At 74.6% G+C, this 55301-nt stretch carries 56 protein-coding genes and 1 pseudogene (2 of these 57 running past the window's edge); 19 read left to right on the plus strand and 38 right to left on the minus strand.

The window, feature by feature from the left end; genetic code table 11:
- The 3 genes from F1C15_RS12975 to F1C15_RS12985 form a co-directional block, all read right to left on the minus strand.
- A protein-coding gene (locus F1C15_RS12975; protein ID WP_185231670.1) for a DNA/RNA non-specific endonuclease crosses the window boundary here: on the minus strand, nt 1-319 show its 5' end (the start). It extends 662 nt beyond the left edge of the window; the window shows 319 of its 981 coding nt (coding positions 1-319); it begins with the start codon at nt 317-319; its stop codon lies off the left edge, out of view.
- Between the two features lie 176 nt (nt 320-495).
- The gene (locus F1C15_RS12980; protein ID WP_185231672.1) at nt 496-1140 is read right to left on the minus strand and encodes a PadR family transcriptional regulator; all 645 of its coding nucleotides are present in this window, start codon (nt 1138-1140) and stop codon (nt 496-498) included.
- A gap of 218 nt (nt 1141-1358) precedes the next feature.
- On the minus strand, nt 1359-2279 hold the full coding sequence (locus F1C15_RS12985; RefSeq protein ID WP_185231674.1) for a CoA ester lyase: 921 nt from the start codon (nt 2277-2279) through the stop codon (nt 1359-1361).
- Between the two features lie 209 nt (nt 2280-2488).
- Between F1C15_RS12985 and F1C15_RS12990 the strand changes: the two genes are divergently transcribed.
- Together F1C15_RS12990 and F1C15_RS12995 are read left to right on the plus strand one after the other, a co-directional pair.
- Complete coding sequence (locus tag F1C15_RS12990) at nt 2489-4135, plus strand: hypothetical protein (protein ID WP_185231676.1); 1647 nt, start codon at nt 2489-2491, stop codon at nt 4133-4135.
- A 46-nt stretch (nt 4136-4181) separates the two neighbouring features.
- Nucleotides 4182-4904 (plus strand): hypothetical protein, encoded by a 723-nt coding sequence (locus F1C15_RS12995; protein ID WP_167258365.1) that lies wholly within the window; start codon nt 4182-4184, stop codon nt 4902-4904.
- Between the two features lie 81 nt (nt 4905-4985).
- Here the strand turns inward: F1C15_RS12995 and F1C15_RS13000 are convergent, their stop codons facing one another.
- Together F1C15_RS13000 and F1C15_RS13005 are read right to left on the minus strand one after the other, a co-directional pair.
- Nucleotides 4986-5138: a hypothetical protein gene (locus tag F1C15_RS13000; RefSeq protein ID WP_185231678.1), complete on the minus strand. Its 153-nt coding sequence runs from the start codon at nt 5136-5138 to the stop codon at nt 4986-4988.
- 44 nt (nt 5139-5182) lie between these two features.
- A complete protein-coding gene (locus F1C15_RS13005; RefSeq protein WP_185231680.1) occupies nt 5183-5875 on the minus strand; it encodes a hypothetical protein in 693 nt (230 codons plus the stop codon).
- 256 nt (nt 5876-6131) lie between these two features.
- On the opposite strand from F1C15_RS13005, the gene F1C15_RS13010 reads away from it, so the two are divergent.
- Nucleotides 6132-7418 (plus strand): Nramp family divalent metal transporter, encoded by a 1287-nt coding sequence (locus tag F1C15_RS13010; RefSeq protein WP_185231682.1) that lies wholly within the window; start codon nt 6132-6134, stop codon nt 7416-7418.
- 28 nt (nt 7419-7446) lie between these two features.
- Here the strand turns inward: F1C15_RS13010 and F1C15_RS13015 are convergent, their stop codons facing one another.
- The 3 genes from F1C15_RS13015 to F1C15_RS13025 all read right to left on the minus strand — a co-directional run bounded on the left by F1C15_RS13015 (nt 7447) and on the right by F1C15_RS13025 (nt 9653).
- Nucleotides 7447-8574: an alpha/beta fold hydrolase gene (locus F1C15_RS13015; RefSeq protein ID WP_255465262.1), complete on the minus strand. Its 1128-nt coding sequence runs from the start codon at nt 8572-8574 to the stop codon at nt 7447-7449.
- A gap of 90 nt (nt 8575-8664) precedes the next feature.
- On the minus strand, nt 8665-9012 hold the full coding sequence (locus F1C15_RS13020) for a VOC family protein (RefSeq protein WP_056052831.1): 348 nt from the start codon (nt 9010-9012) through the stop codon (nt 8665-8667).
- 107 nt (nt 9013-9119) lie between these two features.
- On the minus strand, nt 9120-9653 hold the full coding sequence (locus F1C15_RS13025; RefSeq protein ID WP_185231684.1) for a DUF1990 family protein: 534 nt from the start codon (nt 9651-9653) through the stop codon (nt 9120-9122).
- A 47-nt stretch (nt 9654-9700) separates the two neighbouring features.
- Here F1C15_RS13025 and F1C15_RS13030 point away from each other — a divergent pair, with 47 nt between their 5' ends.
- Complete coding sequence (locus F1C15_RS13030; RefSeq protein ID WP_185231686.1) at nt 9701-10342, plus strand: alpha/beta hydrolase; 642 nt, start codon at nt 9701-9703, stop codon at nt 10340-10342.
- Here F1C15_RS13030 and F1C15_RS13035 read toward each other — a convergent pair.
- Nucleotides 10326-11627, minus strand: a complete 1302-nt coding sequence (locus tag F1C15_RS13035; RefSeq protein ID WP_185231687.1) for a hypothetical protein — start codon at nt 11625-11627, stop codon at nt 10326-10328. The two genes, F1C15_RS13030 and F1C15_RS13035, sit on opposite strands and share 17 nt — an antisense overlap.
- Complete coding sequence (locus F1C15_RS13040; RefSeq protein WP_244637710.1) at nt 11624-12409, minus strand: ABC transporter ATP-binding protein; 786 nt, start codon at nt 12407-12409, stop codon at nt 11624-11626. Before F1C15_RS13040 ends, F1C15_RS13035 begins: the two co-directional genes overlap by 4 nt.
- A gap of 461 nt (nt 12410-12870) precedes the next feature.
- On the opposite strand from F1C15_RS13040, the gene F1C15_RS13045 reads away from it, so the two are divergent.
- Nucleotides 12871-14925 (plus strand): hypothetical protein, encoded by a 2055-nt coding sequence (locus tag F1C15_RS13045; RefSeq protein ID WP_185231691.1) that lies wholly within the window; start codon nt 12871-12873, stop codon nt 14923-14925.
- Between the two features lie 259 nt (nt 14926-15184).
- On the opposite strand, the gene F1C15_RS13050 is transcribed toward F1C15_RS13045, so the two are convergent.
- The gene (locus tag F1C15_RS13050) at nt 15185-16474 is read right to left on the minus strand and encodes a M18 family aminopeptidase (RefSeq protein WP_185231693.1); all 1290 of its coding nucleotides are present in this window, start codon (nt 16472-16474) and stop codon (nt 15185-15187) included.
- An 85-nt stretch (nt 16475-16559) separates the two neighbouring features.
- Complete coding sequence (locus F1C15_RS13055; protein WP_185231695.1) at nt 16560-16847, minus strand: hypothetical protein; 288 nt, start codon at nt 16845-16847, stop codon at nt 16560-16562.
- A gap of 275 nt (nt 16848-17122) precedes the next feature.
- On the opposite strand from F1C15_RS13055, the gene F1C15_RS13060 reads away from it, so the two are divergent.
- Complete coding sequence (locus F1C15_RS13060) at nt 17123-18400, plus strand: MFS transporter (protein ID WP_167258377.1); 1278 nt, start codon at nt 17123-17125, stop codon at nt 18398-18400.
- 43 nt (nt 18401-18443) lie between these two features.
- On the opposite strand, the gene F1C15_RS13065 is transcribed toward F1C15_RS13060, so the two are convergent.
- Nucleotides 18444-19040: a TetR/AcrR family transcriptional regulator gene (locus F1C15_RS13065; RefSeq protein ID WP_185231697.1), complete on the minus strand. Its 597-nt coding sequence runs from the start codon at nt 19038-19040 to the stop codon at nt 18444-18446.
- A 293-nt stretch (nt 19041-19333) separates the two neighbouring features.
- Between F1C15_RS13065 and F1C15_RS13070 the strand changes: the two genes are divergently transcribed.
- Complete coding sequence (locus F1C15_RS13070; RefSeq protein ID WP_255465605.1) at nt 19334-21655, plus strand: beta-glucosidase; 2322 nt, start codon at nt 19334-19336, stop codon at nt 21653-21655.
- A 52-nt stretch (nt 21656-21707) separates the two neighbouring features.
- Here the strand turns inward: F1C15_RS13070 and F1C15_RS16230 are convergent, their stop codons facing one another.
- The 8 genes from F1C15_RS16230 to F1C15_RS13105 form a co-directional block, all read right to left on the minus strand.
- Nucleotides 21708-22028, minus strand: coding sequence for a hypothetical protein (locus F1C15_RS16230; RefSeq protein WP_255465264.1), 321 nt, complete (start codon nt 22026-22028; stop codon nt 21708-21710).
- Nucleotides 22025-22669 (minus strand): AlkA N-terminal domain-containing protein, encoded by a 645-nt coding sequence (locus tag F1C15_RS16235; RefSeq protein ID WP_255465266.1) that lies wholly within the window; start codon nt 22667-22669, stop codon nt 22025-22027. The genes F1C15_RS16230 and F1C15_RS16235 overlap by 4 nt, the downstream gene beginning before the upstream one ends.
- Nucleotides 22666-23265, minus strand: a complete 600-nt coding sequence (locus F1C15_RS13080) for a DNA-3-methyladenine glycosylase I (RefSeq protein ID WP_185231702.1) — start codon at nt 23263-23265, stop codon at nt 22666-22668. Before F1C15_RS13080 ends, F1C15_RS16235 begins: the two co-directional genes overlap by 4 nt.
- On the minus strand, nt 23262-23846 hold the full coding sequence (locus F1C15_RS13085) for a methylated-DNA--[protein]-cysteine S-methyltransferase (RefSeq protein WP_185231704.1): 585 nt from the start codon (nt 23844-23846) through the stop codon (nt 23262-23264). Before F1C15_RS13085 ends, F1C15_RS13080 begins: the two co-directional genes overlap by 4 nt.
- Nucleotides 23843-24379 carry an RNA polymerase sigma factor gene (locus tag F1C15_RS13090; RefSeq protein WP_185231706.1) on the minus strand — a complete coding sequence of 179 codons (537 nt, stop codon included), beginning with the start codon at nt 24377-24379 and terminating at the stop codon, nt 23843-23845. The genes F1C15_RS13085 and F1C15_RS13090 overlap by 4 nt, the downstream gene beginning before the upstream one ends.
- Before the next feature lies 1 nt (nt 24380).
- Complete coding sequence (locus tag F1C15_RS13095) at nt 24381-24986, minus strand: methylated-DNA--[protein]-cysteine S-methyltransferase (RefSeq protein ID WP_255465267.1); 606 nt, start codon at nt 24984-24986, stop codon at nt 24381-24383.
- A gap of 263 nt (nt 24987-25249) precedes the next feature.
- Entirely contained in the window at nt 25250-25528 is a 279-nt protein-coding gene (locus F1C15_RS13100) for an acylphosphatase (RefSeq protein WP_056052869.1), read from the minus strand.
- A gap of 158 nt (nt 25529-25686) precedes the next feature.
- Nucleotides 25687-26673: an aldo/keto reductase gene (locus tag F1C15_RS13105; RefSeq protein WP_185231707.1), complete on the minus strand. Its 987-nt coding sequence runs from the start codon at nt 26671-26673 to the stop codon at nt 25687-25689.
- Between the two features lie 152 nt (nt 26674-26825).
- On the opposite strand from F1C15_RS13105, the gene F1C15_RS13110 reads away from it, so the two are divergent.
- Nucleotides 26826-27278, plus strand: coding sequence for a VOC family protein (locus tag F1C15_RS13110; RefSeq protein WP_185231709.1), 453 nt, complete (start codon nt 26826-26828; stop codon nt 27276-27278).
- Nucleotides 27279-27348: 70 nt separating this feature from the next.
- On the opposite strand, the gene F1C15_RS13115 is transcribed toward F1C15_RS13110, so the two are convergent.
- The 4 genes from F1C15_RS13115 to F1C15_RS13125 form a co-directional block, all read right to left on the minus strand.
- The gene (locus tag F1C15_RS13115; protein ID WP_185231710.1) at nt 27349-28560 is read right to left on the minus strand and encodes an alcohol dehydrogenase catalytic domain-containing protein; all 1212 of its coding nucleotides are present in this window, start codon (nt 28558-28560) and stop codon (nt 27349-27351) included.
- Nucleotides 28561-28810: 250 nt separating this feature from the next.
- A complete protein-coding gene (locus F1C15_RS13120; protein ID WP_185231712.1) occupies nt 28811-30895 on the minus strand; it encodes a carboxypeptidase-like regulatory domain-containing protein in 2085 nt (694 codons plus the stop codon).
- Nucleotides 30892-31020, minus strand: coding sequence for a hypothetical protein (locus F1C15_RS16240; RefSeq protein ID WP_255354133.1), 129 nt, complete (start codon nt 31018-31020; stop codon nt 30892-30894). The genes F1C15_RS13120 and F1C15_RS16240 overlap by 4 nt, the downstream gene beginning before the upstream one ends.
- A gap of 179 nt (nt 31021-31199) precedes the next feature.
- Nucleotides 31200-31337, minus strand: coding sequence for a hypothetical protein (locus F1C15_RS13125; protein ID WP_185231714.1), 138 nt, complete (start codon nt 31335-31337; stop codon nt 31200-31202).
- Nucleotides 31338-31487: 150 nt separating this feature from the next.
- Between F1C15_RS13125 and F1C15_RS13130 the strand changes: the two genes are divergently transcribed.
- Together F1C15_RS13130 and F1C15_RS13135 are read left to right on the plus strand one after the other, a co-directional pair.
- Nucleotides 31488-32876, plus strand: coding sequence for an MFS transporter (locus F1C15_RS13130; RefSeq protein WP_185231716.1), 1389 nt, complete (start codon nt 31488-31490; stop codon nt 32874-32876).
- Nucleotides 32873-33493: a thermonuclease family protein gene (locus tag F1C15_RS13135; RefSeq protein WP_185231717.1), complete on the plus strand. Its 621-nt coding sequence runs from the start codon at nt 32873-32875 to the stop codon at nt 33491-33493. The genes F1C15_RS13130 and F1C15_RS13135 overlap by 4 nt, the downstream gene beginning before the upstream one ends.
- Here the strand turns inward: F1C15_RS13135 and F1C15_RS13140 are convergent.
- Nucleotides 33418-35568 (minus strand): MMPL family transporter, encoded by a 2151-nt coding sequence (locus F1C15_RS13140; RefSeq protein ID WP_185231719.1) that lies wholly within the window; start codon nt 35566-35568, stop codon nt 33418-33420. The two genes, F1C15_RS13135 and F1C15_RS13140, sit on opposite strands and share 76 nt — an antisense overlap.
- A 91-nt stretch (nt 35569-35659) precedes the next feature.
- Here F1C15_RS13140 and F1C15_RS13145 point away from each other — a divergent pair, with 91 nt between their 5' ends.
- Entirely contained in the window at nt 35660-36217 is a 558-nt protein-coding gene (locus F1C15_RS13145) for a MarR family winged helix-turn-helix transcriptional regulator (protein WP_185231721.1), read from the plus strand.
- On the plus strand, nt 36214-37638 hold the full coding sequence (locus tag F1C15_RS13150; protein WP_056052892.1) for an L-serine ammonia-lyase: 1425 nt from the start codon (nt 36214-36216) through the stop codon (nt 37636-37638). Before F1C15_RS13145 ends, F1C15_RS13150 begins: the two co-directional genes overlap by 4 nt.
- A gap of 135 nt (nt 37639-37773) precedes the next feature.
- On the opposite strand, the gene F1C15_RS13155 is transcribed toward F1C15_RS13150, so the two are convergent.
- Nucleotides 37774-39975, minus strand: a complete 2202-nt coding sequence (locus tag F1C15_RS13155; RefSeq protein WP_185231723.1) for an Ig-like domain repeat protein — start codon at nt 39973-39975, stop codon at nt 37774-37776.
- Between the two features lie 174 nt (nt 39976-40149).
- Here F1C15_RS13155 and F1C15_RS13160 point away from each other — a divergent pair, with 174 nt between their 5' ends.
- The 5 genes and pseudogenes from F1C15_RS13160 to ribH all read left to right on the plus strand — a co-directional run bounded on the left by F1C15_RS13160 (nt 40150) and on the right by ribH (nt 43768).
- Nucleotides 40150-40854 carry a pentapeptide repeat-containing protein gene (locus tag F1C15_RS13160; RefSeq protein WP_185231725.1) on the plus strand — a complete coding sequence of 235 codons (705 nt, stop codon included), beginning with the start codon at nt 40150-40152 and terminating at the stop codon, nt 40852-40854.
- A gap of 61 nt (nt 40855-40915) precedes the next feature.
- Nucleotides 40916-41503 carry a DUF1349 domain-containing protein gene (locus tag F1C15_RS13165; protein ID WP_056052900.1) on the plus strand — a complete coding sequence of 196 codons (588 nt, stop codon included), beginning with the start codon at nt 40916-40918 and terminating at the stop codon, nt 41501-41503.
- A 386-nt stretch (nt 41504-41889) separates the two neighbouring features.
- Nucleotides 41890-42531: a riboflavin synthase gene (locus tag F1C15_RS13170; protein WP_185231727.1), complete on the plus strand. Its 642-nt coding sequence runs from the start codon at nt 41890-41892 to the stop codon at nt 42529-42531.
- Between the two features lie 113 nt (nt 42532-42644).
- Nucleotides 42645-43181 (plus strand): annotated as a pseudogene (ribB, locus tag F1C15_RS13175) (3,4-dihydroxy-2-butanone-4-phosphate synthase); the annotation flags it as partial.
- An 80-nt stretch (nt 43182-43261) separates the two neighbouring features.
- Nucleotides 43262-43768, plus strand: a complete 507-nt coding sequence (gene ribH, locus F1C15_RS13180; protein WP_185231731.1) for a 6,7-dimethyl-8-ribityllumazine synthase — start codon at nt 43262-43264, stop codon at nt 43766-43768.
- Nucleotides 43769-43842: 74 nt separating this feature from the next.
- On the opposite strand, the gene F1C15_RS13185 is transcribed toward ribH, so the two are convergent.
- The 9 genes from F1C15_RS13185 to upp all read right to left on the minus strand — a co-directional run bounded on the left by F1C15_RS13185 (nt 43843) and on the right by upp (nt 52308).
- A complete protein-coding gene (locus F1C15_RS13185) occupies nt 43843-44643 on the minus strand; it encodes a dienelactone hydrolase family protein (RefSeq protein ID WP_185231732.1) in 801 nt (266 codons plus the stop codon).
- 19 nt (nt 44644-44662) lie between these two features.
- The gene (locus tag F1C15_RS13190; protein WP_056052909.1) at nt 44663-45220 is read right to left on the minus strand and encodes a TetR family transcriptional regulator; all 558 of its coding nucleotides are present in this window, start codon (nt 45218-45220) and stop codon (nt 44663-44665) included.
- Nucleotides 45221-45358: 138 nt separating this feature from the next.
- Nucleotides 45359-45802: a GNAT family N-acetyltransferase gene (locus F1C15_RS13195; RefSeq protein ID WP_219731548.1), complete on the minus strand. Its 444-nt coding sequence runs from the start codon at nt 45800-45802 to the stop codon at nt 45359-45361.
- Between the two features lie 70 nt (nt 45803-45872).
- Complete coding sequence (locus F1C15_RS13200; protein WP_185231734.1) at nt 45873-46658, minus strand: NAD(P)-dependent oxidoreductase; 786 nt, start codon at nt 46656-46658, stop codon at nt 45873-45875.
- A gap of 4 nt (nt 46659-46662) precedes the next feature.
- Nucleotides 46663-48078, minus strand: a complete 1416-nt coding sequence (locus F1C15_RS13205; protein WP_185231736.1) for a serine hydrolase — start codon at nt 48076-48078, stop codon at nt 46663-46665.
- Nucleotides 48079-48137: 59 nt separating this feature from the next.
- On the minus strand, nt 48138-49517 hold the full coding sequence (locus F1C15_RS13210) for a deoxyribodipyrimidine photo-lyase (RefSeq protein WP_185231738.1): 1380 nt from the start codon (nt 49515-49517) through the stop codon (nt 48138-48140).
- Nucleotides 49514-50014, minus strand: coding sequence for a MarR family winged helix-turn-helix transcriptional regulator (locus tag F1C15_RS13215; protein WP_082514248.1), 501 nt, complete (start codon nt 50012-50014; stop codon nt 49514-49516). The genes F1C15_RS13210 and F1C15_RS13215 overlap by 4 nt, the downstream gene beginning before the upstream one ends.
- 324 nt (nt 50015-50338) lie before the next feature.
- Complete coding sequence (locus tag F1C15_RS13220; protein WP_185231740.1) at nt 50339-51151, minus strand: winged helix-turn-helix domain-containing protein; 813 nt, start codon at nt 51149-51151, stop codon at nt 50339-50341.
- A 524-nt stretch (nt 51152-51675) separates the two neighbouring features.
- Entirely contained in the window at nt 51676-52308 is a 633-nt protein-coding gene (gene upp, locus F1C15_RS13225; protein WP_056052921.1) for a uracil phosphoribosyltransferase, read from the minus strand.
- Nucleotides 52309-52397: 89 nt separating this feature from the next.
- On the opposite strand from upp, the gene F1C15_RS13230 reads away from it, so the two are divergent.
- Nucleotides 52398-52880 carry a nucleoside deaminase gene (locus F1C15_RS13230; protein WP_185234362.1) on the plus strand — a complete coding sequence of 161 codons (483 nt, stop codon included), beginning with the start codon at nt 52398-52400 and terminating at the stop codon, nt 52878-52880.
- On the opposite strand, the gene F1C15_RS13235 is transcribed toward F1C15_RS13230, so the two are convergent.
- Complete coding sequence (locus F1C15_RS13235) at nt 52877-53839, minus strand: cation diffusion facilitator family transporter (protein WP_056052924.1); 963 nt, start codon at nt 53837-53839, stop codon at nt 52877-52879. The genes F1C15_RS13230 and F1C15_RS13235 overlap by 4 nt on opposite strands.
- Before the next feature lie 47 nt (nt 53840-53886).
- Between F1C15_RS13235 and proC the strand changes: the two genes are divergently transcribed.
- Nucleotides 53887-54738 (plus strand): pyrroline-5-carboxylate reductase, encoded by an 852-nt coding sequence (gene proC / locus F1C15_RS13240; RefSeq protein ID WP_185231742.1) that lies wholly within the window; start codon nt 53887-53889, stop codon nt 54736-54738.
- Nucleotides 54739-54817: 79 nt separating this feature from the next.
- On the opposite strand, the gene F1C15_RS13245 is transcribed toward proC, so the two are convergent.
- Nucleotides 54818-55301, minus strand: the 3' portion of a protein-coding gene (locus F1C15_RS13245) for a TrkA family potassium uptake protein (RefSeq protein WP_056052929.1). It continues 188 nt past the right edge of the window; 484 of the gene's 672 nt are visible here — the last part of the coding sequence; its start codon lies beyond the right edge, outside the window; the stop codon is at nt 54818-54820.

The following is a 55301-nucleotide window of genomic DNA, read 5'->3' on the forward strand; positions in this document are numbered from 1 at the left end:
GCTCGAGGTCGATCAGCGAGCTCCCGTCGACGTTGACCGCGGTCAGCGCCGCCAGGCGCCGGGCCGGGTCGAGCAGCACGGTGAAGTGCGCGTAGGGCAGCTCGCGGACGACGCGGCCGCCGGTGTCGGGCAGCGGGACGCCGACGGCGAGGAAGCCGGGGTCGTAGCCCGTGGCCGAGGCGGCCTCGGGCCCGTCCGGGTCGAGGCCGGCGAGGTCGGTGTCGACGGGCTCTGCGGCGTCGCCGGTGCCGGTGCCGGTGTCGGTGCCGCCTGCCCCGTCCAGCCCCTGACGTGCGTCCTGGTCGCCCGTGGTCGTCATCCGCGCCTCCTGCCGGTGGGCCCCTCGGCCCCTCACGGGTCATGGTGCACCCGGCCGCCGACATCCGCCCGGGGGCCGCGGCGCCCGGGCGGACGACGGAGGAGGCGCGGCGCAGGGGCTGCTGCACCGCGCCTCCCCGGGGTGGCGCGTGCCCGGCACCGGCCGGGCCGCCGTCGCTAGTCGGCCAGGATGGCGTACAGGGCGCGACGGGTCTCGTCGAGCTTCGCCGTCGCGGCCGCCCGCTGGGCGTCGGTGACGCCGGTGCGGAACTGCTGGACCGCGCCGAAGAGCTTGCCGAGGCTCTCGCGGAACTCGTCCGAGCCCTCGGCGTCGCCGGCCGTGGCGGCCCAGGCGGCCTCGATGGCGTCGGCCTGCTCCGCCACGTACGCACGGCCGGACTCGGTCAGCGAGTACTCGCCCTTGGCGTCGGTGGCGGTCTCGACGCCGTCGACGATGAAGCCCTCGTCGACGAGCTGCTGCAGCGTCGGGTACACCGAGCCGGGGCTCGGCTTCCAGACGCCGTCGGTGCGCTCGGCGATGGCCTTGATCAGGCCGTAGCCGTTCGACGGGGCGTCGACCAGGAGCGACAGGATCGCGAGGCGGACGTCGCCGCGGCGGGCGCGCCCCCGGCCGCCGCGGTGCGGGCCGCCGGGGCCGGGGAAGCCCGGACCGCCGAAGCCGGGGAACCCGAAGCCGGGGAAGCCCGGCCCGGGGCGGCCGGAGCGGCCGAAGGGGCGGCCGAAGCGCGCTCCGCCCGCGAGCGGGTCGTGCGAGCGGCGGTCGTGGTCGTGGTGCTGGTCGTTCTCGTGCTGCTGTGCCATGGGGGCACGTCCTTCCGGTCAGGGGTCTCGACCGGGCGGAGGCCACGGGCGGTGTCGCCGGGCGGCTCGGGGTCGAGTGTCGCGGACCATTCCGCGATGTGTCGAAGATATGTCGCTGACAGTCGTTCGTCAACCCCTGACGACACATCCACAGCCCGGAGGACGAGGGAGGCGCGCCCCCGGTGCGGGGACGCGCCTCCTCGGGTGCTGCGCCGGGCTCAGCTCGCGGGGGCGACGCCGAAGGCGGTGGCGAGCTTCTCGATCTTCTGCGCCCGGCCGAGGCGGGGCAGGTCGCTGCCGTCGCGGATGACCCGGCCACGGCCCTCGAAGTCGGCGAGGAAGTCCTGGGCCCAGGCGACGTCGGAGGGCGTCGGGCTGATGACCTCGTTGATCACCGGGAGCTGCTCGACGTCGAGGCAGAGCTTGCCGGTGAGGCCGAGCGCGACCGCGACGCCCGCCTGCTCGCGGAGCACCGGGTGGCTGCTGCCGACGGTCGGGCCGTCGATCGGGCCGGGCAGGCCGCCGATGCGGCTCGCGACCACGAGGCGCGAGCGCGGGTAGGCCATGGCGAGGTCGTCGGCGCTGGTGCCGGTGTCGCGGCGGTAGTCGCCGCTGCCGAAGGCGAGGCGGAAGGCGCCGCGGGCCTTGGCGATCGACGGGCTCTCCTCGATGCCGAGGGCCGACTCGACCAGTGCGAGCACCCGCACCGCGCCTCCCAGCCGGTCGAAGGTCTCGGTGACGTGCTCGGGCGCCTCCGTCTTGGCGAGCATGACGCCCTGCAGGCCGGGCAGGCCCAGGAGGGCGTCGACGTCGTCCGACCAGAAGTCGGTGGAGCGGTCGTTGATGCGCACCCAGGCCTCGCCGCCGTCGCGGAGCCACGCGACGACGTCGTCGCGGGCGGCCGGCTTGCGGGCGGGGTCGACGGCGTCCTCGATGTCGAGCACCATCTGGTCGGCCCGCGACGCCGCCGCGGGGGTGAAGCGGTCGGGCGCCGTGCCGGGCACGAGCAGCCAGCTGCGGGCGATGTCGGCCGGGGGCTTCGGGCGACGCCGCCCGTCGGGGCGGGAGGACGGCTCGCCGCCGGGGGTCGGTGCTGTGGTCGCGGCGTCTGCGGGCGCGGTGTCTGCGGTCTCGGTCATGGGACGTCCTCGTCTCGGTCGGCGGCCGGTGGTCGCGTCAGGCGGTCGCTCCCACGGTACCGGTCCGCCCCCCGAGGGCGGGGCGTCCCGGCTTCTGGGAGGAGACGGGCGTACCGTTCAGCGAGATCACAGGCGTCCGACGCCCGCACCCCCGCGACGTCGTCGATGCCGGCACCTGAGCACGAGTCCCCGAACACGAGGAGCGCACCATGACCGACGAACGATCCCCCCGGGCCGACGGCACCGACAACCACGCCGAGGGACGCGTCGACGAGGGCCGCCCCGAGGCCGGGGCCCCCGCCGTCGACTTCGGCGGCCCGGCCGAGCCGGCCCGCGACCCCGCGGACGACCAGCACGACGACCAGCGTGGCGAGCAGCACGGCGAGCACGCGTCGGCCCCCGCCGTCGACTTCGGCGGCCCCGCCGAGCCTGCCCGCGACCCCGCCGACCACGAGCACGACGGCTCCGACTCCGCGACGCGGGCCCTGCCGGTCACCGGTGACGAGCCCGGCCGCCACGACGACGGCGTCGAGCCGCGGGGCGAGCTCTTCCCGCCCGCCGCGTCGCTCGCCGACGACCAGGCGACCCCGACGACCGCCGACGGCTCCGTCGCGGCCGCCGAGGTGCCGGGAGGCGACCAGGGTCGCCGCGTCGACGCCGGCGACGGCCGCGGAACGACCATCGACGGCGACGCGAGCGTCGACCCCGAGCGGATCGAGGCCGAGCGCCGTGACGGTGTCGACCGCGACGGCGAGACGGAGGTCATCGCACCGCTGAGCAGCGACGACCGCGACCACGACGCTCGCCACGACGGCGACGCCGACCGCCGCGATGACGCCGACCGCCGCGACGACGCCGACCGCCGCGACGACGCGACCGTCCCCCCGGTCGTGGCCCCCGTCGCCCCCGGCGCGCGCGCCTGGTCGGCCGGGTCGTCCTCCGACGACGACGGCCCGCGTCGTCCGCTCCACGACGACGAGGCTCTCCGTGCCGCCGAGGCCGCCCGCGCCGAGCCCGTCCGCGACTCCTCCGAGCGCGACGGCGACCGCGACGCCGACCGCGACCGCGACTCCCGCGACGGCGCCGTGGCCGTGGGTGCCGGTGCCGCCGCGGCGGGCGCCGGTGCCGCCGCCGCCCACGCCCGCTCCGACGACGGCCGGATCGGCGACGCCCGCACGACCCCCGCCCCCGCGGCGGGCCGCACCCCGACCGGAGCGGTCGAGCGCGACCGCACCGGCGGCTACCCGACCACCGACGACGGCGACATCGACCGCGTCGGCCTCCGCCGCGACCTCCTCGCCGAGCAGAAGGAGGAGTTCGGCGGCATGCGCTTCGGCGCCGGCCTGCTGGGCTGGTTCGCCGCGACCGGCCTCGGCGTGGTGCTGTTCTCGATCCTCGCGTCCATCATGGCGGCCGTCGTCGTCGGCTCGTCGCCCAGCGCCTCGCCGCTGGCGCTGCAGCAGACGCTCGCCGACCAGGGCCCGGTGCTCTCGCTCGTCGTCGGCATCGGCGTGCTCGTCATCGTCTTCGTCGGCTACCTCGTCGGCGGCTACACGGCCTCTCGCGTGGCCCGCTTCTCGGGTCTCAAGCAGGGGCTCGCGACCTGGCTCTGGGGGCTCGTCATCACGATCGTCACCTCGGTCGTCGTCGGCGTCGTCGCCGTCCAGGCGGGCGACCAGAGCTCTCCGAACTCCATGGTGCCGACGGTCGACGACCTGACCTCGATGTCGGTCGAGAGCCTGATCTTCCTCGGCCTGGTGCTCGTCCTCAGCCTCCTGGGTGCGCTCCTCGGCGGCGTCCTCGGGCAGCGCTGGCACCGCCGCGTCGACCGCTTCATCCCCGAGCACCAGGTCTGACCGACCGGTGCCCCGCACGACCCCACCACAGAGACAAGGAACCACCATGCGCCACCTCGACCGCTCCTCCCTCGTCCGGACGACGCTCGGCGTCGTCGCCGCTGGCGCTCTGGCGTTCACGCTCGTCGCGTGCTCGTCGACCTCCGACTCGGAGAGCAACAACACGGCCCCGACCCACCCCGTCAATGAGCCCGACGAGCGCGAGGGCTCGTCGGTCGCCGAGACCCCGGCCGCGAGCGTGCCGAGCCTCGCGGGCGGCGTCGACACGCAGGTCGCCGTCGACGCGTCGTTCGTCGACGCGCTCGGCACGCTGGGCCTCACGCCCGGCGTCGTCGGCACGGCGACCTTCACCGGCGGCACGTTCTCGTTCCCGATCACGGGCGGCAACGTCGACTACTACGGCCCCGACAGCGAGGTGCGCCCGTACGTGCAGGGCTTCATCGAGCACGACGGCTCGGGCCTCAGCCTCACCGCGGCCGACGGCACCGTCGTCGAGCTGACGGACTTCGACATCGACCCCGGCGAGTCGAAGCTCTACGGCGACGTGACGGTCGACGGCACGGTCGCGGCCGAGCACGCGTACCTGTTCAACCTCTGGGGCGGCACGCTCGAGCCGCTCCGCACCGAGGGCTCGAACGCCGTGCTCGAGGGCACGACGGTGCACGTCAGCCCGGCCGCCGCCTCGCTGCTCAACGAGACCTTCGGCACCGAGGCCGTCGAGGACGAGATGCTCGTCGGCGTCGCCACGATCACGGTCGCCACGCAGTAGCCCCGACCCCTCTGCCACGCCGAGACCGCCCGCTCCCTCTTCGGGGGCGGGCGGTCTCGGTGTAGCGGTGGCCTGGTCCGCTCACCGTCGGTGACGGCGGCGACCGATCGTGACGACGGCGGTGACCAGCGCCGAGGCGAGGAGTGCAGCCGTGGCTCCCCAGCCGAGGGGCCCCCAGTGGAAGATGGTCGTTAGAGCGAGGGACAGTGCGGCCAGCCCTGACTGGATGCTCACGACGAACCTGGCTGGGACGCGGGCCCGCTGCCGCGTCGCCTCGGTCATCCGCGTGCCCACGCGATGCAGAAGCTGACGGTGCCGCTGAAGCCTGCCGCCGCGGCGCCGAGGCACACGGCGCATCCCACCCCGAGGGTGGCGGCACATGCCACCGAACAGGCGAGGCTGATGCCTGTGACGATCCATGCAGGAACGCCTGCGTTGTTCAGGCACTGCACGAAGCGGTCCCACTTGGCCCCCTTCGCCTGCTTGACAGGTGCCGATGAGTCGCTGACCACCTCGTCGACGATCTTGGTGCCGTTCACCCAAGTCTCGACACGACCTGACGTGTCCGACCGCTCCGTCAGCACCACCTCCATGACGACGGGGTCCTCGCCGGGAGCGAACTGTGCCGTCACTGCCGATTCTGGCCTCAGGCCGCCTGCGGGGGAGAAGGGAAGGCGGACGACGACGTTCCCCGCACCGAGATCCCATCCGATGGCTCCCGGCACGTCGGCTCCGACGCCGCTGCGGGCCGCCAGGACGTCCTGGTTCGCCTCGATGAGGGTCTCCACCGTTCCTGCCGGGAGGGCAGGAGCGTCGGCGAGGGCCGCCATCCCCGATGCGACATCGGCGACGGCCGGCGTTGTCTCTCGAGGGGGCGTAGCAGCGGCTGACGTGACGCTGACGGGAAGGATCAGGCTGCCGATGGTCGTGAGCGAGACCACCGCGATCTTCGTTGAACTCCTGATGTTCATGTCATCTCCGTTCTTGTCTGGTCAGACCGTTCTACATTGACATTCTGATGTTCTGCAACCCTCGCGCATCCACGAGGAGACCTGGTCTTGAGGGCTCGATCTTCGGTCTCGGCCCATCGGGTCGGGTGGCCGATGAATGGTCGCGCTCGACTTCTGTTCGCCTCATCGCGGACGGCCATAGTTCGCAGGGGTCGTATCCCGCAACCCCTGTGAACAAAGAAGTTCGGCTACCCGAAACCTGTGTAGGGTCGAGCGCATGCCGACGATCGACGCCCGCCGCCGTGACGACGACGCCCCCGGGGAGGCGCGGGTCGACCAGCCCCCCGCGGTCGCGCTCCCGAGGCCCCGCGGAACCCTGCTCGGCCCCGCGTTCGTCGCGGCCATCGCCTACGTCGACCCCGGCAACGTCGCCGCCAACCTCACCGCCGGCGCGCAGTACCAGTACCTGCTGCTCTGGGTGCTCGTCGCGGCGAACGCCATCGCCGTGCTCGTGCAGTACCTGTCGGCGAAGCTCGGCATCGTCACCGGCCGGTCGCTGCCCGAGGTGCTCGGCGACCGGCTGGGCCGGAAGCGCCGGCTCGCCTTCTGGGGCCAGGCCGAGGTCGTCGCGGCGGCGACCGACGTCGCCGAGATCATCGGCGGGGCGCTGGCCCTGCAGCTGCTCTTCGGCGTGCCGCTCGTCGTCGGCGGCCTGATCACCGGGGCCGTGTCGCTCGGCCTCCTGATGCTGACGCGCTACCGCCGCGGCCACGTCTTCCAGACGATCGTCATCGCGCTCCTGGCCGTCCTCACGATCGGGTTCTGCGCCGGCCTGCTCTTCTCGCCCCCGTCGGCGGGCGACATGCTCGCCGGCCTCGTGCCGCGGTTCGAGGGCAGCCAGTCGGTGCTGCTCGCCGCGTCGATGCTCGGGGCGACGGTGATGCCGCACGCGGTGTACCTGCACTCCGCGCTCGTGCGCGACCACCACGGCACGGTGACCGAGGGCGCCGACCGCCGTCGCGTGCTCCGGGCCACCCGGTGGGACGTCGTCTTCGCCCTCGTCATCGCCGGCGGCGTGAACATCGCCATGCTCGTGCTGGCCGCGTCGACCCTGCCCGGCCGCACCGGCACCGACACCATCCCCGGCGCCCACGACGCGATCGCCGACGCCCTCGGGCCGGTCGTTGGCGTCCTGTTCGCCGTCGGCCTGCTGGCCTCGGGCCTCGCGTCGACGTCGATCGGCGCGATGGCGGGCGCCGAGATCATGCGCGGCCTGCTGCACGTGCGCCTGCCGCTGTTCGTCCGCCGGGTGGTCACGCTGGTGCCGGCGCTCGTGCTGCTCGCCACGGGCATCAGCCCGACCTGGCTGCTCGTGCTCAGCCAGGTCGTGCTGAGCTTCGGCATCGCGTTCGCGCTGATCCCGCTCGTGATCGCCACGAGCGACGCCCGCCTCATGGGCACGGGCGTCAACGCGAGGGCCACGCGCGTCGCGGCCTGGGCCTGTGCGGTCGTCGTCGTGGCCCTCAACGTCGCGCTCATCTGGCTGACCGTCACGGGCTCGTAGGAGTCGCGCCGCGCCTCCCGCGGGCCGGTCAGCCCCGCTCGGTGCGGCCCTGCCGCGCGTCCCCGTCGTGCTCGGTGCTCCGGGGGTCGGCGCCCGGGTCGCCGTCCCCGTCGTGCTCGGCGCCCGAGTCGTGGTCGTGGTCGTGCCGGCGGTCGTGGTCGCGCTCGGCCCGGTCGAAGGCGGCCTGCATCGCCTCGGCGTGGTCGGTCTTCGCCTCGGCGATGCCCGCGTCGTCGCCCCGGGCGATCGCGAGGCCCTCGCGGAGGCTCGCGCCGGCCGCGGCCAGCGACTCGCCGAGGGTGGGCCGGAAGTCACGGCGCTCGTCGCCGTCGCCCGCGTCGACGTACTCGTGCAGCACGCGGCCCTCGTCGCGGTGCACGGGCTTCTCGGCGTGCTCGACGCAGAGGCGCGCGACCTCCTGGGCGTGGGCGTGCATCACGGAGTGCGCGGCGCCCGGCATCTCCCAGAGGCGCGACGAGGGCAGCAGCTCGCCGACGCGCTCCACCCACGCGCGCGGCGCGACGGCGTCGTGCTCGCCGCGGATCACGAGGGTGTCGGCCTGCACGCGGGGCAGGACGTCCTCGATCGGGTAGGTCATCATCTTCGGCAGCACCTGCGAGAACCAGTGCACGCCGCAGGCGAGGTAGGCGCGCAGGGCGAGCACCTTGACCCGGCCGGGCTCGTGCCACGCGGCCTGGACGAAGCGCCGGCCCGCCGTCAGCACACGGCGCTCGGCGGGGTTGATCACCGGGCCGATCAGCACGAGGGTCGACAGCTCGGGGCGCCGCGCCGCGAGGTCGGTGACGATCTGCGTGCCCATCGAGTGCCCGACGACGATCGGGTCGGTCAGGCCGAGGTCGTCGATGACGGCGCCGACGAGGTCGGCGAACTGCGAGATATCGAGGGCCTCGCCCGGGTGGGGGACACCGGCGAACCCGGGCAGGTCGAGGGCGTGCACCGGGCCGAAGCGGTTGAGGTCGGGCGCGAGGCGCTCGAAGTAGTCCGATGAGACGCCGATGCCGGGCACGAGCACGAACGGCCGCTCGCCCGTCGTGCCGATGGTGCTGACGCGGACGTAGAGGTCGCCGCGCTCGACGCGCTGCACGGTGACGTGCGTGCTCGACTCGTCACGGTCGCGCTCCTGGGTGCGGGCCACGCGCCTCCTCGGGGTCGTCACCGCGCCGAGGGCCGACGCGGAGGGACCAGTCTCGCACCGCCCCCGATGACGCCGCTGGGCGTGCTCCGGTCAGTCGACGAGCGTGTAGAGGCTGAGGTGGTTGCCGTCGGGGTCGGGGAAGTCGACCACGTCGAGCACGCCGGGCACGTGGACGACCTCGGGCAGCTCGAGGCCGAGCTCGACCAGCCGGGCCCGCTCGGCGTGGACGTCGTCGACGCCGAGTCGCAGCACCGCCGTCGCGGAGCCGGTCGGGGCCTCCTCGCCGAGCTGCAGCCAGCAGCCGCCGAGGTCGTACTCGACGATGCCCTCGACCGGGTCGAGCTGGGGGCCGTCGACGTCGAGCACCGACTCGTACCAGCACCGGGCCGCGACGAGGTCGCTGACCGAGAGTCCGACGGTGACGCTGCTGATGCGCATGCGGCGAGTCTGGCAGGGGCGGCGGCCGGGGCGCGACGCCACGCCAGGCGCGTCCCGTCAGGGGCGTCGCGTCGGAGGCGTTGCGTCGAGGCGTCGCGTCGGGGGCGTCAGGCCGCGAGCACCGGGTCGAGCGCGCGCAGGTTGCGGTGCAGCACCGTGCCGAGCGCCAGCCGCGCGGCCGGCCCGGCCGCGCGCATGAACCAGGCCGCCGGGCGCCAGACGACCCGGATGTCGAGGGTGACGCGCCCGTCGTGGTGCTGGTGCACGAGGTAGCTCTCCCAGCCGCGCTGCGGGTGGCCGACGAGCGCCGCGTGGCCGAAGCCGGCGGTGCGCTCGTCGTCGACGACGGCGAAGACGCGGCACGCCACCCGCGACCGCAGCGGGCCGACCGGGATCGCCCAGACGTTCACGTCGCCGACCCTGGCGCGCTCGGGCACCTGCTCGGGCAGGAAGCCCGAGCCGCGGTGCACCTCGAACCGCAGTACCGCGTCGGCCGCCCGTCGGAAGTCGTCGTCGCCGTGGCCGATCACGCGGCTCGCCGTCGTGAGGCGGAACCCCGGAGGTGCGTGCCGGGTGAGCGTGGGCCGCCCGTCGAACGCGTGGTCGGGTCCGAAGCCGTGCGGGGCGGTCGATGACGTCATGCGACGAGCCTGGCACGCCCGCCTGCACGGTCGGGCAGGATCGTGGCGTGACCGCACCCTCGAGCTACCTCGTCCTGCACGGCTGGCAGAACCGGCGACCGGCCGACCACTGGCAGCACCGGCTCGCCGACGAGCTCGCGGGGCGGGGCCTCGTCGTCCGCTACCCGCAGCTGCCCGACACCGACGAGCCGCGGCTGGCCGAGTGGGAGGCGGTGGTGCGGGCCGAGCTCGCCGCCCTGCCGGAGGGACCGGTGACGGTGGTCTGCCACAGCCTCGCCTGCCTGACCTGGCTGCAGCTGCAGGCCGGCGACGCGCCTCCCCGGGTCGACCGCGTGGCGCTGGTGGCGCCTCCGTCGCCCGAGCTGATCGCGGGGCAGGAGGCCGTCCGGGAGTTCGCCGGGGGAGCCACGTTCGACGGGCGGCGCCTCTCGCTCGGCGCCCGCGGCCGGCCGGGCTCGGCGCCCGCCGACGACGCCGTGGTCGTGGCGGGCGACGACGACCCGTGGCTGCCCCTCGGCCTGGTCGACACGTGGGAGTCGCGGGTCGAGGCCGCCCTCCACGTCGTGCCCCGCGGCGGTCACCTCACCCCCGACTCCGGCTACGGCGACTGGCCCGCCGTGCTCGACTGGGCCCTCGGCGCGGGCGGCGCCGCCTTCGCAGGACGCTCTGCCGTCACGAGCGGCGGCTGAGGGAGCTGCCGATGAGCAGTGCGAGCAGGGCGACCCCGGAGCAGCAGAGGGTGAGGGGGTTCAGGACCACGGCCGTCCCGGTGCCGAGGCCCGACTCGGCCGCGGACAGGAGCGGGACGGCCGACACGGTGATGACAGCGACGGCGCCGAGTGTTCCGAGGCCCCAGATGAGGACTGCCTCGCACGCCGCGATCGCCCAGAGGGTCGTCGGAGTCGCCCCGGCCGCCAGCAGTGTCCGCCCGGTGTCCTGACGGACCGGGGCGGAGAGTCCGAAGAGCAGGGCGCCCGTGATCGCGGCGAGGACCGCGGGGGCCGTGGCGAGACCGATCACGGCAGGCCAGTTGACGGTGGCTCCGGACGGGGTCAGGGACCCGGCGGCGCGCAACGCCTCGTCCCCGGCGAGGAACACGGAGGTGAGTCCTCCAGGCACGGCGACGCCCACCATCGGCACGGAGATGCCCGCACCGTCTCGGCGGAGGGCGACCGCGACCGCGGTCAGCGCCAGGCGTGGAACGGTCCATCGTCCGGCACTCGTCGCGCGAACGACCCCACCGACGACGAGCCGGCCTGCCGACGGGGCGACCCTCGACGCGGCCACCGCCCCGAGGACGAGGACGAGCAGTGACCACGGAACGAGCTCGCCGATCTCGTCGTCCCCGGTCGGACCGGACGGCATCAGGGCGAGGACCAGCGCGACGCCCGACGCCGGGACGGCGGTCGTGACGGCGCGGGTGATGGTCGAACGTCGGGGGCGCGTCGGGAAGCGTCGGGTCGCGTCCATCAACGCGGGACCCGTGGCGAGGGCGACGACGACGGGTGTGCCGATGGTGACGAGCGGGCCCGTCGTGAGGACGAGAGCCCCCCAAGGCGTCGGGAGCGGGCTCCCGATCGCGGCCGCCAGGATCACCGCACCGAGCCCGGCACCGGTGGCCACGGCGGCGACAGCACCAGCCTCAGCCACGATGAGGGCGCGGCCCTGCCACGGGAGGACGCCGAGGCCCACCCAGGCGCGGCGCGTCGGATCGAACTGCGACTGGGTCAGCCGGGACACCGCGGAGAGGCAAGTCGAGCCAGCGACCACCGACATGAGGGCGGCAGGAGTCGTCCACGATCGGACGATGCCGCCGAGCGGAGCGGGCGCGACACCTGCCGACTCGACACCGGTCAAGGACAGCGCCGCGACGACGGCCGTGGCCAGGACGACGGCACCGTAGGCGTACCAGGCCCGCCGACCGGACCCGAGCGCGCGCGAGGAGGCCAGGGCGAGGTGCAGGACGCCGATCACCGGACGCCGTCGATCCGGTGGCTGATCTCGGCGGCCGTCGTCGGGCCCGGACGGGTAGTCACGTGCCCCCTGGTGATCGCCGCGACGGCGTCGAAGCTCGCGGCCAGCTCGAGATCGTGCGTGACCACCACCGTGCCGCAGCCGGCGGCCGAGAGCGCGCGGATGCCGTCGACGACATCGGCTCGGCTGTCGGCGTCGAGACTCGAGGTCGGTTCGTCCAGCACCGCGAACGGCGCTGCCTGGGCCAGCACCCGAGCGAAAGCGACTCTCTGGCGCTCACCGCCGGAGAGCTGATCGGGTCGTCGGTCGGCGAGACGGGCGAGGCCGAGATGGTCGAGGGTCGATCGAGCCGTGGCTCGCGACCTCGGGATGCGGCGGAGATCGAGGGCGACCTGCACGTTGTCGAGGGCGGACAGCGACGGAACGAGGCCGCCGTCCTGCAGGACGATGCCGAAGAGGTCGCGTCGGCGGCGGGCGAGCCGGGAAGGCGACAACGACGTGAGATCGAGGTCGTCGACGAGGACCCGACCCGAGGAGGGGCGCTGGAGGCCCGACAGGCAGCGGAGCAGCGAGCTCTTCCCGCTTCCCGAGGCGCCGACGAGGGCCGTCGTCGACGACCGGGTGACCTCGAGCGAGGGGGCGACCACCACGAGTCGACGTCCGTACCTGATCTCGACGTCCGCCAGCCTCAGCTGATCCACCTGTGTCATGTGCCGTAGGCTACATTCACAGCGAGACATCCTGATATTCCGAGAAAGGGGACGCGGTGGAGATCTTGCCATTCTGCTCACCAAACAGCCCTTTCTATGCAGATCCGACCGCCTATCGTCCCGATCGCGACCTCGATGTCCCGCTTCCTGTCGATTGGTTAGTCGATGAGGGGACTCACTGGCGGTCTCTTTTTCCAATCGGGTTACCTCCACGGACCCACGGTTGGAAGATCCATCTCAGCTCGACGATCCAGGGTTATCCGAGCGTCCTCGGCGCTGCCGTCCGCATCTGCGTTGACAGCCGGACCCCGTTCAAGTACGTGTCCCGTTGGGATGAAGTACGAGGGGCGCTGTCGAAGAACGCGCAAAGGTCCTCGGCGGGCAAGCTCGTTGTCATCTACCCGCCTGACGACCGCTTGCTCAACCACATCGCCGAAGGGCTCGACGCTGCCCTGAATGGTTTTTCGTCGCCCTACGTCCTAGGTGACGTGCGATTCCGTTCTGGGCCCGTGTACTTCCGGTACGGCGGATTCATGCCGCTCGTCATCCCCGATGCAGACGGGGGAATCTTGGCTCATCCTGACGAATCGAGCACTCTCGTTCCCGACGTCAGGAGCCCTGTCTTCCGTCAGCCTGTCGGTCGCCATCCACCCGTGGTCGAGGAAGCTGTCTCTGCACTGGCAGTCGCAGACGGTCTAGGACCCCTCAACAGGTACGCGTCCATCGAGCCGATCCAGTTCTCAAACGCGGGAGGCGTCTACCTCGCAACCAGTCACGACGGGCTCAAATCCATCCTGAAGGAGGCGAGACCTCATGCGGGACTCGACGCCTCGGGCCTCCTCGCGCCGTCGCGTCTGCGTCAAGAGCACACGAATCTCCTTCGACTACAGAATTCCGGGATCGTACCTGGGGTCCTTGACTTCTTTCAGGTCTCGGGGCACGACTTTCTCGAGATGCAGTACGTCGAGGGTGTGTCTCTCCTCGAGCGGACTTCGCGACTCTGCCCCGGACTAGATCCGACGGGCAGCGCGGACGCTCGGATCTCCTATGCCGTTGAGACTCTCCATCTGCTGCGGCAACTCGTAGATTGCGTGGAGCATCTGCATTCCATGGGTGTCGTCTTCGGAGATCTTCATCCTGGAAATGTCATCGTCACGTCTGGGAACGACGTAGTCCTCATTGATCTCGAGGACGGAAGAGCGCCTGAATCTCGCACGCTGGGGCTGTTCAACGCGATCGGGTACGCCCCACCGGCGGGCTTCACGGCCGCTGAATCGGATTGGTTCTCTCTTTCCCGAGTGGCCATGTCAGCCTTCGAGCCGGCATTCGCGAGAGAGATCTTGTCGCCAGATGTCTGGCCTCAATTGATCGAGCGAGTGGCCGACCTGTACGGGCCAGACGTGGAGGCGTTCATTTCCGAACTCGAAAGCAGGTTTCGCGACCATTCGGCTGTGAGACTGCTTCGTCCTGAGTCACCTCCGAATCTTGCCCAAATCGACGCCACAACAACAGACCGCACGATCGCCCGTGTGATGGCCCGGAGCTTGGCCAGCTTGTCCCGAGAGCACTGCCTCGGCGATCCCCTCGACACGTCGACTCTCCGACGGTTTTCCTACGTCAACGGGACAGCGGGCCTGGCGACAGCTTTGCATCGCTCCCAGGTGGGCGTTCCCGCAGACATGGTCTCTGGTTTGACGACGGCGTACCTTACGTCGGGTGCGGAGCTCGGACTGTTCGACGGACTGGCTGGCATCGCGGCAACTCTGTCCGAGCTCGGACAGCACGAAGCGGCGGACCTGACATGCAAGACCGTCCAGCGCGCCGCGGGACGGGTGCGTTCGGTTGGTCTTGCCCGAGGTCTTGCAGGGATCGCCGTTCAACAAATCGACTACGACCTCGACTTCGCCGTCTACACAGCGCATCGTGCCACGAGACGAAGCCACACAGACCTCGCCCAGGACAGCCTTGGACGAGCTCCGGGCTTGTGGCGCGGTTCGGCCGGACTCGCCTTCGCCCAGGCCCTGGTAGGAAAGGCGGCAGAAGACGCTTACCTCATGGACTCCGCGCTCGAGTCGTTGGCGATGGACCGGCGCCGTCGGCGTGATTCTCGTCCAGGGGTCGCGGGGCTCGGGGAGTGTGATGGTCGGCGCACTTTTCCCTACCTCGAGAACGGCTCCGCGGGATACCTGATCGCCTATTCCGCGCTGCGGCTACACGATCTCATCGACGGTTCATCGGCGTACGAGGACGATGTAGAGGCCTTCATGACGGCTTGCACGTCAGATCTCTACGCTTTCGATGGCCTTCTCCGGGGTAGGGCCGGGATCTTGGCTGGATTACAGAGCGTGAGCCCATGGTTCGACGTGGCCACCTCCATGCGCGAGCAGGCCTCCCACCTGCGTCGAAGCCTCGTGAGCTGGAACGGCGGCACCTTCAGCGTCGGGGATCAGCTCCTCCGTCTTTCGACCGACGTCGGTACGGGCTCAGCTGGGGTCCTGCTGATGTTGCTTTCTCTTGATGAGGGAACCCCCTTGTGGCTTCCCGGCTTGATCAACAGCCGGGTACGACCCCGATATGAGGGGAGGTGAACTAAATGACATCGATCCTCGAATTGCAAGGCCTCGCCGAGCGCACCTCGAACGACACTCTGTCGAGCTCAGCGAGCTTCTTCGGATGTGCCGGGGGGGCACCCCAGCAGCAGCATCAGTCTCTGGGCCTGCGCCTAGCGGACGAGCCGGTGGGCCCGGTGGCCCACCGGCTTCACCACGGGGACTGCAGGTCGACCCACGCTCGAGAGGGCGATCAAGCCGTTGAGAACTCTGGGGCACCGACGTGCCGTCCTCGGGGCTAGGCCGCGGCGACCGGGGCGAGGAAGGCCGCCGCGGCGCGGGCGAGGTAGCCCGGGTCGTCGACGCCGCACAGCTCACGGGCGGAGTGCATGCTCAGCAGCGGCACGCCCACGTCGATGGTGCGGACGCCGAGGCGGGTCGCGGTGATCGGCCCGATGGTGGAGCCGCAGGGCACCGCGTTGTTCGAGACGAACTCCTGATAGGGCACGCCGGCCTGCTCGCACGAGCGCGCCCACTCGGCCGCGCCGGGCCCGTCGGTGGCGTAGCGCTGCTTCGCGTTGATCTTCAGCAGGGGGCCGCGGTTGACCACGGGCTGGTTCACGGGGTCGTGGCGCTCGGGGTAGTTCGGGTGCACGGCGTGGCCCGCGTCGGCGGAGAGGCACCACGAGCCGGCGAGGGCGCGGAGCCGGTCGACCTCGGTGCCGCCGAGCCCGGCCGTGACGCGGGTCACGACGTCGGAGAGCATCGGGCCGGCCGCGCCCGAGGGCGTCTCGGAGCCCACCTCCTCGTGGTCGAACGCCGCGAACACGGCGACGTCGGCGAGCTCGACGCCCGACGCCGCGACGTCGAGCAGCGCGACGAGGCCGGCGTGCGTCGAGGTGAGGTTGTCCATGCGGCCCGCGGCGAAGAGGTCGCCCGTGAGGCCGATGACGGCGGGAGGCGCGGTGTCGGCCACCGAGATGTCGTACCCGGCGACGTCGTCGCCGGTCAGCCCGGCGAGCCCCGCGAGGTGACCGAGCACGTCGGCGTCGGCGAGCGGGCCGACCCCGACCACGGGGTCGAGGTGACGCTGCGGGTCGAGCGTGAGGCCGTCGTTGACGCCGCGGTCGAGGTGGACGGCCAGCTGCGGGAAGCGCAGCACCGGCCCGGTGCGGACGAGGTGCACCTCGCCGGTGCGCGTCACGAGCCGGCCCGCGAACTCGAGGTCACGGTCGAGCCACGAGTTGTAGAGCGGTCCGCCGTAGACCTCCACGCCGGCCTGCAGCCAGCCGCGGGTGCCGGTCGTGCTCCTCGGCTTCAGCTTGAAGCCGGGGGAGTCGGTGTGCGCGCCCACGATCCGGTACGGGGTGGTCGCGGTGGCGCCCTCGGGCTGGATCCAGGCGATCACGGCGCCGTCGCGCAGGACGTAGCGGCGGCCCGGCCCCGTCGGCCACTCGGCCCGCTCGTCGAGCCGGTCGAAGCCCGCCGCGTCGAGCCGACGGGCGGCCTCGGCCGCGGCGTGGAAGGAGGAGGGCGAGGCCTGGATGAAGGAGGCGAGGTCGTCGAGGTGCGCGCGCGAGGAGGTCATCCCCACCAGCATGCCACCCGGCCCCGCCCGGCGGGGGTCAGCGCCCGGCGGGGGGCAGCGCCGGCGGGGTCAGCGCCCGGCGTAGTCAGCGCCCGGCGCTGCCGCCGACCTGGGCGCCGGGCTCGGGGCCGCTCTCGCCGCGGCCGTCCTCGTCGTCGGCGACGAGGCCCGCGGTCGCCTCGCCCGAGTAGCCGGCGGGGTCGACGGCGACGTAGTCCTCCTCGCCGGAGGTGGTGCCGCCGAGGGGCGAGACGAGGTCGTCGTCGGTCGTCGTGTCGTCGCCGCCCGCGGGGGAGCCCTGCGGGTCGTCCCGGAACGTCGCGAGGGCCGCCGCCTCGACGGCCTCCTGGTCGTGGTCGCTCTGGTCGCTCATGGGGCGTCCTCTCGTGGTCGTGACCCCGACCCTAGGCGCGGCCCGCTCCGCCCGCCCGCCTCCCTCGGCGCCCCGCCCCCGTCGACGAGTCAGGAGGGACACGCGCCGAGGGCCGCGACCGACGCCTGCGGCGCGTCCTCCCCCTGAGTCCTCGACGGCGCGAGGCTGCCCGCGCGCCGGCCGACACCTGTCGTCACGAGCTGTTGACACCGGCTCACGCTCGTGTACAGTCTCGAACACCTAGTGCAGCTAGGTTTTGACTCGAGGAGGCGTCAATGGCCCTGTCCGGCCCGCGCGGTGAGACCGTGCTCACCCAACCCGTCAGCACGATCCGAGTGGGCAGGGGCTACCTGGCCGCCCTCGGCTTCGCCCAGTTCGGCCTGTTCGTGGCCCTGCTCTCGCCGGTCTTCGTGAGCATGCAGCTCAAGGCCCAGCAGCTCGCGCCCGACAGCCCCGAGACCCTCGTCGGCCAGGTGCTGCCGATCGGCGCCCTCGGCGCCCTGATCGCCAACCCGCTGATCGGTGCCCTGAGCGACCGCACCCGCACCCGCTGGGGCCGTCGTCGCCCCTACCTGGTCGGCGGCGTGGTGCTGCTCACCGTCGCCCTCGGCCTCGTGGCGGCGGCGCCCGACCAGCTCACGCTGACCCTCGCCTGGCTGCTCGCGCAGATCGCCGCCAACGCCGTGCTCGCCACCCTCATCGCGAGCTTCGCCGACAACGTGCCCGAGGTGCAGCGCGGCCGGGCGTCGAGCATCATCGCCCTGGCGCAGAACGTCGCCATCCTCGCCGGCCTCTACCTGGCCGTGTACCTCGTCGGCAATCTCCCCGTTCTGTTCGTCCTGCCGGGCGTGCTGGCCGTCGTCCTGGTGCTCGTCTACGCCGTGGTGGCCCGCGACGAGCTGCCTGCCTACGAGCTCAAGAAGTTCACGTTCGTGAACCTGGTCAGCTCGTTCTGGACCAACCCGATCAAGAACCCCGACTTCGGCCTCGCCTGGTGGTCGCGCTTCCTGATCACGCTCGGCACGTTCATGTTCACGACGTACCGCCTGCTCTACATGGAGCGCCACCTCGGCATCGAGGACGTCGCCGAGGCCACGGCCGCCGTCGCCTTCGGCGTGCTGCTCTACACGATCGCCCTGCTCGTCAGCGCGGCGGTCTCGGGCTGGCTGAGCGACCGCACCGGTCGTCGCAAGGTCTTCGTCGCCGGCTCGACCCTCGTCTTCGCGGTCGGCCTCGTGATGCTCGCGCACGCCGAGACGGTCACCGGTTTCTACGTCGCCGAGGTCGTGATGGGCTTCGCCTTCGGCATCTACGCCGCCGTCGACACCGCGCTGATCGTCGACGTGCTGCCGAACGCCGACCGCCCCGGCAAGGACCTCGGCGTCATCAACATCGCCAACGCCCTGCCGCAGTCGCTCGCCCCGGCCCTCGCCCTGGCCCTGCTCGGCATCGGCAGCGCCACGAACGACAACTACGTCGTCATGCTCTGGGGCGCCGGCATCGTGACCGTGATCGGCGCGCTCGTCATCATCCCGATCCGCCGCGTGCGCTGACGCCGCACCCGGCCAGAGTCACGAGGAGGCGGTGGTCGCCCGGTCAGGCCGGCGCGGCCACCGTCGCGGTGCGGAGGGCCAGCTCCCAGACGAGCCGCACGTGCTCGGCCATGTCGGTGCTCGGGTCGAGCATCCACTGCAGCTGCATGCCGTCGCTGACGGCGACCAGCACCCCGGCGAGCGTCACGGCGTCGACGTCGGGGGCGATCTGCCCGTCGACCTGTCGTCGCTCGATCGCCGTCGTGAAGTCGACGCGCAGCCGGGCGTAGCGCTCGACGAAGTAGTCGCGGGCGGCGTGCCCGGGGTCGCTCGTCGCGGCCGTCGACAGGCTCGCGAAGAGCTGCACGAGCCCGGGGGTCTCGGAGTTGTGCCGGATCACCGCGAGCAGCAGGTCGACGATGTCGTCGAGCTCGGCCCAGCGGGCCGAGTCGGCCTCGTCGCGGGCGCGGAGGATGGCGGTGAAGAGCCCCTCCTTGCTGTCGAAGTAGTGCAGCAGGCCGGCCTGGGTGAGCCCGACCGCGTCGGCCAGCTCCTTCACCGAGGTGGCACGGAACCCGTTGCGGGCCACCACCTCGAGCGCGACCCGCAGGATCTCCTCGCGCTTCGCGATCCCCTTCGCGTACGAACCCCGTTGTGCCATGTGCGCCAGGCTACCCACCCCCCGGCGGCTCGGCCGCCACCGACGCCACGAAAACCCACCGCTGTTCGGTTTTGTCGAGTAGCGTTCCCCCCACGCGGTGCTGCGCCGGCCGCGACCGATCTCCGACCACCACCGGAAGGCCCCTCGTGACCCCCTCCTCCGCCGGCGACGACGCCGTCACCGCCCGCCTCACCGAGCTGCTCGGGCAGCTGTCGCTCGAGCAGGAGGTCCAGCTGCTCACCGGCCGCGACTTCTGGACGAGCTGGCCGATCGAGCAGATCGGCCTCCGCCGCATGCTGTTCTCCGACGGCCCCTCCGGGGTGCGCGGCGAGTTCTGGGACGAGCGCGACCCGTCGCTGAACCTCCCGAGCGGAACGGCGCTCGCCGCCACCTGGGATCTCGAGGTGGCCCGCCGCTACGGCCACGCCTCCGCCGTCGAGGCCCGCCGCAAGGGCGTCGACGTCGTGCTCGGCCCGACCATCAACCTGCACCGCTCCCCGCTCGGCGGCCGTCACTTCGAGGCCTTCAGCGAAGACCCCGTGCTGACCGCCGACCTCGCGGCCGCCTACGTGACGGGCGTCCAGGAGAACGGTGTCGGGGCCACCCCCAAGCACTACGTCGCCAACGACTTCGAGACCGAGCGCTTCACCGCCGACGTCGTCGTCGGCGACCGGGCCCTCCGCGAGCTGTACCTGCTCGCCTTCGAGAAGAGCGTCGTGGAGGCGCGGGCCTGGCTGGTCATGAGCGCCTACAACTCGGTCAACGGCACCACCGCCACCGAGAACGACCTGCTCGAGACGCCGCTCAACAGCGAGTGGGGCTTCGACGGCGTCGTCATCAGCGACTGGACGGCGGTGCGCTCCGTCGACAGCGCCCGCGCCTCCCAGGACCTCGTCATGCCCGGCCCGGTCGGGCCCTGGGGCGACGCGCTGGTCGCCGCCGTGCGTGACGGCTCGGTCGACCGAGCCGACGTCGACCGCAAGGTGCTCCGCCTGCTCCGTCTCGCCGCCCGCGTCGGTGCCCTCGAGGGGTTCGAGGGCACCGACCCCGTGCACGTCGAGGACGGCGTCGCCTTCGCCCGCGAGGCCGAGGCCGCCGGCGCCGTGCTCGTGGCCAACGACGGGCTGCTGCCCGTCGCCCCCGGCAGCGTGCGCCGCATCGCGGTGATCGGCGACAACGCCGACCGGGCCCGCACCCAGGGCGGCGGCAGTGCGACCGTGGTGCCCGAGAGCGTGGTCAGCCCGGTCGAGGGCGTCCGGGCCGCCTTCCCCGACGCGGAGGTGACCTGGTCGGTCGGCGCGGTCGTGCAGGAGGGCGTCGCCGAGCTGCCGCTCGCCGAGCTGACGAACCCGGCGACGGGCGAGCCCGGCGTGCACGTGCGCTTCCTCGACGAGGCCGGCGACGAGATCTTCGCGGAGGAGCGACGGGCCACCGCCCTGGTCTACCTCGGCGGCGACGCACCCGTCGAGCGCCTGCACGAGCTGGAGGTCAGCACCACCTGGACCCCCGCCTCCTCGGGCCGGGTCCGGCTCGGCTTCGCCTCGATCGGCGAGGCCACCTTCGTGGTCGACGGCGAGGAGCTCTTCACCGCCCGCACCGAGGCCGACGGCGACGAGCTGGGCGCGGCGCTGCTCGCCCCGCCGAGCGAGTCGCACCCGCTCGACGTCGAGGCGGGTCGCCCGGTCGAGCTGGTCATCCGCTACCGCCGGGCCGAGACGAGCGGCGAGGCCTTCGCCGGCACCATGATGTTCACCGCCGGGCTCGACGCCGACGACACCGACCCGCAGCAGCTGATCGACGAGGCGGCCGCCGCCGCCGCCGACGCCGACCTGGTCGTGCTCGTGGTGGGCACCAACAGCAAGGTCGAGTCGGAGGGCTTCGACCGCTCGACGCTCGCGCTGCCCGGCCGCCAGGACGACCTCGCCCGCGCCGTGCTCGCCGCGAACCCGCGCACCGTCGCCGTCGTCAACGCCGGTTCGCCGGTCGAGCTGCCCTGGCGCGACGAGGCCGCCGCCGTGCTGCTCACCTGGTTCGGCGGGCAGGAGTACGGCCACGCCCTCGGCGACCTCCTGATCGGCGACGCCGAGCCCGGCGGCCGCCTGCCCACGACCTGGCCCGCGGCCACGGCCGACGTGCCGGTGCTCGACGTCACGCCGGTCGACGGCACCGTCCGCTACGACGAGGGTGTCCACGTCGGCTACCGGGCCTGGCTCCGCGCCGGCGTCGAGCCGGCCTGGGCGTTCGGCCACGGCCTCGGCTACACGAGCTGGCGCCAGTCGGGCCTCGAGGTCTCCGACACGGTGGCCGAGGGAGGCGCGGTGACCGTCACCGTCCAGGTCGAGAACACGGGCGCCCGCGCGGGCAAGCACGTGGTGCAGGTCTACGCGTCGCGCCCCGACTCGGTCGTGGAGCGCCCCGCGCTCTGGCTGGTGGGCTTCCGGCCCGTCGAGCTCGCGGCGGGCGGGTCGGCCGCGGTGACGGTCGAGGTGCCGGCGCGGGCCTTCGCCGACTGGCGCGACGGCGCGTGGGCGCACGAGCCCGGCGAGTTCACGCTGCACGTCGGCACGTCGGTGGCCGAGCTGCCCCTGACGGCGACGACGGTGCTCACCGCCTGACGCCCGGCGCCCGCCGGGGCGCTGCGGCGCTCCCGGGTGCTGCCGGCCCCGCTCAGGGCGCGGTCGGCAGCACCGCGGCCCAGAGGTGGAACAGGGCGTAGGCGCGGAAGGGCGACCACGGGGCCGAGGCCGCCTCCGCCTCCTTCGTGGTCGCCCCGCCGAGCACCCGCCGCAGCACGAGGTCGCCGGCCGGCCACGCGTCGCGGTCGGCGAGGGCGCGCACGGCGAGGTACTCGACCGTCCACGGCCCGATGCCCGGCACGGCGAGCAGCCGTCGTCGGGCGTCGGCGAGGTCGACGTCGGGCGAGATCACGAGGCCGTCGGTGACGACCGTCGCCAGGGCCGAGAGCGTGCGCGCCCGGGCGTTGGTCACGCCGACCGCGGCGCGCAGCTCGTCGACGTCGACGGCGGCCAGCGCCTCCGCGCGCGCGGGAAGCGCCGGAGGCCCGTGCCGGGCACGTCGACGCCGTGCGCGGCGACGAGCCGACCGGTGAAGGTCCGGGCCGCGGCGAGCGAGACCTGCTGCCCGAGCACGGTCATCACCGCCGTCTCGAAGCCGTCGGGGCTGCCCGTGACGCGGATGCCCGGCCGGGCGCGCACGAGCGGGCCGAGCACCGGGTCGGCGCCGAGCGCGGCCTGCACCGCGCCCGTGTCGCCGTCGAGGTCGAGCCAGCGCCGGGCCAGCGCCCCGGCGCGGTCGAGGTCGGCCGGGCCGAGGTCGACGCCGTCGGCGGGCACGACGTCGACCTCGACGACGTCGGGGCCGAAGTGCACGTCGAGCCGGCCGAGCCGAGCGGCCCCGTCGACCCCGGCCCCGCCGAGGTCGACGACCCGGGAGTGGGTCGAGGCCGCCACGTCGGTCAGCTCGGCGCCCGGCACGCTGTGCGCGGCGAGCAGGCCGACGGCGTGGGCCGGGTCGTAGTCGCCCTCGACGGCGAGCGACAGGCGGCGGGCGCGGGAGTCGCGGGTCGGCTCGCCCGCGGAGCCCCCCGGGGCCGTGCCCCCGGCCCTCACGGCGTCGCCGCCCACACCCCGGACGACCCGCGCCGGTGGCTGTCGACGAGGTGGGTGTCGACGATGCCCGTCGCCTCCATCAGGGCGTGCATGGTGGTCGGGCCCACGAACCGGAAGCCCACGGACTTCAGGGCGCGCGAGAGGGCGACGCTCTCCGGCGAGGTCGTCGGCACCTCGGCCGCCGTGGCCGGGCGGGGCGTCTCGGCGGGCCGGAACGACCAGACGAAGTCCACGAGCCCGCCTGCGTCGCGCAGGGCGACGGTGGCGCGGGCGTTGGCGACGGTCGCGTCGACCTTGAGCCGGTTGCGGACGATGCCCGCGTCGGCCAGCAGCCGTGCCCGGTCGTCGTCGTCGAACGCGGCCACGACGTCGGGGTCGAAGTCGCGGAACGCCGCCCGGAAGGCGGGCCGCTTGCGCAGGATGGTCGCCCACGACAGCCCCGACTGGAACGCCTCGAGGCTCAGCCGCTCGAAGAGCCCCCGCTCGTCGCGGACGGGCATGCCCCACTCGGTGTCGTAGTACTCCCGCATCAGGGGGTCGACGGCCGCCCAGGCGGGGCGGGCGAGCCCGTCGTCGCCGATCACCACGTCGCTCACGGTGTCGCCTCCAGGTCGATCAGCAGGGCCTTGGCCTCGGGGCCGCCGCGGTAGCGGCCGGCCGTGCCGTCGCTCCGCACCACGCGGTGGCACGGCACGACGAGCGGCAGCGGGTTGGTCGCGCAGGCCGTGCCGACGGCCCGCACGGCGCGGGGGCTGCCCGCCGCCGCGGCGACGGCGGCGTAGCTCGCCGTCCGACCGTAGGGGATCTCGGGCAGGTGCTCGAGCACGGCGAGCTGGAACGCCCGCGAGAGCCGCCGGTCGAGCGGCAGGTCGAAGGCGCGACGGCGGCCGGCGAAGTACTCGTCGAGCTGGCGAGCGGCCGCGTCGAGCCGGGCCGGGGCCCGCAGCACGCGCGGGCTGACCGTCGTGGCGAGTCGGTCGAGCACGGCGTCGTGCCCCTCGACCTCGAAGGCGACCCGCACGAGGCCGACCTCCGTCGCGGCGAGCAGGAGGCGGCCGACGGGGGAGTCGAGGGTGGTCCAGGCCACGTCGAGCACGCCGGAGTCGGCCGCGCTGACCGCGAGCCGGGCGCGCAGCACGGCGAGGTCGACCTGCTCGGCGGTGGTCGGGTCGGTCACGAGGGTCCTCCGGGTCGACGACGGCGGGGTGCGGGCGGGAGCGCCGGGGGCGGGGGCGGGGGCGGGGGCACCAGCGCCGTCCGGAGCGCGGCGACCCCGTCGCTCGCCGCCCGACGGGCGGCGTCGTGGCTGACCCCGGTGGCCTCCGCGACCTCGCGGTGGCTGAGCCCGGCGAGGTGGTGGCCGACGACGGCGACGCGCTGGCGGTGCGGCAGCCCGCGGACGGCCTCCCGCAGCTCGTCGTCGCGGGCGAGCACCTCGTCGAAGGGCCGGGGCGCGGGCGGCTCGGGCAGCGTCTCGACCGGGAGCGCTCGGCGGGCCTGCCCGCGCAGCACGTCGAGGGCCTTGCGGCGCGCGACGGTCACGAGCCAGGCCTCGACGTTCGTCCCCGGCGGCAGCCCGGGCCAGGCGACGAGCGCGGCGAGGAAGGTCTCCGACCAGGCGTCGTCGGCGTCGGCCGGCGGCAGCAGGGCGCGGCAGACGCGCAGCACGGTGACCCCGTGCTGCTCGACGGCGCGGTCGAACGGGCCCACGTCAGAACAGCCGGCTCTCGCGCCGCTCGGCGGGCTCCTCGAGGGCCAGCAGGAACCTCTTGCGCTCCAGCCCGCCCGCGTAGCCGGTGAGGGCCCCGCCGGCGCCGACCACCCGGTGGCACGGCACGACGATGCTCAGCGGGTTCAGCGCGTTCGCGGCCCCGACGGCCCGGGCCAGCCCGACCCCGCCGAGGCCGACGGCGAGCTGGCCGTAGGTGCGGGTCTGGCCGTGGGGGATCGTGCGGAGGGCCGCCCAGACCCGCTGGCGGAAGTCGTCGCCGCGCGGCGCGAGCGGCAGGTCGAAGGCCGTCCGCTCGCCGGCGAAGTACTGCCCGAGCTGCCGGGCCACCTCGCCGAAGTCGCTCGCGCCGGTGCCGACGTCGGAGCGCGGGCCCAGGGAGTCGCGGGTCGGCCCGCGCCGGTGGCCCTCGAACCACAGGCCCACGAGCCCGTCGACGCCCCCCGCGACGGTCAGCAGGCCCACGGGCGTGCTCGTGGTGGTGTGCACGACCGTCGCGTCGGGGGCCGCGGTCGGGCCTGCGTCCTCCGTGCCCTTACCCGTGGTGCCCGTGGTGCCCGCTCCGCGTGCGCTGCCGGTCTCCGTCACGGTCGTCTCCTCGCCTCTGCCGATGCTACCCACGCTGGAGACGCGCGAGAGGGGCCGGGTGTGAGGTGGTCGTCGTGAGTTCGTCCCCCGACCCGTGAGCGCGCGCACCGACCGACCTGGTAGACAAGCTGGTGCACCCTCGGGTGCAGCCCGGTCCGGGGACTCCACGCTGTCGGGTGCGTGCGAGCTCCCGGGCCGGGTCCCGGCACGCGGGCCCTCGCCGACGGTGCCGCCCGCCGCCCGCCGCTCGCCGACGCTGCCGTTCAGTGCCGCGTCTCGAAGCCGCCCTCGCCGAGCGGCGACAGCTCGCTCACGTCGACCCCGTCGACGCGGGAGCCCTGCGGGCCCTCCGTGAGCCACTCCAGCAGCTGGCCGACCGCCTCCGGCGTGCCCTCGGCCTCCGTCTCGACGGTGCCGTCGGGCAGGTTGCGCACGAACCCGGCGACGCCGAGGCGGTCGGCCTCGCCCTCGGTCGAGAAACGGAAGCCCACGCCCTGCACGAGGCCGCGGACCACCGCGCGCCGTCTGATCACGTCGTCCATGCTGCGACCGTACCCGCGCCTCCCGCGCTCGGGCCCGCCCTGCCCCGGCCGCCCTGCTCAGGTCGCACTGCCCCGTCACGACGGCGGGCGGGTGCGACCCCGGCGGTCCGTCGTCGACGCCCGCCCGGCTCGCACCCGCCCGCCGTGGGCCGTCCGCGCTAGCGGTCGACCGTCGACATGTCCGCGTACCGGTCGCCCTGGGGCGCGGCGACCGCGTCGAGCTGCTCGACCTGCGCGGCCGTGAGCACGACGTCGTCGGCGGCGACGTTCTCGTCGAGGTACGTGCGGCGCTTCGTGCCGGGGATCGGCACGACGCCCTCGCCCTTGGCGAGCAGCCAGGCCAGCGCGACCTGGCCGGGCGTCGCCCCGACCTCGCGGGCCACGGCGTCGACCTGCTCGACGATGCGGATGTTCGCCTGCAAGGCGTCCCCGCTGAACCGCGGCGCGAAGCGGCGGAAGTCGTCGTCGGCGAGCTCGTCGACCGAGCGCAGGGCACCGGTGAGGAACCCGCGGCCGAGCGGCGAGTACGGCACGAAGCCGATGCCGAGCTCGCGCACGAGCGGCACGATCTCGGCCTCGGGATCGCGGCTCCAGAGCGACCACTCGGTCTGCAGGGCGGTGATCGGGTGGGTGGCGTGGGCCCGGCGGATCGTCTCGGGAGCCGCCTCGGACAGGCCGAGGTGGCGGACCTTGCCCGCCGTGACGAGCTCGGCCATGGCGCCGACCGTCTCCTCGATCGGCACCTGCGGGTCGACGCGGTGCTGGTAGTAGAGGTCGACGTGGTCGAGCCCGAGCCGCTGCAGCGAGCCGTCGATCGAGCGGCGCACGTACTCGGGCCGACCGTCGACCGCGCGCTCCCCCCGCGCCTCGGGGTCGGTGACGTTGCCGAACTTGGTCGCGACGACGACGCCGTCGCGTCGGCCGCGCAGGGCGCGCCCCAGCAGCTGCTCGTTCGTGTGCGGGCCGTACATGTCGGCGGTGTCGAGCAGGGTCACGCCGTGGTCGAGCGCGGCGTGGATCACCCGCACCGACTCGTCGTCGTCGGTGCCGCTGCCGGTGTAGAACGCGGACATGCCCATCAGGCCGAGGCCGAGGCGGCCCACGTCGAGTCCGCCGTCGACGCTGCCGAGTGTCGTGTGCTTCATGCAGACCACGCAACACCCGCTGTCGGGGTGCCCGCTGGGAGGGGGACACCCCGCGCCGACGGGTCTTGACACGGTCGGCGGCGCCTCGCCATCATGCGGGAGACGACCGGCGGCGACGGGCCGCCGGCGCCCCGCAGAGAGGCGGCGCACCGATGCCCACCATGATCTTCGTCAACCTGGCCGTCGACGACGTCGCCCGGTCGCGCACCTTCTACGAGGCCCTGGGGTACTCGATCAACGAGGGGTTCAGCGACGAGAACGCCGTCAGCGTCGTGATCAGCGACACGATCACCGCGATGCTGCTCACGAGGGCGTTCTTCGCGGAGTTCACCCGGAAGACGATCATCGACGCCACCACCTCGACCGAGGTGCAGCTCGCCCTCAGCGCCGAGAGCAAGGAGGAGGTCGACGCGGTGCACGCCGCCGCCCTCGCCGCGGGGGCGACGCCGGCCGGCGAGCAGGACCACGGCTTCATGTACTCGAAGAGCTTCGACGACCTCGACGGCCACCACTGGGACTTCGTCTGGATGGACCCGGCCGCGGCGGCGGGCGGGGCCCCGGAGCTCAGCGTCGACGAGATGCGCGCGGGCACGACGGTCGCCTGACCACCCGGGGAAGGCGCGGTGCCGGCCCCGCCCGCACCGCGCCTCCCGCAGGCCCCGCGTCGCGGCCCGGCTACGGGCCCGTCGTCAGCTCGACCTTGAGCCACCCCGGCTCGCGCCGGTCGAACGCCTCGTACGCCGCGATCGCGTCGGTCACCGGCTCGCGCTCGGTGATCAGCGCGGTCGGGTCGAACAGCCCCGCGGCGACGCGCTCGATGAGCGGCGGCGTGACGGAGTGGTGGTCGCAGTTGCCCATCCGCACCGTGAGGTTCTTGAGCATCGCGGCACCGATCGGGTACGTCTCGACCGTGGGCGCGTAGACGCCGATGATGCCGATGCGGCCGTACTTGGCGACCATCTCGACGGCCCAGCGGGCAGCCTGCGACGGCGCGTTGCCCGGCACCCACTGGTCGCCCTGCGGGGCGGCGTCGGGCGCGACCTGCGCGACCTCCGCCTCGAAGGCGGCGGCCTGCTCGGCGTCGGGGGCGGCCGGGCCGTGCGCGGCGTGCTGCGCGTCGACGCCGACCGCGTCGATGACGGCGTCGACGCCGATGCCGTTCGTGAGCTCCTTGACGACCGCGACCGGGTCCTCCCGGCTGAAGTCGACGACCTCCGCGTTCTGGGCGAGGGCCTGGGCGAGGCGGTCCTCGAGGTGGTCGACCGCGATCACGCGGGCGGCGCCCTGCTGGAATGCCGACGCGATCGCGAACTGGCCGACGACGCCGGCGCCGAGCACGGCCACGGTGTCGCCGCGGCGGACGCCGGCGAGCTCGGCCCCGAACCACCCGGTGGGGTAGATGTCGCTGAGCAGGATCGCCTGGTCGTCGCTGACCGTGTCGGGCAGCGGGTGCAGGGTGTTGCGCGCCCACGGCACCCGCACGTACTCGGCCTGCAGCCCGTCCACTGGGCCGGTCGAGGCGGGCCCGCCGAAGAAGCTCGTGCCCGCGTCGGGGCCGTTCGGGTTCGCGACGTCGCACTGCGCGGTGTGGCCCTCGCGGCAGTGGCGGCAGGCGCCGCACGAGACCGTGCTGTCGATGATCACCCGGTCGCCCGGGCTGAAGCCGCGCACGGCGTCGCCGACCTCGGTGACGACGCCGACGGCCTCGTGGCCGAGGATCGTGCCCTCGACCATCGGCGCCATCGTGCCGCGCACGAAGTGCAGGTCGGTGCCGCAGATCGCGCTGCGGGTGACGCGCACGATCGCGTCGTTCGGGTCGGTGATGGTGGGCTGCTCGACGTCGTCGAGACGGATGTCTCCGACGCCGTGCCAGACGACTGCCTTCACGGGGTTCCTCCTGGTGTCTGCGGGTCTGCGGGTCCGCGGGCGGGCTGGCCCGCGGGCGCGCACGGCCGAGCCGCGCGCCCGCCCGACGGTAGGCCGGGCGTCGACCCGCCACCCGCCGAGTCTGCTCCGTGAACGGGGTACGGCCCGGTCAGCACGGCGGCCCGGTCAGCGCGGCGGCCCGGACAGCACGGCGGCCCCGTCGCCGGTCGGGTGACCGGCGGCGGGGCCGAGGGGCGCGGGAGGCGCGGTGTCAGTCCTCCGACCCGCTCACGACGGCCTGCTGCCGGCGCCGCAGCACGGCTCGGCCCGTCACGAGGCCGAGGCCCGCGACCAACAGCGCGGCCCCGAGGCCGAGCGGCCAGGCCGCGTCGGCACCGGTGAAGGCGAGGTCGCCGGGCCGCCCGGCGGGACGGACCGTCGGGGTCGTGCCGGGGGCCACGGGGGCCGCGCTCGCCGTCGGCGCCGGTCCGGCCGGGGGGCCGGGGGAGGGCTCGGGCGTCGGGCCGGGAGTGGGGCCGGGCGTCGGGTCGGGCACGACGACGGTCACGGCGACCGTGCCGAGCCCGGTGTCCGCGAAGCCGGTCGTGAAGGGCACCGCTCCGGCGACGTCGCCGTCGACGACGAGGCGGTAGTCGGTGCCGGGGTCGAGGCCGTCGACGACGAAGCGCCCGTCGGCGTCGGTCGTGGTCTGGGCCACCGGGGCGTCGCCGGTGGCGGGCAGCACCGCGACCGGCGCGTCGGCGACGGGCTCGCCGTCCTGGTCGACGACCGTGCCGTCGACGCTGACCGACTCGGGTGCGGGCACCTCGAGCACGAGCGGCGTCGCGGGGGCGCCGGCAGCCGGGGTCGTGAACGGGACCGCCGCCTCCGCCTGCTCGTCGACGACGATGACGTAGTCGGTCTCGGGCAGCAGCCCGTCGACCTCGAAGCCGCCCGCGGCGTCGGTCTCGACGGTCGCGACGGTCTCGGTGGGCTGGCCGCCGTCGGCCGGCACGAGCACCACGTCGAGCGTGGCGCCCGCGGCGGGCGCTCCGTCGGGGCCGGCGATCGTGCCGCTCACGTCGACGGTGGGCTCGGGGGCCGGCGCGGGCACCGGCCGGAAGAAGCCGACCGGCAGCACGCCGCCGCTGTTGGGCACGAGCGTGCCGAGCGACTCGCCCGTGTCGGCGCGGAAGAGCTCGTACGACGTCGTCGGGGCGAGGTCGGCGACGGTCGCCGTGCCGTCGTCGGCCGTGGTCACCTCGGCCACCGTGGCGCCCGAGGCGCGCTCGACGAGCCTCAGCGGCAGGTCGGGCACGGGCGTTCCCTCGGTGTCGACGATCGTGGCGGTGACCGCGACCGATGTCGGCGCGGGCGCGGGCGCGGTCGGGAAGGCGACGTCGGCGACCCCGTCGGCGGCCGTCAGGTCGACGACGACGTCCTCCGCGGCGGGGGTCCCCGCCGGCGGCTCGACGGTGACGCGCCAGCCCGGCGCGGCGGTGAGGGCCGGCACGACGTACTCGCCGCGGGCGTTCGTGGTGGTCTCCGCGACGACGGTGCCGGAGGCGTCGCGGACGGTGACGGCCGCTGCCGGGAAGGCCGCGCCTCCCTCGGTCACGGTGCCGGTCAGCGACTGGGTGCGCGTCGCGAACCAGGTCTGGAAGACCGGGAAGCCCGAGCGCTGCTGGAAGGTCAGCGTCAGGGAGCCGAGCGGCACGGTCGGGCTGAACCAGGCCGCGGCGCCCTCGGTGTCGAGGGCGTCGGCGTTGCCGAGCAGCACCCCGGTCGAGGAGTCCCAGCGGGGCACGTCGCCGAGGCCGGCCGCGTCGCACGAGGGGCCGCCGGCGACGCGGCAGTAGTTGTAGGCCGAGCCGAAGCCCAGGGCCGAGGCGGGCACGGCCGCTCCGGCCGGGTCGGTCGCGGTCACGGTGACCTGGTCGGCGTCGACGTCGCCGAGGACGAACGACCAGCCGGCCGACGGGGTGGCGGAGCCGAACGTGTAGGTGGTGACCGAGGCGGCGGAGGCGACGGGCCGGTCGAGCTGCGGCCGCAGGTTGAGGTAGGGCAGGCCCCGGCTCGACCCGTAGCGCTCGCCGGGCGCGGTGGAGGCGGCCTGCCAGGTGCTCGAGCCGCTCGGCACCGTGGCCTGGCGCGAGGTCGAGGTGAAGGTCGTCTCGGGGAAGCCGCCGGGCAGCGACATCGTGCCGGACCACTCGCGAGCGCTCCCGCTGAGCGTGAAGCTGCCCCAGGCGCCGGCCTGGGCGGCGGAGGCGGTGGTCGCCCCCGCGAGGGCGAGCCCCAGCGCGACGACGGCGACGGTGCCGGCCGCGGCGCCGCGGCGGAGCGCGGCCCTCACGCGGCGGCCGCGGTGGTCGGAGCGGGCGCCGTGGTCGCCGCGGCCGAGGCGGCCGGGACGGGCCGCGGGCCGGGCCCGGGCTTCGGGGCGGGCGTGGGAGCGGGCGTGGCGTCGGACGTGGTCATGGTGGTCCCCTCGACCGGGCCTCCTGGTGGGCCCGTCCCCCGAGGCTAGCCGCGAGCTGAGCGTCTGTCACCGACGGACCGGTGACCGGTGACGAGAACGGCACCGCCGCCTCCCGGGGTGACGGGGGCTGACGGTGCCGTGACGCTGCCGCTGCCGCTGACGCGGGGCTCGGAGGGAGCTAGCGCTTCTTGACGTTCGAGACGGCGTCCTCCGAGTGGGAGGCGGTGCCGCGCTTGTCCTTCTTGTCGGCCCGCTTCTCCTTGAGCGACCGCGTCGCGGTCGTCTTGGTGGACTTCTTCGCCGATTTCTCTGCCATGGTGGTGCCTCCGTCGCCCGTCCACGATGGACCGGTGCGCCGGAGCCTACGGTGCGGCGCCCCGAGACTCGCTACCCTCGTCGATGTTCACGGCTGGCGCACGGCAGGGCGTGTCGAGGACGCCCCACCCGACAGCGCCCGAGAGGCACCATGACCGACGACGTCGCCACGCAGGCACCGCCCACGCGCACCGAGCGCCTGGACGAGCTGCCCTTCACCCGCAAGCACGGCCGGCTGCTCGTCGGCAGCGGCGTCGGCTGGGCCCTCGACGCCCTCGACGTCGGCCTCGTCTCGTTCGTGATCGCCCAGCTGGCCGTCGTCTGGAGCTCCGACCGCGGCGCCCTGGCGTTCGTCGCCTCGGCCGGCTTCGCCGGCATGGCGATCGGCGCGGCCCTCGGCGGCACGCTCTCCGACCGCCTCGGGCGCAAGACCGTCTTCGCCCTCACCCTCCTCGTCTACGGCCTGGCGACCGGCGTCTCCGCGCTCAGCTGGTCGGTCGGGGCGCTGCTCGTGCTGCGCTTCGTCGTGGGGCTGGGCCTCGGCTCCGAGCTGCCGGTGGCCTCGACGCTCGTCTCCGAGTTCTCGCCGCGTCGCATCCGCGGCCGCGTCGTCGTGCTGCTCGAGGCGTTCTGGGCGGTCGGCTCGATCGCGGCGGCGCTGGTCGGCTACCTGGTGGTGCCGACCAGCGACGACGGCTGGCGCTGGGCGCTGCTGATCGGGGCCCTCCCGGCGGCGTACGCCGTGTTCGTGCGGCTGCGCATGCCCGAGTCGGTGCGGTACCTCGAGTCGCGGGGGCGGCACGACGAGGCCGAGCGCACCGTCCGGGCCTTCGAGCGGGCCGCCGGGGTGCCCGCCCCCGACCCGGCCGACGTCGCGGCCGCGGCGGCCAGGGCGACGGCCCTCGAGGAGGCGCGGGTCGGGTCCGGCTCCCGCCGCGCCTCCGTCTCCGCCCTCCTGCGCGACGGGCTCCGCCGGCGGACGGTCGCCCTGTGGCTCGTCTGGTCGGCCACGAACTTCTCGTACTACGGCGCCTTCGTCTGGCTGCCGACCCTGCTCGTCGAGGCGGGCTTCCCGCTCGTCAAGTCGTTCGAGTACACGCTGCTCATCACGCTGGCGCAGCTGCCCGGCTACGCCGTCTCGGCCTGGCTGATCGAGCGCTGGGGCCGTCGGGCCACCCTGGCGGTCTTCCTGCTCGGCTCCGCGGTGGCCGCCGCCGCGTTCGGGGCGGGCGTCGTCAGCGGGAGCGCGACGCACATCGTGGTCTCGGGCGCGGCCCTGTCGTTCGCGAACCTCGGGGCGTGGGGCGCCCTGTACGCGGTCACCCCCGAGCTCTACCCGACGCGGCTGCGCGGCACGGGGTCGGGCTGGGCCGCCGGGGTCGGGCGCATCGCCTCGATCGTCGCGCCCCTGTCGGTGCCGCCGCTGCTCGTGCTCGGCGGGGCGCCCCTGCTCTTCGTCGTCTTCGGCGCGGTGTTCCTCGTCGCGGCCGCCGCGGCCCTCGCCCTGCCCGAGCTGCGCGGCACGAGGCTCGCCGAGTGAGCGGCGGTCGCGCGCGGGGGCGCCGTCGTCGGTCGTCGCTGCTCGGCGTCGTGGTCGTCGTCGTGGCCGCCGTGGTCGTGGTGGCGTTCCCGCAGCTCCTCGACGGCCCGCGCGACGGGTCGGGCCCGGGCGCCGGCTCGGGCCCGGGCGCCGGCTCGTCCCCCTCGGTCGCGGTGCCCGCCGCCGTCCCCGAGGGCGCCGCCCAGGCCACCGTCGAGCGCGTGGTCGACGGCGACACCGTGATCGTCGTGCTCGCCGACGGCGGTGCCCGGGAGCGGGTCCGCCTCATCGGCGTCGACACCCCCGAGACCGTGCAGCCCGACGCCCCGGTCGACTGCTTCGGCCCCGAGGCGAGCGCCTTCACGACCACGAGCCTGCCGGCGGGGTCGGCCGTCTGGCTCGAGGCCGACCCCTCGCAGGGCGACGCCGACCGGTACGACCGCCTGCTGCGCTACGTCTGGACGCCCGCCGGGGTCATGCTCAACCACGACCTCGTCGCCCAGGGGTACGGCCGTGAGGACACCTACGACGACCCGTACCGCTACCGCGACGCCTTCGTCGCCGCCGAGGCCACGGCCGAGGGCTCGGGCGTCGGCCTCTGGTCCGCCTGCGGCTGACCGCGGCGCCGGCTCGGCCACCAGAACGCGTCGCCGGTGAGGAAGACCAGGGCCGGCACCAGCACGGTCCGCACGACGAGGGTGTCGAGCAGCACGCCGATGCAGACGACGACGCCGACCTGCGTGAGGGCGACGACCGGCAGCACGCCGAGCACGGCGAACACGGCCGCGAGCAGCACGCCGGCGCTGGTGATGACGGCGCCCGTCGAGGCCAACGCGCGCACCATGCCCTCGCGGGTGCCGTGCCGCTCCCGTTCCTCCCTCGCCCGGGTGGTGAGGAAGATGTTGTAGTCCACCCCGAGCGCCACGAGGAAGAGGAAGGCGTACAGGGTCACCGCCGTGTCGAGGGCCGGGAACCCGAGCACGTGCTGGAACAGCCAGGTCGACGCGCCCAGGCTCGCCGCGAAGGTGGCGAGCACCGACGCGATGAGCAGCACCGGGGCGATCAGCGACCGGAGCAGCAGCGCCAGGACGGCGAAGACGACGGCGAGGATGATCGGGGCGATCAGGCGGAGGTCGGCCTGCGCGGCGGTGCGCTCGTCGTAGGCCGTCGCGTCGCTGCCGCCGACGAGGGCGTCCGACACCGCGCCTCCGGCCCCGGCGTAGGCGTCGCGGAGCGCCTGGACCACGACGAACGCGTCGTCGCTCTCCGGCTCGGCCGCGAGCTGGACGTCGACGCGGGTCAGCCCGGAGGCCGCCTCGCCGACGGTCGCGGAGTCGACGCCGTCGACGCCCTCGGCCACGGCCACGGCGTCGGCGGCCGCGGCGGAGGGCACGAGCACCGTCGTCTGGCTGGTGAGTCCGGCCGAGAACGAGTCGTCGACGATGCGCTGGGCGGTGACCGAGTCGGGGTCGCCGAGCAGCTGGTCGGTCTGCGAGAGGCCGACCGCGTAGCCGCCGAGGCCCAGGCAGAGCACTCCGAGCCCGGCGACCGCGGCGACGCTCACGACCACCGGTCGGCGCTGCACGCCCCGGCCGAGGCGCTCCCAGGCGCCCTGCTTCCGTGCCGCGTGGTGGTGGGGCTCGTCGGCGCCGGGGGAGCCGGGGGCGGAGGCGCGGGGCACGAAGGGCCAGAACAGCCCGCGACCGCAGACCACGAGGGCGGCCGGCAGCACGACGAGGGCGAAGACGACCGCGACCACGACGCCCAGGGCACAGGCCACGCCGAGGGCGCGGTTGCCCGCGAGGGAGGCGAGCACGAGGGTGGCGAGGCTGAGCGCGACCGTGCCGCCGCTCGCCGCGATCGCGGGCCCGGCGCTCATCACGGCGGTGCGCATCGCCCGGTGCCGGTCGTCGTCGCGCAGCAGCTCCTCGCGGTAGCGGGCGACCAGCAGGAGCGCGTAGTTCGTGCCCGCGCCGAAGACGAGCACCGAGAGGATCCCCGAGATCGAGGCGTCGACGGTCACCCCGAGCGGCTCGGCCAGGGCCGCCACGACCCGACCCGCGAGGCCGTCGGCGACGCCGACGACGGCGAGCGGCACGATCCACAGCACGGGGCTGCGGTAGGTGACGATCAGCAGCACGGCGACGACGACCACGGTGACGAGCAGGAGGCGGAAGTCCGCCCCCGCGAACGAGTTCGAGACGTCGTCCTGGAAGCCGACGGGCCCGGTCAGGTACGCCGAGAGGTCGTCGGGCAGCCCCTCCGAGGCGGCGGCGCGCAGCTCTCCGGCCACGCCCGACAGGTCGGCGTCGACGTCGGCGGCGGCGAGCGGCACGGCGACGAGCGCCGCGGCGCCGTCGTCGCTGACCTGCGGGCGGACGGCCTGCGGGGTGGTCGACAGGGCCGCGAGGGCCTCGGCGCGGGCGGAGACCGACGCGACGTCCGCGTCGGAGAGGGCGGCGCCTCCTCGGCTCCAGACCACGATGCCGACGGTCGTGTCGGACGACGGGAACTCGTCGAGCAGGGCGGTCACCTCCGCCGCCTGGCTGTCGTCGGGGAGCCCGGAGGGCGGGAATGCGTCGTCGCCGCCGGAGGGCAGGAGGGCGAAGAGCAGGGCGACGGCGACGAGGGTGCCGCCGAGGACGGCCCAGGCCGACCGGTGGCCGCTGACGAGGCGGGCGAGTGCGCGCACGAGTGTCCTTCAGTTGGTGGAAGTCTTAGTTGCTGAGAGTATTGCACGGCGGCGACCCGACGTCGGCGAGAATCAGTGCACAGGAGGCGCGATGACCGACCCAGACCCGGCTCACCCCGACGTGCGAGACGCGCCGGGCGCGCCCGCCCGCGCCGGGGCCCGCCGCGACGTCGTCACGGCCATGCAGCGGCTCACCACCGAGTCGCAGCGGGTCGCCCAGGCGTTCGCGGCGCAGCAGGGGCTCGGCCACATCGACCTGGAGGCGCTGCTGCACGTCATGCAGGCGGAGCAGCGGGGCGACCCGGTCACGTCGGGCCGCCTCGGCGACGTCCTCGGCGTGACGTCCGGCGCCGCCACGGGCGTCATCGACCGCCTCGAGCGCGCGGGCCACGTGCACCGCACGCGCGACGAGGTCGACCGGCGCCGGGTCATCGTGCGCTACGACGAGGCGGCCCGCGCCGTCGCCGGCCGTTTCTTCGGGCCCCTCGGCGCGCTGAGCGACCGCGTGATGGCGGGCTACGACGACGCCGAGCTGCAGACCGTCCGGAGGTTCCTCGGCGAGATGGCGGCGGCGATGGGCGAGCACGCCCGCACCGTCGGGCGGCCCGACCCCGATCCGACCTCGACCCCCGCCCCGGAGGCACCATGACCGACCACGTCTCGGCCCTGGACCTGTTCTCGGTCGGCATCGGGCCCTCGAGCTCGCACACCGTCGGGCCGATGCGGGCCGCCCGCCTCTTCCTCGACGGGGTCGACGCCGCGGGCCTGCTCGACGACGTCGCCCGGGTGGAGGTCGTCCTCTACGGCTCGCTCGCCGCGACCGGCCTCGGGCACGGCACCCCCTCGGCGGTGCTCGCGGGCCTCGCGGGCATGGAGCCCGAGACCTGCGACCCGCTGGTGGTCTCGTCGATGCAGCGCTCCGTCGAGCAGGGAGGCGGCCTCCGGCTGCTCGGCCGGCACCAGGTCGCCTTCGCGCCGAACGACCTCCGCATGGCGCCCCTGACCCGCATGCCGCGGCACCCCAACGCGATGAGCCTCGAGGCCCGCGACGCCGACGGCGCGACCCTCGCGCGGGAGGTCTGGTTCTCGACCGGCGGCGGGTTCGTCGTCCGCGACGGCGACGACGAGCACGTCGTGCCCGCCGCCGAGGCCCCGTTCGCCTTCGTCGACGCCGACGACCTGCTCCGGCTCTGCGACGCCGAGGGCGTCGGCATCGCCGAGCTGGCCTGGCGCAACGAGGTCGCGGTGCACGGCGAGGCCGCGGCCGCCGCGGGCCTCGCCGCCCGCTGGGCCGCGATGGAGGCCTGCGTCGACGCCGGCCTCGCCGCCTCCGGGGTGCTGCCGGGCTGGATGAAGGTGCCGCGACGGGCCCGCCAGATCGCCGAGATGCTGCGGGCGCAGGAGGAGCGGGCGACCGCCTTCGCGATCGGGGGCTCCGCGGTCGACCAGGGCCGCGCCTCCTCGTTGCTCACCTCCGACCTGCCGGCGCAGTGGCTGCAGGCCTACGCGATGGCCGTGAACGAGGAGAACGCCGGGGGCGGCCGCGTCGTCACCGCGCCGACCAACGGGGCCGCGGGCATCATCCCCGCCGTCGGGTACTACGCGATGCGGTTCCACGGGGTGACGCGCGACGAGCTCGAGCGCGGCTACCTGCTCACGGCCGCCGCGATCGGGTCGCTCTACAAGCGCAACGCCTCGATCTCCGGTGCCGAGGCCGGCTGCCAGGGCGAGGTCGGCTCGGCCGCCTCGATGGCGGCGGGGGCGCTCACCGCCGTGCTCGGCGGAACGCCCCGTCAGGTCGAGAACGCGGCCGAGATCGCGATGGAGCACCACCTCGGCCTCACCTGCGACCCGGTCGGGGGATTCGTGCAGGTGCCGTGCATCGAGCGCAACGCCATCGCGGCGGGCACGGCGGTCGCCGCGACGCGGATGGCGCTGCTCGGCGACGGCAGCCACGTGGTCAGCCTCGACACCGTGATCGAGACGATGCGCCAGACCGGGCGCGACATGGCCGACAGCTACAAGGAGACCAGCCGCGCCGGGCTCGCCGTCAACGTCGTCGAGTGCTGAGCGCTGGGGCGGGCCGCCGGGCGCGGCCGGGCGGGCACGGAGCCCGTCCGGCCGACGCGGCCGACGCGGCCGACCCGGCCGACCCGGCCGACCCGGCCGACCCGGCCGACCCGGCCGACCCGGCCGCCCCGCCGGTCAGCGCACGCGCAGCGTGACGCCCGCCGAGGTGCTGCCGAGCACGTCGGGCGTGCCCGAGTAGCGCACCGAGACCACCGGGCTGCCGGCCGTGGCGTACCGCGGCAGCGTCACCGTCGCGGTGCCCTGGCCGGTCGAGGTCAGGGCGACCGTCTGCACGGCGCGTCCGTCCGAGAGCACGGTGACCGAGCCGGCCGGCGAGGCGACGCCGGCGACGCGCACGGTGACGGTGGCCGTCGTGGCGGTGTTCCGTGCGGGGCTCGTCGTGGCGGGCGTGATCGCCACCGTCGAGCTCGCGGGCACGACCGTGACCGTCTGGGGCGCGCTGACCGACTTCACGAGCGACGTCGACGAGGGCGCGAACGAGGCCGTGAACGACCACCGGCCGGCCGACGTGCTCGCGGGCACGACCCACGACGCGGTGCCCGAGGCCAGCGGCACGACGGCCACCGGCACGCCGGAGCGCGTGAAGGTCACGGTGCCGGCGGGCCAGCTGCCGGCCACCTGCGGCACGGTCGCGGTGAGGGTCGTCGTCGTCGACCCGAAGGTCTGCTGCGGGCCGCTGACCCGGAGCGACGTGGTCGTCGCGCCGGCCGTGACCGCGAGCGTCTGCGGCGCCGAGCCCGACGCCGTGACGGCGGGGTCGGAGGGCGTGAAGGAGGCGCGCAGCGCGTGGCTCCCCGCGGCCAGCGTCGTCGGCACGGCGATCGTCGTGCGGCCCCCCGTGCCCACGGGCACGGTCGCCAGCACGGTCGAGCCGTCCACCAGGCTCACGGTGCCCGCGGGCGCCGTGCCGTCGGCGCGCGTGACGACGGCGGTCGCCGTCGCGCCGGCTCCGCCGTAGGTCTGCGAGGCGGTGGAGAGGGTCAGCGCGGTCGCGGTCGACACGGCGCCGCGGGGCCCGCGGAGGGAGACGTCGAGCACGGCTCCGCCCTGGGGCGAGAGGCTCGCGACGGCGACGGTGAAGCCGCCGCCGGCGCTCGTGAACGACTCGCCGGCGTCGAGGTGGGTGTCGCGGCGGGCGGGGTCGGCGGCCGAGTCGGTGCCGACCGCGAGGGCCACCGTCGTGGCGAAGCCGCCGGGCTGGGGGAGGGCGCGCAGCACGCGCACGCTGCCCGTGGCGGCCGAGCTGTCGAGCGCGCACTTCGTGAAGCCGGTCGCGACGACCGTGCAGCGGGGCGCACCGCCGGCGAACTCGGCGCTGGAGCGGTCGCGACCCGTGGCCGTGCGGTACTCCAGCGTGTAGTGCTGGCCGCTGACCGGGTCGGTGACGTCGACGGCGCGGCCGGCGGCCGCGGTGTCGAGCGAGGGCAGCACGACGCGCTTGGTGGTCGCCGGCGTGCTCAGCGCGACGGTGCTCGGCAGCCAGCCGAGACGCATCCGCTGCGGGGACGACAGGTGCGGGCGGGCGCCCGACACCGAGTAGCCCATGATGTCGAGGTGGTCGCCGTACTCCTCGGTGGGGCAGGCGGCGTCGGCCGTGCTGCGGAAGTCGCCGGGGGCGCCGTCGAACGAGGTCGTGCTGCGGCAGAGCGCCGAGCCGGCGTGGCCGAGCCCCAGGTTGTGGCCGAACTCGTGCAGCAGCACCGGCACGCCGAGCTGCTGGCCGAGGCCGTACGAGCTGACGATCTCGCCGCCGTCGCCGCCGATCGTGCCGAACGCCTGCGTGCCGCACGCCTCGCGGGGCAGCACGAGCAGGTGCTTCTCGGTGCCGGCCCAGCCGTACGAGGCGAAGGAGCCGCCGAAGGCCGAGGCCTTGACCTTGCTCAGCGTCGTGGACGCGTCGCAGCTCGTGCCGCCGAGGGAGCGCTCCTCGACGCCGCCGAGGCGGACGTCGACGCGGCCGCCCGACTCCTCCCACCAGTAGTCGTGCAGCGCGGTGACGGCGGCGTCGATCGACGCGCGGTCGAGCGAGGTGACCGTGTCGTCGGTCGTGGCGGCGGTGGCCGACACGGTGCTCACCCAGAGGGTGTGGACGACCGCGCCGGTCGTGGGCGCGTCGTCGAGGGCGTCGGCCCGGGCGAGCGCCGAGGGCGGCACGACGAGCTGGTCCTTCGGCAGGGAGGCGGTGGTCGGGGCGGGCGCCGGCGCGGCGCTCGCGGGTGCCGCGGGCGCGGCGACCAGGCCGGCGAGCAGCAGGCCGGTCGCGAGGAGGCCGGCGGCGAGGGCCGACGGCAGACGGGCAGGGAGGGATGACGGCACGGGGGTTCTCCGGTCGGGGCGGGGGAGGGGCGCGGCCCGACCGTCGGGTGGTCAGGGCAGCGGCGCGCAGCGTTCATGCATGCGCATGGAACTGATCGTGCCCCCCTCCTGCCGGGGCGGCACTCCCCAGAACGAGTCCGTCCGGTGTCGGCGGCCATCGGTAGCCTCGTCCGCATGGCCGCTCCCCGTCGTTCCTCCTCCCGCGCCGGGCGCTCGGGCGCCGCCCCGGGCGGCGGCACCGACGCGCCCCGCATCGACCACGTCGACCCGACCGGCCTCGTCGACGTGACGGGCGACTCCCTCGCCGCGCACGACGACCGCGAGCGGGAGCGCCTCGTCGACGCCGACCTCGCCGACCGCGACCTCGAGGGCGTCGTCCTCCGCGAGTGCGTGCTCGAGGCGCCCCGGCTCGGCGGGGCGCGCCTCCGGGGCGCGCGGTTCGTCGAGACGGTCGTCGCCGACTCGTTCGCCCCCGAGCTCGCCGCCGGGCGCAGCACCTGGCACGACGTCCGCGTCGAGCGCCCGCGCTGGGGCTCGGCCGAGCTGTTCGACGCCGACTGGCGCTCCGTCCGGGTCGTCGGCGGCAAGATCGACTACCTGAACCTGCGGGGGGCCCGCCTCACCGACGTCGTCCTCGAGGGCTGCAGCATCGGCGAGCTCGACCTCGGCGGTGCGGAGGCCCTGCGGGTGGCCCTCGTCGACTGCCGCGTCGGCACGCTCGACGTGACCCGCGCCTCCCTCGCCCACGTCGACCTGCGCACGACCTCGTTCGACCGCGTCGACGGGCTCGACGGGCTCCGGGGGGCGACCGTCGACGCCGTGCAGCTGCAGGCGCTGGCCCCTGCGCTCGCGGCGCACCTGGGGCTCGTCGTCGACTGAGCCTCGTCGCTGCGCCGCGCCGCGCCGTGTCGCGGGTCGGCGGCGGCGTAGCCTCGACCGCATGATCGACGTCGACTGGAGCACCGGCAGCTGGACGACTGCGCCCGCGCGCGTGGAGGTGGGCGACGACGGGATGCGCGTGACCGCCGTCGAGGGCAGCGACGCCTGGCGCGTCACCTCGTACGGGTTCGTGCACGACACGGAGCACGCCCTCCTCGCGCCGTTCGAGCAGGGCACCGCGGTCGAGGTCTCGTTCCGTCTCGACTTCTCGGCCCAGTTCGACCAGGCCGGCGTCTTCGTCAGGGTCGACGACGAGACGTGGACGAAGGCGGGCGTCGAGCGCAGCGACGGCGAGGACGGCCTCGGCGCCGTCGTCACGCGGGGCGTCTCGGACTGGTCGCTCGCCCCCGTCCCCGGCTGGCGCGACCGCGAGGTCACCGTCCGGGCCAGCCGCTCCGGCGACGCCCTGACCGTCCGTGCCCGCGTGGACGACGAGCCGTGGCGCCTGGTCCGGGTGTCGCCGCTCGACGCGGACGCGGCGGTGACGGCGGGGCCGATGTGCTGCGCCCCCTCGCGCGACGGCCTCACCGTGCACTTCACCGCCTGGCGGACCGGGCCGGCCGACGAGGGCCTGCACCCTCCGACCTGACCCGGCGGGGCGACGTGACGGGGCGTGACGGCGGCCGAGGCCGCTGTCGGGGCCCGGTGCTATCGTCGCCGGTGAGCAACGCGCTCCGGGGTCAGCGAAAATCTGAACCGGCGGTCACAGTCCGCGACCCGGTGCGGCCCCCAGACGGTGGTCGCCCCGGTTGAACCGGTGGAACTCCGGTACCGACGGTCACAGTCCGGAAGGGAGGCAGCGCGGGCCAGGGCTCGTCGACGACGGCGCCCGGGCTGGCCGCGACCTCGCGTCGTCCCCGGAGAGCCCCAGCAGGCTCACCGACGGAGACATGATGACCACCACCCTCGCCCCGCGGCGCCGGCCGACGCCGGTGCCCGCCCTCCCGTCCCTCCTGCCGACGGCGGTGATCTGACGTGTTCACGGGTCTCGTCGAGGAGAAGGGCCGTGTCGTGCGGCTCGCCGACGTGGGCGACAGCGTCCGCCTCACCGTGCACGGGCCGCTCGCGGTCGACGGCGCCGAGCACGGCGACTCCATCTCGGTCAGCGGCGTCTGCCTCACCGTGGTCGAGCGCGACGGGGAGTCGTTCACGGCCGACGTCATGAAGCAGACGCTGGTCATGAGCACCCTGGGCGACCTCGAGCCCGGCCTGCCCGTCAACCTCGAGCGGGCGGCCCGCGTGGGCGACCGCCTCGGCGGCCACATCGTGCAGGGCCACGTCGACGGCACGGCGTCCGTGCTCGAGACGGAGGAGGGCGACGCCTGGCGGCGCGTGCGCCTGAGCCTCGCCGACGACCTCTCCCCCCTCCTCGTCGACAAGGGCTCCGTCACGCTCGACGGCGTGAGCCTCACCGTCAGCGGCATCAGCGAGCCGGGGGTCGAGGAGGGGTGGTTCGAGGTCAGCCTCATCCCCGAGACCCTCGCCGCCACGACGCTCGGCGACAAGGCCCCGGGCGACCGCGTCAACGTCGAGACCGACGTCCTGGCGCGCCACGTGCGCCGCATGCTCGCCCTCGACGCCACCGCCGGCGCGCACCGCTCCGGCCGGGCGTCGTGACCGAGGCGTCGGGCGCCCGCGCGGGTGCCCCCGAGGCGCCTCGGCGCACGGGTGCCGAGCCCCTCGACGACGTCGCGACCGTCCTCGACCACCTCCGTCGTGGCCGGCCGGTCATCGTCGTCGACGACGAGTCGCGCGAGAACGAGGGCGACGTGGTGCTGAGCGCCGAGCTGGCGAGCCAGGAGTGGCTGGCCTGGACGGTGCGGGTCTCGTCCGGGTTCGTCTGCGCCCCGATGTCGGCAGAGATCGCCGACCTCCTCGACCTGCCGCCCATGGTCGCCCGCAACGAGGACGCCCGCGGCACCGCGTACACGGTCAGCGTCGACGCGGCCGAGGGCGTGACCACGGGCATCAGCGCCTCCGACCGCGCCCGCACCCTGCGGGTCCTGGCCGACCCGGCCTCCGTCCGCGACGACCTGCACCGCCCCGGCCACGTCATCCCGCTCCGGGCCCGGCCCGGCGGGGTGCTCGAGCGCGACGGCCACACCGAGGCGGCCGTCGACCTGATGGTCGCCGCCGGCCTCCGCCCCGTCGCGGCGATCAGCGAGATCGTCGCCGACGACGGCGAGATGATGCGGCTGCCCGGCCTCATCGAGCTGGGGCGCCGCGAGGGCGTCCCCGTCGTGACCATCGCCCAGGTCGTCGCCCACCGCCTCGCGACCGGCCCGGCCGCCCCCACCACCCCCGGCGACCTCCCCGGTCGCCCCGCCCCCACCGAGAGGACCACCGCATGAGCGGCGCAGGAGCACCCACCGAGCAGGAGCCCGTCGACGGCCGCGGCCTGCGCGTCACCGTCGTCGCCGGCACCTGGCACACCGCGATCAGCGACGGCCTGCTCGCCGGCGCGCTCGCCACGATCGCCGAGCTCGGCGCCGAGGCGACCGTCGTCCGCGTGCCCGGCAGCTTCGAGCTGCCGGTCGTCGCGAAGGCCGCCCTCGAGGCGGGGGCCGACGCCGTGGTGGCGCTCGGCGTGATCATCCGCGGCGGCACCCCGCACTTCGAGTACGTCTCCGACGCCGCGACGTCGGGCCTGCTCCGCGTGACGCTCGACACCGGCAAGCCGGTCGGCTTCGGTGTGCTCACCCTCGACGACGAGCAGCAGGGCCTCGACCGGGCCGGGCTGCCGGGCTCGAAGGAGGACAAGGGGCGGGAGGCCGCCCACGCGGCCGTCTCGACCGCCGTCCAGCTGCGCGACCTCGCGCGCCGCGCCTCCTCGGGGCGTGTCGTCGGGTTCTGACCCCTCCGGCGTCCTGACGACCGAGACGACGACGGCCGGCCCCCCGAGGGGGCCGGCCGTCGTCGCGGAGGGGGCTAGTGCTCGCCGAGGACCTCGTCGAGGAAGCCGCGCATCTGCAGCCACGAGCGGCGGTTCGCCGTTTCCTGGAACTGCGCGCCGTGCTCGGGGCTGTCGGTGCCCGGCACCGCGAAGGCGTGCATCGCCCCGCTGTAGCTGACGACCTGCCAGTCGCCGACCTCGGCGTCGCGCAGCTCGTCCTCGAAGCCGACGACCGCGTCGTCCGGCACGACCGGGTCGGCCGCGCCCGTCAGCACGAGCAGGGGGGCCTTGACGGCTCCCTTCTCGGCGGGCGCCCCGGTGCCGAGGCCGCCGTGGAACGACACGACCCCCGCCACGTCGGCGCCCGAGCGGGCGAGCTCGAGGGCCCCGGAGCCGCCGAAGCAGTAGCCCATCACGGCGATGCGCTCGGGGTCGACTCCGGGCTCGGAGCGGAGGCGCTCCAGGTTGGCGGTGAGGCGGGCGCGGAACGCTGCGACGTCGCCGTACCAGGCGCCGGCCTCGGCCGCCGCCTCCCCGGGGCCGGGGCGGACGCCCTGGCCGTAGACGTCGCCGGCCAGCGCCACGTAGCCGAGGCGCGCCAGCATCTGGGCGCGCACCTTGACGTGGTCGACGACGCCGAACCAGTCGTGCAGCACGAGCACCGCGGGCCGGAGGGCGCCGTCGGCGTCGCCGGGCGTGGCGAGGAAGCCCTCGAGGGGCGTGCCGTCGTGGTCGTAGACCACGTCGCCCGCCTCGACGGTGCCGGTGTCGGGCACGCTGTCGAGCAGGTCGCGGAGGTCGGGGGAGAGGTCGGGGGCAGGGGTCGTCGTGGTCACCCCGTGACGGTACTCCCGCTCAGCCGACGAGTCGCCGGACCGCCTGCTCGACGACGTCGCACCGCCGCTGGTGCGGGCCCTGGTGCAGGTTCGTCGCGGTCGGCGTGACGAACCAGGCCAGCACGCTGCCGAACACCATCGTCAGCAGCTCGTCGGCGTCCCAGTCGGAGGGGATGTCGCCCGAGGCCTGCGCCGCCCGGACGGCCTCGCGGCGCCGGTCGAGCTGCTCGTGGTCGACGACCCCGGGGCTCGGCAGCGTGACGCCCTCGATCTGCCCCCAGAGCAGCAGGCGTGCGTCGTCGGCGTGCGTCGCGAGGTGGTCGTAGAGCCTGCTCGCCCACTGCGGCAGGTCGTGGGCGTCGAACGGGACGGCCTCGAGCCAGCGGTCGATGCTCTCGCCCAGGGCGGCGTCGAACAGGTCGCGCTTCGTCGAGAAGTGGGCGTAGAGCCGCTCCTTGCTCGCCTCGGCCTCGCGGGCGATGGAGTCGACGCGGGCACCGGCGAGGCCGCGGGCGGCGAACTCGGCGTGCGCCGCCTCGAGGATGCGGTCCCGCGGAGGGGTGGCTCGACGTGGCATGGCCCGAGCTTAGGGCGCGGGCGGACCGGACGGAACGGTCCGGACGACCCCCGTCCAGGTCCGGCCAGGACGGGGGACGGGGGCCGGGCGTGGGCGGGGCGTGGGCGGCGGGCGGGGCGGCCCAGCGGGAGGCGCTGGTCAGGCGGCCGGGACGACCCGCGACATCGGCACGTGCGGGATGCCGTCCTCCAGGAAGGGCTCGCCGTCCACGACGAAGCCGAAGCGCGCGTACCAGCCCTCGAGGTGCGCCTGGGCGTCGAGCCGCACGAGGCGGCCGGGGCAGTCAGCGAGGGCCCGCTCCATCAGCTGGGCGGCGAGCCCGCGGCCGCGGGCCGACGCGGCGGTCGCGACGCGGCCGATCCGCCGGTCGTCGCCGTCGCAGAGCAGCCGGACCGTGGCCAGCACCTCGCCGTCCTCCTCGACCCAGAGCATCTGCGCGTCGGGCTCGACGTCGCGCCCGTCGAGCTCGGGGTAGGGGCACTCCTGCTCGACGACGAAGACGTCGACCCGCAGCTTCAGCAGCCCGTAGAGCGCGAGGGGGTCGATGTCGCGGACGGCGGAGTCGCGGTGCAGGAGGGTCACGGAGCCACGGTAGCGTCCGGTCGCCCCGAGCACGTCACCCGCGCCCGCCCCGGCGCCGCGTCGGCGCCGCTCACATGGGCTCCCCGAGCGGGTGGTCGACGAAGCTGCCGCCGATCGGCGTCGAGCCCCCCACCGGCGGCTCGTCGACCTCGTCGGCGTACGCCTCGGCGTCGTCGACCGGGTGGTAGCCGACGGCCTCGCCGGCCGCGAGGGAGACCGGTCGCCGCGTGTTGCGCGAGACGCCCCAGACGACGTGGTGGCCGGTGGCCGTGGTGGTCAGGGCGGCCTCGACGAGGCGGGCCGCGTCGCCGGCCGACAGCCAGGTGCCGAGGCTCCGGGCGTCGAAGGGCCGCTCGACCGCCGTCATGATCCGGGCCGAGACGACGAGCTGGCCCGCGCGGTCGGCGTAGAGGCTGCCCATGGCCTCGAGCACGACCTTGCTCAGGCCGTAGAACGTGTCGGGCCGCGCGGCCGGCACCGCGTGCTCGGCCGCGGAGTCCCAGGGCAGGTAGCCCGCGGCGTGCACCGAGCTCGCGGCGAGGACGCGCCGCACGCCGGCCCGCACGGCGGCCTCGTGCACCGCGTGTGCCCCCTCGACGTTGACGTCGCGGATGTCCTCCCACGACCGCTCGTCGGCGTACGCGGCGAGGTGCACGACGATGTCGGCGCCGCGGAGCGCCTCCGTCAGGGCCTCGAGGTCGGTCACCCCGACGACCGCGGCGGACTCGGTCGGCGCGAGCGGGCCGGCCGGGGCGACCAGGTCGAGCAGGCGCACCTCGTGCCCCGCGGCGGCGAGGTGCGGCCGGATCATGGCCGCGACCTTGCCGGCGCCCCCGGTGACGGCGATGACCGACACGGCGTCAGCGCCCGGTGTCGGCGCGCACCGACAGGGTCTGCACGCGGGGAGGGTCCTCCGGGGTCAGCCGGACCTCGAGCCGCAGGGCCCCGCGTCGCCCGGGCAGCCACCACACGCGGTGCGACGGGGTCGCCGACTCGGCGCCGGGCACCTCGCCCGCGCCCTCGTCGTCGTGGTCGAGCAGTCCGCCGACCGCCTCGAGCTCGCGGGCCCACAGGGCTCGGCGGCGCACGAGCGGCACGTCGAGCTCGACGTTCTCGCTGAGGAGGCCCGCCGGCACCTCGCGCCCGCGCACGACGGCCTCGACCAGGGGCATCGCGGCGAGGGTCTCGGGCCACGGAGCGACGACGACCCGCGCCTCCGCCGTGTCGGCCATCATGCCGTCGAGGGCCCGGCTGACGGGCACGGCGACCTGGGCGTAGGTGGCGTTCTCGAGGCCCACGGCGCCGAGGCCGGTGGCGGTCTGCCAGCGCATGTGGGCGGAGAAGCCGGGGTAGCCGCCGGAGTGCGACACGACGGTGCCGAAGTCGGGGTACTCCTCGACGAAGAGGCCGAAGCCGTAGCCCGAGGGGTGCGCACCCCGGCCGGGCACGAGCCGGTGGAGCTGCTGCATCTCGCGGCGGGAGGCGCGGCTCAGCACCCCGTCGACGTCGCCGCGGCCCTCGGGGTCGAACGCCGACGACAGCCACCGGGCCCAGCGGGCTAGGTCGGTCGTGGTGCTGAACAGCCCCCCGATGGGCGAGAACGCGCCGGGGCCCGAGAAGGGCAGGGGCTCCCACCCGTCGTCGACCGGCCGGTGCCCGACGGCGACGCCGCCGGTGGCCGGCACGTCGGCCTCGAAGCCGGTCGAGGGCAGCCCGAGGGGGCCGAGGAGCGTCTGCTCGACGACCTCGCGGTAGGGGTGGCCGGCCGCGCTCGCGACGACGCGCCCGAGCAGGGCCCAGCCCAGGTTCGAGTACGCGAAGGTCGTGCCGGGCACGCTGTCGAAGCGCAGACCGCGCCGCAGCAGGGCGTCGAGCTCGTCGTCGGTGATCGACTCCTGGCGGTCACCCCAGGGGTCGTCGGTCGGCAGGCCGCCCGACATCGTCATCAGCATCCGCACCGTCGGCACGGGCGAGTCGCCCGTGGGCAGCGCGACGTCGGCGAAGGCGGGCACGAAGTCGGTGACGGGCGCGTCGAGCACGAGCTGCCCCGCGTCGCGGAGCGCCAGCAGCGCCGCCGCGGTGAAGCTCTTCGTGCAGGAGGCGATCCGGTAGGCGGTGTGCGGCCCCGGCAGGGCGCCCGCGACCTCGCCGCGGGCGCCGTGGTGCGTGACGCCGTCGTGGTCGAAGGTCGCGAACACGACGCTGGGCGCTCGACGTTCGGCCTGGCGCGCGTCGAAGACGGCGTCGATGCCGGAGGGGCGGGCGGAGTCGGTCATGGTGCCTCTCGGTGCTCGGTGCTCGGTGCTCGGTGCTCGGTGCTCGGGCGGTGCGGCGGTCAGGGCGACGCGGGGGAGGCGCGGCGCATCGTCTCGTAGGCGTCGAGGGCGCGGCGCCGCGACTCCTTCAGGTCGACCATCGGCTCGGGGTAGTCGTCGGTGTCGATCTCGGGCACCCATGCCCGGACGTAGTTGCGCTCCTTGTCGAACTTCTCGCCCTGCAGCACGGGGTTGAAGACCCGGAAGTAGGGGGCGGCATCGGCGCCGGAGCCCGCCGTCCACTGCCAGTTGGCGGGGTTGTTCGCCTCGTCGGCGTCGACGAGGGTGTCCCAGAACCACTGCTCGCCGACCCGCCAGTCGACCAGGAGGTTCTTGATCAGGAAGCTCGCCGTCACCATCCGCACCCGGTTGTGCATCCACCCGGTCGTCCAGAGCTGGCGCATGCCGGCGTCGACGAGCGGCACGCCCGTCCGGCCGTGACGCCAGGCGTCGACCTCCGACTCCGGCACGTCGGCCCACGGGAACGCCTCGAACTCGGGGCGGTAGCTGACGGTCGCCAGCTCGGGCGAGGTGAAGAGGATGGTGTGGTTGAACTCGCGCCAGACCACCTCGCGGAGGAACGCCTGCGCCCGCTCGCGCGAGGCGGGCGGGAGGTCGCCCCGCATGCGGTGCCAGATCTGGAACGGGCTGACCTCGCCGAACCTCAGTCGCGGCGACATGCGGCTCGTGGCCTCCTGCGCCGGGAAGTCGCGCTCGCCGTAGTCGGCGAGGTGGCCCGTGGCGAACTCCTCCAGGGCGTCCAGTGCGGCGGCCTCGCCCGGGGTCCACGTCTCGCGGAGCCCGGCGGCCCAGTCGGGGCTCGTCGGCAGCAGCTGCCACGCGTCGAGGTCGTCGCTGGCGGGCGGGGCCTCCGGGGGCCGCACGGCGTCGGGAGCGTCGAGCGGGTGCCGGGGCTCGGGCCGGTCGAGGCAGGCCCGCCAGAACGGTGTGAAGACCTTGAACGGCTGGCCCTGGCCGGTCTGCACCGTCCACGGCTCGAAGAGGAGGTTCGCCTGGAAGCTCTCGGCCACGAGGCCCTCGTCGCGGAGCGCGGCCTTCAGGGCCGCGTCGGTGTCGCGGGGCACCTTGCCGTAGCGGCGGTTCCAGTAGACGGCGCCGGCGCCGACCTCGGCCACGACGGCCGGGAGCACCTCGGCGGCGGGGCCGCGGCGGAGCGTCAGGCCGGCCCCGAGCTCGCGGAGCGCGCCGTCGAGCGCCACCAGGCTGTGGTGGAGCCACCAGCGCGCGGCCCCGCCGAGAGGGCGGATGCCCGGGGTCTCGTCGTCGAGCACGACGAGCACGACCACGGGCTCGCCGCGGTCGACCGCGGCGACGAGGGCGGGGTTGTCGGCGACGCGGAGGTCGTCGCGCAGCCAGACGACGGAGGGGGACGAGGTCACGAGGCGGCACCGACCTCGGCGTCGGCCCTGGTCGTCGCGCCCGGGTCGCCGGGGCTGCCCGTCGTCTGGCCCAGGCGGAGGCGCGTGCAGAGGTCGGTCAGCGCGACGAGCTCGTCGTGGTCGAGGCTGCCGCCCACGCGGCGCCTGATGGCGGCCGCGTGGTCGACGGCGGTGCGTCGGTAGAGGTCGTAGCCGTGGTCGGTGAGGGCGACGATGATGCCGCGCCCGTCGCCGGGGTCGGTCTGCTTCTCGACGATGCCCTTGCTCGCCAGGCGGTCGACGAGGCGGCTGATGCTCGGCTGGGTGAGCAGCAGGTGCCGGGTGAGGTCGCGGATGCGGGCCCGCCGCGCAGGCTGGCTCGACAGGTTGAACAGCACGTCGTACTCGTTGAACGAGATGTCGTCGGTGGGGAAGGCGGCGTTCAGCTCGCGCATGATGCTCACCTGTGCTCGGAACAGGGCCTCCCAGGCCCCGACGGCCACGGCTGTCTCGCTCATGTCGCCACCTCGTCTCGTGTCGACGTCGAGTCTACGAAGAACGGCCGACAGGGGGACGCCGTGCGGCGGTCACGAGACAGGCGAGCCGGCCCACGCGCCGGCGAGCGAGCGTCGGGGTCGAGTCGGGCCCGGACGTGACAGAGGGCCGGTCGCGAGGCGACCGGCCCTCTTCCCTTGCACCAAGAGTGTCCTGCAATCACATTCCGTGTCGGCTGCCACAGCAAACAACCTCAACGCGGTCAATCTATAACGGTGCGGTAACGGAGGTCTAGTTACCGAACCGTTATCTTGCTGGGAACTTCCCCTGAGGGGGACCCCCGGCCCTCAGAAGACGTCGGGCGACGGGGTCGACGCGTGGCGGATCGACACGTCAGCGTGGCGGTCGAAGCGGTATCCGACCCCGCGCACGGTGCGCACGATGTCCTCGAAGGCCCCGAGCTTCGACCGCAGCCGACGCACGTGCACGTCGATCGTGCGCTCGTTGGGGGCCTCGCCGTCGTCGTCCGACCAGAGACCCGAGATCAGCTCGGCGCGCTCGATCGTGCGGCCCTCGCGCAGCACGAGGTACTGCAGCAGCTCGAACTCCTTGTAGGTCAGGGGGGCGGTCTCGCCGTCGAGCAGGAGGCGCTTCCGCGAGATGTCGACGACGACGCCCCCGCGGGCGCCGGGCTCCTCGTCCTCCACGGTCGGCCGGCGGGCCGCGAGCGCGGAGGGGTCGTGCAGGGCGAGCCGGACGACGTCGACGTCGCGGCCGCCGGCGCCGGTCGGGGCGAGCGCCACGGCGGCGTGGGTCTCGGCGCCGGGGGCGATCCGTGCGACGAGGGCCTTGATCTGCGCGACGATCTCGCCGAGGTCGGTGTCGGCCTCCGCGGCCTTGAGCTCGTCGATGCCGACGTAGAGGGCGAAGCCGCGGGCCTCGGTGCCCTCGGGCACCGTGCGGGGCCGGGGGGCGGCGGGCCGGGCGGGGGCGCTCGCCTCGGGAGCCGGAGCGACGACCGGGGCGGCGCTCAGGGGGCGGCCGCTCGGCGCGACGCCGACGGGGGCGGCGCCGACGGGGCTGGTGACGACGGGGCTGGTGGCGACGGGGCTGGTGGCGACGGCGGGGGCGGTGACGGGGCGGTCGAGGATGAGGGACATGGGTACGCGGGGTCCTTGCGTGAGGTGAGTCGCGCCCCCGGGCGTCGTCGGCCGGGGGAGTGCTCGGTGTGTGTCGGTGCCCGGGGCCTCGATGACGAGGCCTCTGCCGGGGGGGCAGCGGTGCCGGGGCGGACGGCCCGTCGAGCGGGAGCTCAGGGCCGAGGGGATGCGCGTCGGAGGTGGTGACGCGTGTGCATCCGGGAGTCGCGGTTCAGCAGCAGGGTCGTGCGGCGAACTCGGCAGCGCGCTCGGCGCGGCACGGCGACTCGGCGAGGTGCGACCTGATCAGGCACACATTCGACACAGGACGACGGCGCTCGGCATCATCATGCCGGTGCTCCCGGAGGCCTCGGGGGAGGTCGGGATGAACACGCTGTCAGTCATGGGGTCGATCTTCTGTCACTCGTGCACGGCCTGTCAAGGCAGCACGACGAAGCGCCCGATCCGTGCGCCACGTCGGGTGACGTGGCCGGATCGGGCGCTGCGGGGAGGGAGCGGGGGGAGGCGCCTGTGCGGCGCCGGGGTCAGGCCAGGCCGTAGAGGCGGTCGCCCGCGTCGCCCAGCCCGGGCACGATGTAGCCGTTCTCGTCGAGCTTCTCGTCGACGGCGCCGAGCACGATGCTGACGTCGCGGCCCTGCATCGCGGCCTCGACCGCGGCGAGGCCCTCGGGGGCCGCGATCAGGCAGACCGCCGTCACGTCGACGGCGCCGCGCTCGAGCAGGTAGTCGATGGCGGCGATCAGCGAGCCGCCGGTCGCCAGCATCGGGTCGAGCACGAAGCACTGGCGGTTCGACAGGTCGTCGGGCAGGCGCTCGGCGTACGTCGTCGGCTGCAGGGTCTCCTCGTCGCGGACCATGCCGAGGAACCCGACCTCGGCGGTCGGCACCAGCGTCGTCATGCCCTCGAGCATGCCGAGGCCGGCGCGGAGGATGGGGACGACGAGCGGCCGCGGCTGGCTGATGGCCAGCCCGGTGGTCGGGCCGACGGGGGTCTGGATCTCGATCGGGGTGGTGCGGACCCCGCGGGTGGCCTCGTAGGCCAGCAGCGTCACGAGCTCTTCGGTGAGGGCCCGGAAGGTCGGTGACGGCGTGCTCGCGTCGCGGAGCACGGTCAGCTTGTGGGTGATCAGGGGATGGTCCGCTACGTGCACTCGCATAGGCTCCACGGTAGCGGAGTCGTCCGCCCCCGACGCCCGTCGACCCGAGGAGCCCCGTGACCGCCGTGCCCCCCGAGCTCGCCCGGTGGATGGGGGCCGCGCTCGCCGAGGCGGAGGGCTGCGCCGTCTCCGGCGACGTGCCCGTCGGGGCCGTGGTGCTCGACGCCGACGGCGTCGTGATCGCGACCGGGCGCAACGAGCGCGAGCTCTCGCAGGACCCGACGGCCCACGCCGAGGTCCTGGCGCTCCGGGCCGCCGCCCGCCACACGGGTGACTGGCACCTCACGGGCACGACCCTCGTCGTCACCCTCGAGCCGTGCCCCATGTGCGCGGGCGCCATCCTCGCGGCGCGGGTGCCGCGGGTGGTCTTCGGGGCCTGGGACGAGAAGGCGGGAGGCGCGGGCAGCGTCTACGACATCCTCCGCGACCGCCGGCTGCCGCACCGCGCCGAGGTCGTGGCGGGCGTCCGCGAGCCCGAGTGCCGGGCCCAGCTGGACGACTTCTTCGCCGCCCGCCGTGCCGGCACCGGCACCGGCACGGCGGCCGCAGCCGGGGCCGGGGCCGACGGCTAGTCGGCCGCGCGGATCACGATCGCGTCGGTCGCCGGAGCCACGTGGCCCGGCTCCACCCACACGTCGGGCTCGACGTAGATCACGCGGGCGATCGGCACGGCCTCGCGCACGCGCGACTCGACCGTGTTGATCGCGGCGGCGACGTCGCTGAGCAGCGTGCGGCCGGGCATGGCCACCTTCGCGGCGACCAGCAGCTCCTCCGGGCCGAGGTACAGGGTCTTCATGTGGATGATCGACTCGACCTCCGGGCCGTCGGTCACGGCGGCGCGGATGGCGGCGACGTCGGCGGCCGAGGCGCCCTCGCCGACCAGCAGGCTCTTCGTCTCGATGCCGAGCACGACCGCCACCGCGACGAGCAGCACGCCGATGAGGAGCGTCCCGATCGCGTCGAAGACCCCGTCGCCCGTGATCCAGGTCAGCACGACGCCGACCATGGCGAAGGTGAGGCCCAGGAGGGCCGCGGCGTCCTCCAGCAGCACGACGGGCAGCTCGGGGGCCTTGGCGCGGCGGATGAACGAGACCCAGCTCTGGCTGCCCTTCGACGGCCGTGCCTCGCGGATCGCGGTACGGAGCGAGAAGCCCTCGAGGCCCAGCGAGATCGCGAGCACGAGCACGGGCAGCCAGGGCACCTCGAGCGGGTGCGGCTCGCGGAGCTTCTCGACGCCCTCGTAGAGCGAGAAGACCCCGCCCACGCTGAACAGGATGATCGAGACGACGAAGGCGAAGACGAAGCGCTCGCGCCCGTAGCCGAAGGGGTGCTCCTCGTCGGCGGCCTTCTTCGCGCGTCGCCCGCCGAGCAGCAGGAGCAGCTGGTTGCCGGAGTCGGCCAGCGAGTGCACGCCCTCGGCGAGCATCGACGACGACCCGGAGAAGGCCCAGGCGATGAACTTGGTCACCGCGATGCCGAGGTTCGCGGCCAGTGCCGCGAAGATCGCCTTGTTGCCGCCGGAAGTGCTCATGGTGTCCGATCCCCTCGTGGTGCTCAGCTCGATCTTAGGATGGCCTGATGGTCACCACTCTCCCCACCACGGCGATCCTCGGCGCCGGCTCGATGGGCGGCGCGATCCTCGCGGGTCTGCTCTCGCCCGACGTCGTCGTCGAGGGCGGCGTCCGCGTCACGAACCGCACCGAGGCCAAGGCCGTCGCTCTCCGCCGCGGCCCGGTCACCTCGCTCGCCACCGAGACCGACCCGACCGCCAACGCCTCGGCGGTCGTCGGGGCGTCGGTCGTGCTGATCGGCGTCAAGCCCGGGATGGTCGTCGACCTCCTCCGCGAGATCGGCCCGGCCCTCGAGCCCGGCACGGTCGTCGTCAGCCTCGCCGCGGGCGTCACGACGGCCACGATGGAGGCGGCGCTGCCCGAGCACGTGCCCGTGCTCCGGTCGATGCCGAACACGCCCGCCGTGGTCGGCCTCGCCGTCACGGGCCTGGCTGCCGGCTCCCGCTCCTCCGAGTCCGACCTCGCGCTGGCGCGACGCGTCTTCGAGGTTGTCGGCGACGTCGTCGTCGTGCCCGAGGAGCAGATCGACGCCCTCAGCACGATCTCCGGCTCCGGCCCGGCCTACGTCTTCTACCTGATCGAGCAGCTGCAGGAGGCGGCGGTCGCGCTGGGCTTCACGCCCGCGCAGGCGGCCACGCTCGTCCAGGGCACGTTCCGCGGGGCGAGCGAGCTGCTCGCCGCGAGCGACCTGCTGCCGGCCGACGAGGCCCCGGCGGAGCTGCGTCGTCGCGTGACGAGCCCGGGCGGCACGACCGAGCGGGCGGTCGCGGAGCTCGCCGACGGCGGCCTCCGCGAGCTGTTCGAGCGTGCCACGCAGGCCGCGCTGGCCCGCAACCGGGAGATCGCGGCCGGCAGCTGAGTCGGGCCGTCACCTAGGCCCGGCCGGCCCCTCGGCGGGGGCGGCGTCGAGCCGGCCCGATCGCCCTCCGCGACGCGGCTCAGCTGTCGAGGGCGGCGAACCGCTCGATCGCCCGGCTGTCGCCGGAGACGATGATGAGGTCGTGGTCGCTGATGACCGTCTCGGGCGTCGCCTCCTCGAACGCGCCTCCCGGGCTCTTCACGCCGACGATGGTGATGCCGTACTTCTTGCGGATGTTCGAGCTCGCGAGCGAGGCTCCCCGCACCGGCTTCGGCGGGTACATCTTGACGATCGCGAAGGCGTCGTCGAACTCGATGTAGTCGAGCATGCGGCCCGAGACGAGGTGCGCGACGCGCTCGCCGGCCTCGCGCTCCGGGTAGATGACGTGGTTGGCGCCGATGCGGGCCAGGATCTTGCCGTGCGACTGGCTGATCGCCTTCGCCCAGATCTGCGGCACCTTCAGGTCGACGAGGTTCGCGGTGATCAGCACGCTCGCCTCGATCGACGAGCCGACGGCGACGACCGCGATCGAGAAGTCCTGGGCGCCGATCTGCTTGAGCGCG

The sequence above is a fragment of the Frigoribacterium sp. NBH87 genome, assembly GCF_014217665.1.
Lineage (GTDB): Bacteria > Actinomycetota > Actinomycetes > Actinomycetales > Microbacteriaceae > Frigoribacterium > Frigoribacterium endophyticum.

Bases quoted from the DNA above. Each gene is read 5' to 3' on its own strand.
- F1C15_RS12980 (WP_185231672.1), bottom strand. From the start codon at position 1,140: ATGGCACAGCAGCACGAGAACGACCAGCACCACGACCACGACCGCCGC.
- F1C15_RS12985 (WP_185231674.1), bottom strand. From the start codon at position 2,279: ATGACCGAGACCGCAGACACCGCGCCCGCAGACGCCGCGACCACAGCA.
- F1C15_RS12990 (WP_185231676.1), top strand. From the start codon at position 2,489: ATGACCGACGAACGATCCCCCCGGGCCGACGGCACCGACAACCACGCC.
- F1C15_RS12995 (WP_167258365.1), top strand. From the start codon at position 4,182: ATGCGCCACCTCGACCGCTCCTCCCTCGTCCGGACGACGCTCGGCGTC.
- F1C15_RS13005 (WP_185231680.1), bottom strand. From the start codon at position 5,875: ATGAACATCAGGAGTTCAACGAAGATCGCGGTGGTCTCGCTCACGACC.
- F1C15_RS13010 (WP_185231682.1), top strand. From the start codon at position 6,132: ATGCCGACGATCGACGCCCGCCGCCGTGACGACGACGCCCCCGGGGAG.
- F1C15_RS13020 (WP_056052831.1), bottom strand. From the start codon at position 9,012: ATGCGCATCAGCAGCGTCACCGTCGGACTCTCGGTCAGCGACCTCGTC.
- F1C15_RS13025 (WP_185231684.1), bottom strand. From the start codon at position 9,653: ATGACGTCATCGACCGCCCCGCACGGCTTCGGACCCGACCACGCGTTC.
- F1C15_RS13040 (WP_244637710.1), bottom strand. From the start codon at position 12,409: ATGGCAAGATCTCCACCGCGTCCCCTTTCTCGGAATATCAGGATGTCT.
- F1C15_RS13045 (WP_185231691.1), top strand. From the start codon at position 12,871: ATGCCGCTCGTCATCCCCGATGCAGACGGGGGAATCTTGGCTCATCCT.
- F1C15_RS13050 (WP_185231693.1), bottom strand. From the start codon at position 16,474: ATGACCTCCTCGCGCGCGCACCTCGACGACCTCGCCTCCTTCATCCAG.
- F1C15_RS13055 (WP_185231695.1), bottom strand. From the start codon at position 16,847: ATGAGCGACCAGAGCGACCACGACCAGGAGGCCGTCGAGGCGGCGGCC.
- F1C15_RS13060 (WP_167258377.1), top strand. From the start codon at position 17,123: ATGGCCCTGTCCGGCCCGCGCGGTGAGACCGTGCTCACCCAACCCGTC.
- F1C15_RS13065 (WP_185231697.1), bottom strand. From the start codon at position 19,040: ATGGCACAACGGGGTTCGTACGCGAAGGGGATCGCGAAGCGCGAGGAG.
- F1C15_RS13070 (WP_255465605.1), top strand. From the start codon at position 19,334: ATGCTGTTCTCCGACGGCCCCTCCGGGGTGCGCGGCGAGTTCTGGGAC.
- F1C15_RS13100 (WP_056052869.1), bottom strand. From the start codon at position 25,528: ATGGACGACGTGATCAGACGGCGCGCGGTGGTCCGCGGCCTCGTGCAG.
- F1C15_RS13105 (WP_185231707.1), bottom strand. From the start codon at position 26,673: ATGAAGCACACGACACTCGGCAGCGTCGACGGCGGACTCGACGTGGGC.
- F1C15_RS13110 (WP_185231709.1), top strand. From the start codon at position 26,826: ATGCCCACCATGATCTTCGTCAACCTGGCCGTCGACGACGTCGCCCGG.
- F1C15_RS16240 (WP_255354133.1), bottom strand. From the start codon at position 31,020: ATGACCACGTCCGACGCCACGCCCGCTCCCACGCCCGCCCCGAAGCCC.
- F1C15_RS13125 (WP_185231714.1), bottom strand. From the start codon at position 31,337: ATGGCAGAGAAATCGGCGAAGAAGTCCACCAAGACGACCGCGACGCGG.
- F1C15_RS13130 (WP_185231716.1), top strand. From the start codon at position 31,488: ATGACCGACGACGTCGCCACGCAGGCACCGCCCACGCGCACCGAGCGC.
- F1C15_RS13145 (WP_185231721.1), top strand. From the start codon at position 35,660: ATGACCGACCCAGACCCGGCTCACCCCGACGTGCGAGACGCGCCGGGC.
- F1C15_RS13150 (WP_056052892.1), top strand. From the start codon at position 36,214: ATGACCGACCACGTCTCGGCCCTGGACCTGTTCTCGGTCGGCATCGGG.
- F1C15_RS13160 (WP_185231725.1), top strand. From the start codon at position 40,150: ATGGCCGCTCCCCGTCGTTCCTCCTCCCGCGCCGGGCGCTCGGGCGCC.
- F1C15_RS13165 (WP_056052900.1), top strand. From the start codon at position 40,916: ATGATCGACGTCGACTGGAGCACCGGCAGCTGGACGACTGCGCCCGCG.
- ribH (WP_185231731.1), top strand. From the start codon at position 43,262: ATGAGCGGCGCAGGAGCACCCACCGAGCAGGAGCCCGTCGACGGCCGC.
- F1C15_RS13190 (WP_056052909.1), bottom strand. From the start codon at position 45,220: ATGCCACGTCGAGCCACCCCTCCGCGGGACCGCATCCTCGAGGCGGCG.
- F1C15_RS13205 (WP_185231736.1), bottom strand. From the start codon at position 48,078: ATGACCGACTCCGCCCGCCCCTCCGGCATCGACGCCGTCTTCGACGCG.
- F1C15_RS13215 (WP_082514248.1), bottom strand. From the start codon at position 50,014: ATGAGCGAGACAGCCGTGGCCGTCGGGGCCTGGGAGGCCCTGTTCCGA.
- F1C15_RS13220 (WP_185231740.1), bottom strand. From the start codon at position 51,151: ATGTCCCTCATCCTCGACCGCCCCGTCACCGCCCCCGCCGTCGCCACC.
- upp (WP_056052921.1), bottom strand. From the start codon at position 52,308: ATGCGAGTGCACGTAGCGGACCATCCCCTGATCACCCACAAGCTGACC.
- F1C15_RS13230 (WP_185234362.1), top strand. From the start codon at position 52,398: ATGGGGGCCGCGCTCGCCGAGGCGGAGGGCTGCGCCGTCTCCGGCGAC.
- F1C15_RS13235 (WP_056052924.1), bottom strand. From the start codon at position 53,839: ATGAGCACTTCCGGCGGCAACAAGGCGATCTTCGCGGCACTGGCCGCG.
- proC (WP_185231742.1), top strand. From the start codon at position 53,887: ATGGTCACCACTCTCCCCACCACGGCGATCCTCGGCGCCGGCTCGATG.